The sequence below is a fragment of the Winogradskyella sp. KYW1333 genome (genome assembly GCF_003335675.1).
Lineage (GTDB): Bacteria > Bacteroidota > Bacteroidia > Flavobacteriales > Flavobacteriaceae > Winogradskyella.
Genome location: NZ_QPHL01000013.1, coordinates 115,343 through 172,862 on the forward strand (window position 1 = coordinate 115,343; position 57,520 = coordinate 172,862).

Here is a 57,520-nt window from a genome sequence, read left to right on the forward strand (position 1 = left end):
TGGCTGTATCATAGTGAGACGACACATTAAATGCTTTAGTGGCAAAATACTGTCTATCTTCTACTGAAGTTTCACCATTTTTAGTATTAAGTAAATTTAAAAATTCACTGTAGTCTTCAACAGAAGAAACACATGTAACGTCCGCATAGTTTTTGGCTGCAGCTCTAATTAATGAAATACCACCGATATCTATTTTCTCAATAATATCTTGATTGCTAGCTCCAGAGGCCACTGTTTTTTCAAACGGATAAAGATCAACTATCACCAAATCAATTTGAGGGATTTCAAATTCAGCTAATTCTGCAACATCGCCATCATGGTTTTGACGATTTAGAATACCACCAAAAACCTTTGGGTGTAACGTTTTAACTCTTCCACCTAAAATTGAGGGATAAGATGTTACATCTTCAACAGGGACTACATTTATCCCTAAATCTTTTATAAATTTTTCTGTTCCTCCGGTTGAATATATCGTTACATTAAGTTCGTCTAATTTTTTAACGATAGGTGCTAATCCATCTTTACTGAATACTGAAATTAGTGCAGATGAAATGGTTTTGTTGCTCATAGTGGTTTGTTGTAAATTTAATGCGCCAAAAATACGGATAATCAAAAAGAAATTATTGGTGATTTTGGCAGTTTATTAAAGTTTTTTGTAACAATGAATTGTTGAAAACGTCTAATTGATAAATAGAGAAAAAACAACAATCTATGTTAGTCTATCTTAGGGTTTTTAAAGAGAGTTTTTCTTTTGCTTTAAATGCACTTAGAAATAATAAACTACGCACATTTTTATCGTTGCTTGGAGTAACGGTTGGGATTTTCTCTATTATTGCTGTTTTGGCTGCAGTGGATTCACTTGACAAAAACATAAAGGAAAACCTTTCTGGATTAGATAAGAACACAATTTATTTATCAAAATATTCATTTGGTCCAACTGATGTTCCCAGGTGGAAGCGTGATAACTTTCCGCAAACGGAATACGATGATTATGAGTTTGTAAGGCGAAATATACCTGATATTGAAGAGTCTGCGTATGTAATTTTTGGAGGTAGTGAAACTATTAGATATCAGGCTGAAACACTCACCAATATAAACATAACTCCAATTTCACATGGCATATATACTATTGATGATTTGAAGGTTGTTCAAGGAAGGTTTTATTCTGAATTAGAGTCTGATACAGGTGCACCTGTTATAGTGATTGGTTCTAATTTGGCTGAAAATTTGTTTGATAAGGCCAACCCAATAGGTAAGGTAGTGAGGGTATATGGTAGAAAGTTGACTGTAATTGGTATTTTAAAAAAATATGGAGCAAATTTTGGGGATTCACCAGACGATAAAGGTTTTGTACCAGCCAATTTTGTAAGACAATTTAGAAATGGTGGTGTAGACGGTTTACCTGGAGCTGTGGTTATAAAACCAAAAAAAGATGTTGATATTGGTGCATTTGAAAGCGTTTTGAAGCAGAAATTCAGAAATTATCGAGGATTGAAAGCTGATGAAGAAGATGATTTTTTTGTTAATAAACTTTCGGGATTAGTTTCTTTTATAGACGCAATAATTGCTGGTTTGAATACAGTAGGTTGGGTTATTAGCGGATTCTCATTGTTAGTTGGTGGCTTTGGTATTGCCAATATTATGTTTGTGAGTGTTAAAGAACGCACCAATTTAATTGGTATTCAAAAATCGCTTGGCGCTAAAAACAGATTCATATTGTTACAGTTTCTATTCGAAGCAACAATTCTTGCTGTAGTTGGTGGTTTAGTAGGTTTATTCCTAGTGTGGATAATATCGCTCATAATGAATGGATTTGTAGAAGACTTTAAGTTTGTGCTCTCATTTGCAAACATGTTTCTAGGTTTTGGATTATCTACCTTAATTGGTCTTATATCTGGTGTAATACCGGCTTTTTCAGCATCAAAATTAGATCCTGTGGAAGCCATTAGAACAGGTATGTAATTCACAAAAAATATATTTAAGCTTTTAGGAATATCATAATAATTGAAAAGCAACTATCTTTAACCGTTTCAATGTAACCATGCTCGTATATCTACGTTTATTTAAAGAAAGCTTTTCATTTGCATTTAATGCGCTACGCAACAATAAATTAAGGACATTCCTTTCCTTACTGGGCGTTACAATTGGCATATTTTCTATTATTGCTGTATTGGCAGCAGTAGATTCATTAGATAAAAATATTAGAGAATCTCTTAGTGCATTAGATAGTAATACCATGTACTTGGCCAGTTTTTCATTTGGCCCAACTGACGTGCCAAGATGGAAAAGGGAGACATTTGATGAGATTTCTTATAATGAGTATAAGTATCTAAAGGCAAATCTTAATGGTGCAGAGCATGTTGCTTTTCAATTATTTGTTAGGCGTGAAAACATAAGGTATGAATCTGAACAGGTAAGCAGTATTAATACTGTGGTGGTTTCTAATGAATTCACAGATATCCAAGTTTTGGAATTTGAAAAAGGTAGGTTTTACACTGAATCTGAATCTAATGCTGGTAGGCCAGTTGTGGTTATAGGCTCGGAAATTGCTAAATCCTTGTTTGGTGATTTTGAACCCATAGGAAAGAAAGTACGGCTGTATGGACAAAAATTTACAGTTATAGGAGTTGTCAAAAAAGAAGGTTCAGGACTTTTTGGTGATAGTAATGACGAGTCAATATTTCTTCCTGCCAATTATGTAAGAAAACGGTTTGGTGATAACAATAAAAATTTCAGAAATATTATAATCATCAAACCAGAAAAAGATTCAGATATAGCAGGTTTAAAAGCAGAAGTAGTGCAGTTAATACGAAATCGTAGAGGCTTAAAACCAGATGAAATAGATACGTTTTTTATTAGTGTTATATCCGGACTACAAGATGCCATTGATGGCATTATTGGCACAATGAATTTAATTGGTTGGATTATTAGTGGGTTCTCCTTGCTGGTTGGTGGTTTCGGTATTGCCAATATTATGTTTGTTAGTGTAAAAGAGAGAACCAATTTAATAGGTATACAAAAGTCTTTAGGTGCTAAGAATAAGTTTATATTGTTTCAGTTTTTATTTGAAGCAATAATACTAGCAATTGTTGGTGGTGTAGTTGGTTTGTTTATGGTTTGGATCGGCACGATAATAGGAAACAATCTCTCTGAAGATTTTGAATTTGTTTTGTCCTTTAGAAATATGCTATTAGGTATTTTAATATCGTCCTTTATAGGTTTGATTTCTGGTTTAATACCAGCGTTATCGGCTTCTAGATTAGATCCCGTTGAAGCAATTAGAACAGGAATGTAATTTAAGCTAAAATATGTGAAACCTCTTCACAAACAAATTCAAGGAAGCGTTCGTCAGCTTCAGTAAAAGGATCAGGAGTATTAGAATCTATATCTATTTGACCTATGTTTTCACCATTCACAAAAATTGGTACTACAATCTCGGCCTTAACTGTAATACTACAGGCAATGTAATTATCTTGAGCTGAAACGTCTGGAACAACAAAATTCTGATTGCTTACAGCAACTTGTCCACAAATACCTTTTCCATAAGGAATTATTGTATGATCGGTTGGTTCACCAACATAAGGTCCTAATTTCAATTCTTCTTTGTTGCCATTTTTAAAATAAAAACCAACCCAATTATAATGGTCAACATTGGATTCTAGTAATTCACAAATCTTATGTAATCGTTCATCTAGGGTAATTTCCGATTGATTTATTATTGATTTTACTTCTGGTTTTAAATGAATAAGGTTCATAAGTTGAAAAACTTTTGGTAAAAGTATTCAAAATGCACTATTTTGAAATACTGTTTTTATAAATTTAACAACAAACTAACACATCTAATTGTTGAGATCAATTTTAATTAAATATAAACTTGTAATACGTTTTATGCTAACCTTTGTATTAGTTTATACAGTTCTTACAATTGGGTATAAAATATATCTCAGTAATTCTGACGGTTTATTGTATTATCCTGACTATGCGACACATATAGTGGCAAATCAAACCGAAAACTTACTAGATGTGATTGGTTATGATACTGAAGTCTTTCCTCATGAAACTGAGCCTTCAATGAAAGTTGTAATTAACGGAAAGTTTGTGGCACGAATTATTGAAGGTTGCAATGCCATAAGTATAATAGTTTTGTTTTTATCTTTTGTAATCGCGTTTGCTGATAATTTTAAAACAACATTTTTGTATTGTTTAGCTGGGAGTATAATTATATATGCTTTTAACCTCATAAGAATTGTTATCTTGTCTGCCTGTTTATACCATTATCCTTGGCGAAGAGAAATTTTACACTCTGTTATTTTTCCAATTGTTATTTATGGAACAGTATTTATTCTATGGATGATTTGGGTTAATAAATTTGCAAAAAAGAAAAAAGTCAATACCTAGAGTTGTGAAATATATCATCTTGTTTGTTCTTTTTTTGATACTCGTTTTAATACGTGCTTTTGAGGATGTTTTATTTTATGATCCATACCTTTCCTTTTTTGAAAATGATTATTTGTATATGGATAGTCCACGTCGTGAAGTGGCTAAACTGGTATTTTTTACGAGTTTGAGATATTTGTTAAATACTTTGGTTTCATTAGCAATACTATTTGTAATCTTTAAGTACAAGGGCATTTTAAAGTTTAGTACACTTATTTATACACTAGCATACATAGCCTTAATGACATCATTTTTATATTTTGTAATTAATCCTAAGCAAGAAAATTATTATTTATTTTTTAATATAAGACGATTTTTAATTCAGCCATTGTTGTTAATACTTCTGTTGCCAGCGTTTTATTATTATAAATTGAATCGTTAAGACTAATATAAAACTCATCTCATCTTTTAATTTATTTTGTAGGTTTGCAATGTGAAAGCAACTGTTTTACATAAGTCCTTTTCTTTATTCCTAGCATTTTTAGTGCTCTTTTCAACATTTTCATTCACTGTTGAGAAACACTATTGTGGTAATCATTTAGTTGACACTGCAATTTTTAGCCAGGCAAAAAAATGTGGTGGTATAGGTGCTGAAGATATTAGTTATGTTAAAAAACCCTGTTGCAAGGATATCGTAGTTATAATTGAAGGTCAGGATGAATTGACCGTTAAAGACTTTCAATCTATTGAAAAAGATACATATACTACTTTAGTGTCTTATGTCCTTAGTTATATGTTTCTGTTTGAGACGGTAGCAAAACCAATAATACCGCACAAGTATTACAAACCTCCCAAAATCATCAAAGACATACATGTTTTAGATGAAACTTATCTCATTTGATTAAGAAGTAACAACTCAAAAATTAAGAGAGCACTGAATAGTGCATACGTTATTTTTATAATTAAATCATGAAAAAATATTTATACATTTTATTTATAAGCATTGGGTTTATAGGTTATTCCCAAGAACAATTAAAAGGGGTTGTTTTAGAAAACAGTAGTTCTAAAGAAGTGCCATTACAAGGAGCTAATGTATTCTGGCTCAACTCAACAGTAGGTGCAGTTACGGCTGAAGATGGAACATTTTCATTGCCATATAAGTTTTCCTATAACAAACTTGTAATAAGTTATGTTGGCTTTAAAACTGATACCGTAATTGTCAGTGAGAACAGATATATAAAGCACGTGTTACAATCATCGGATGAATTAGATGCAGTAACCGTGACATCACGAAAACAGGCCACTACAAAGTCCTTCTTAAAAGCTACTAACACGTTCACGGTTAGTAGTGAGGAATTATTAAAAGCGGCGTGCTGTAATCTCTCAGAAAGTTTTGAAACCAACCCATCAATTGATGTCAATTTTGCCGATGCGGTTACGGGCACTAAGCAGATAAAAATGTTAGGGCTCAATTCCCCTTATATATTAATTGCAACAGAAAATATCCCAGCAATTCGTGGAGCTTCTCAAGCATATGGATTAAGTTTTATACCAGGAACTTGGGTTGAGAGTATACAGATTACCAAAGGTGCAGGAAGTGTGGTGAACGGTTTTGAAAGTATTGCAGGCCAAATTAATGCAGAACTTGTAAAACCAATTACTGACAACAAGTTGTTTGTAAATACGTATGCAGGGATTAATGGACGACTAGAATTAAATACCCACATTAATAAAAAAGTATCCGATAGATGGAGTGGTGGATTATATATCCATGGTAATCTCCGAAATCAAAAGTTTGATAGAAATGATGATTCTTTTTTAGATGTCCCTTTAAAAGAGCAAATTAATATCATGAATAGGTGGCAATACACGAATCCAGTAAAAGGTGTAGTCAGTTTTATAAATCTTAGATATATTAACGATAACACTCAGTCTGGACAAATTGATTTTGATCCAGGTCGTGACATGGGTACTACAAATTTTTGGGGAAGCGAGATAGATACAGAACGATTTGAGGTAACTACCAAACTTGGTTATGTTAATCCTGAAATCCCATATCAGAGTTTAGGCTTTCAAACAGCATTTAGTCAACATAATCAAGAATCTTATTTTGGGTTAAATGTATACGATATAAAGCATACAAGTTTTTATTCAAATTTGGTATATAACAGTATTATCACAGATTCAAGGCATAAAATTAAAACGGGACTAACTTTCACCTACGATAATTATGATGAGTTGGTCAATATTGATAATTATGAACGTACAGAGAACTCGTTTGGAGGCTTCTTTGAATATTCTTATGATGATTTAGATAAGTTGACATTAACTGCTGGTATTAGAGCAGACCAACATAATAGATTTGGATTTTTTATAACACCAAGATTACATGTTAGGTATACACCTTGGGAAAAATCCGTATTTAGGACTTCAATTGGTAGAGGTATAAAAAGTGCCAATATTTTTGCTGAGACTCAAAATATGTTCTCGAGTTCTAGGCAAATTAATATTCTTGGAATAGGAGGGAAGATTTACGGTTTAGATCCGGAGATTGCATGGAATTATGGTTTTAGCTATTTACAAGGATTTAATCTTTTTGAGAGAAAAGCAGATGTTACACTAGATTTTTATAGAACAGATTTTGAAAATCAGGTTATAACTGATTGGGAAAATCCATCTGAAATAAATTTTTACAATCTAGAAGGTGAAAGTTTTGCAAATAGTTTTCAGTTAGAGTTTAATTATAATGCCTTCGAAAATTTTGATTTCCGAATGGCTTATAAGTTTTATGATATTCAAACAGATTATTTAAGTGGTAGGTTAGATAATCCGCTGATCCCCAAACATCGTCTGTTTGCAAATGCATCTTACAAAACGGAGTTGACCACAAATGGATCGCAATGGAAATTCGATGCAACGTATAACTGGTTGAGCAAACAGCGTTTCCCCAATACTGATGCAAGCGCACCTGAATTTCAATTAGATGAATATTCACCTACAATTGGAACTTTAAATCTACAAATGACTAAGGTGTTTTCGCCAAGTTTTGAAATTTATATTGGAGGAGAAAATGTAACAAATGTGAGACAGTCCAACCCAATTATTAGCCCAGATAACCCATTTGGTTCAAATTTTGATAGTAACTTTGTGTATGGTCCTATTTTTGGAAGCATGTATTATGCAGGACTTAGATTTAAAATGAATTAAGAAAATTTAAAAAATAAAAACATGAAAAATATAATAACTCTATTAGCCCTTTGTTTTGGGATGATTGCTTTTTCTCAAAATAAAAATACAAAGGTGAGTATGGAAGTAGATGGTGTTTGCATGATGTGTAAAGAACGAATCGAAAAAGCTGCAATTAGAACAAAAGGAGTTAAATCTGCTGTTTGGAGTGTAGATACACACGAGCTTAAACTTATTTATGATGAGGGTAAAACGAATCTTAAAACAATTGCACAAAAATTAGCTGACGTAGGACACGATACCAAAGAAATTAAAGCAACAGAAGAAGCTTATAATTCTGTGCACCCTTGTTGTAAGTATCGAGACAAAGATGCAGTGAAAGACCATGAGGGAAAACTTAAAAAATCTTCAGGAAAATAAAACAAAAAAAGCCTCAACAATTGTTGAGGCTTTTTATATATAGTTATGATTTTTCTATATATGACTACATCATGCCTGGCATTCCGCCACCACCCATTGGAGGCATTGCAGGAGTGTCTTCTTTAATATCCACTAAAGCACATTCCGTAGTTAAGATCATACCAGCAACAGATGCCGCATTTTCTAATGCGATACGAGTTACTTTCTTAGGATCAATAATACCAGCTTTGAGCATGTCAACATATTTTTCAGACTTAGCATCATATCCAAAATCTTTTTTACCCTCAAGTACTTTATTGATTACAACTGAACCTTCACCACCAGCATTTTCGACTATAGTTCTCAATGGAGATTCAATAGCTTTATTTACTATTTGAACACCTGTAGTTTCATCTAAATTTTCAGTTTCTAATTTCTCTAGGGTTTTCTTTGCTCTTACTAAAGCAACACCACCACCAGCAACAATACCTTCTTCTACAGCAGCTCTAGTTGCATGTAAAGCATCATCTACACGATCCTTCTTTTCTTTCATTTCAACTTCTGATGCCGCACCAACATATAATACTGCAACACCACCTGCTAATTTAGCTAAACGCTCTTGTAGTTTTTCTCTATCATAATCTGAAGTTGTTGTGTCTATTTGAGCTTTTATTTGATTAACTCTTGCCTTGATATCTGTAGCTTTACCTTCACCATTAACAATTGTAGTATTGTCTTTGTCAATTGTAACTGTTTCAGCACTACCCAACATAGTAAGATCAGCATTTTCTAGCGAGAATCCTCTTTCTTCAGAGATTACAACTCCACCAGTTAAGATGGCGATGTCTTCTAACATTGCCTTACGTCTGTCACCAAATCCTGGAGCTTTAACTGCGGCAATTTTTAAGCCACCTCTAAGTTTGTTTACAACTAATGTAGCCAATGCCTGTCCTTCTACATCCTCAGCAATAATTAATAATGGACGTCCAGATTGTGCAACTGGCTCTAATATTGGAAGGATTTCCTGTAAATTCGAAATCTTCTTATCAAATAATAAGATGTATGGGTTTTCTAGATCTGCGATCATTTTATCAGCGTCTGTTACAAAGTAAGGAGAAAGGTAACCTCTGTCAAACTGCATACCTTCAACAACGTCGACATATGTATCTGTTCCTTTTGCCTCCTCAACTGTGATAACACCTTCTTTACCTACTTTACCAAATGCTTTAGCAATAAGTTCACCTATGGTACTATCGTTATTTGAAGAAATTGAAGCTACTTGTTGAATTTTCTCTGAAGAATTACCAACTTTTTTAGCTTGCTTTTCTAAATCTCCTGTGATAGCTTCAACTGCTTTATCGATGCCACGTTTTAAATCCATTGGATTTGCACCAGCAGCGACATTCTTAAGACCTTCTTTCACAATAGCCTGAGCTAATACTGTTGCCGTAGTTGTACCATCACCAGCCAAATCATTGGTTTTAGAAGCAACTTCTTTAACCATTTGAGCACCCATGTTTTCTAACTCGTCTTCTAATTCAATTTCTTTTGCTACTGAAACTCCATCTTTGGTCACTGAAGGACCACCAAATGATTTTCCAATGATAACATTACGTCCTTTTGGTCCTAATGTTACTTTTACTGCATTTGCTAAAGCATCAACGCCACGTTTTAACCCGTCACGTGCTTCGATATCAAATTTTATATCCTTTGCCATTTTGTAATAAGTTTTAATTGATTTGTAAATAGATTAAACAATTGCCAAGATGTCACTCTCGCGCATCATTAAATAGTCTTTGCCTTCTAATTTAAGTTCGGTTCCTCCATACTTTCCATATAATACAGTGTCACCAACCTTAACAGTTAAAGGTTCGTCTTTTTTGCCGTTTCCAACGGCAACTACAGTTCCCTTTTGCGGCTTTTCTTTTGCATTATCAGGAATAATAATACCAGAAGCTGTAGTTGTTTCAGCTTCCATTGGTTCTACAAGAACTCGGTCTGCTAAAGGTTTAATGTTTAAGCCCATTCTATTTAAGTTTTTATTAATTAATTATTGTTTTAATGCTAAATAACCGTTCGAAAATTATGCCAAGACAATTAGACTGACAAACTTACAGTAATAAAAAAGCCAGCTCATTGAGCTGGCTTTTGTTTTCTTATAGTTGCATTACTCGTTGGTAGTGTCACTACCACCAGAAGTATCATCAGTTGTTGGTGTTGTATTCAATGGAGGAAGTGTAGTATCTTCCGTTGTGTCTAACGCTTTAGACTCCACAGTTGTATTAGACTCCATAGTTAAGTTTGAAGCTAAAATTAGTACAATTAATGCTGTCGCCAAAAACCAAGTACTTTTATCTAGAAAGTCTCCTGTTTTCTTAACACCACCTAATTGTTGTGTGCCACCACCTCCAAAAGAAGAGGATAGGCCGCCTCCTTTAGGATTCTGTACCATAATTACTACAACGAGTAGAAACGCTACGATTACGATTAGTACTAGAAATATTGTAAATGCACTCATTTTATATATTATTATCCTTTAATTCTACTATTAATTTTATTTGGTCTGCAAAGAAACTACTTTTTTCTGGATATTTCAAACTTAAAATCTTGTAAGATTGAATGGCTTTATTATAGTTTTTCTGCTCCAAATATATCCTTGCTAAAGTTTCTGTCATTAAACTATCAGAGATATCTTTATCATTATTAATCAATTTTGGTTTTGGTTGATAATGTGCAACTGGTTTTATCTTTGGATTGTCGCTTATAAATTTATCTATTATATCTAACTTGTTTTGAATGGGAGATTTGTCCTTTATTTCAATTTGAGGTTGTTGCTCCTCATAGGATCTTACAATTGGCTTGAAACTTGTAATTTTTAACCATTCAGCAAATGAATGACTTTCGGTTTTGTCAAACTCTAAAGGTTTTCCAATATTCAGTTTGTCATCAGGTTTAATATTCTTAACATCAACTGATATAATTGAATCTTCAATTTTCGGAACTTCTTCTTCAATAATTCTTTCAGGTTTCTCCCTTGCTTTAAATAATTGAGGGTCTAAAACACCTTCCGTTGCTTTTATATGCTCCTTTAAAGCATCGTCTATTGTAACACTTTTATTTACTGAAATATCATCTACTTCCTTTACGCTTATCGACTTAATATACTCGGTAGTTTGCTTTATCTGTTGGGAAATTTCATTTTGATTAAAAGTCTCGGAAGTGATATAATCAAATAGCACACTTCTATCTGTTGTATGTGCAGCTGTGACTTTAAGTGTATTGTTGTATTTGTAGCTATCTTTTTGCTTGAGTCCTCTTAAATAAAGTGCATGTAAAGGTTGAAAGTATGGATATTGTTTAATCTTTTTTGCAAGCGCTTCTGTTTGAGAGCTGGTAATTGCTTCAGGATGTTGTAATAAATATGTAAGGTCTTGAAGTTGCATATATTACCAATTGGCTAATGATGTATTAAATATATCTTGTGTTATTCTTTCAAAAAGTACTTCATGGGCCTCACTCTTTACACTTGATAACTGAACCTCAGCAGGATAATCAAAAAAGAATGTGAAGCGTTGCTCAAAATCTTTTTCTTCATCTAAACTATTAAAGTATCTCACATTAACTGCCATGGTAAGTCTGTTCTGTGCTGCAGTATTTTGAGCAGTGGCCGTCATGGGAGCGATTCTATACTCAGTAATCTCACCTTCAAAAATCAAATCACCATTATCTGTCACTAAATTTAAATTGGTCTGATTTTGAACAAGGTCTTGTAATGCATTTGTAAAATCAATATCTAACCCAGGCTCAATTAGTTGTGCGTTATTTTGAAAGAAATTTACTTGAAAGGTTTTTGCATTTCCGGTATCGGCTCCAGTAAATGAATAAATACCACAACTTGTCACTGAAATAATGAGTCCTAAAACAATAATTAACTTTAAATCTTTCATTTAATATGCGTTTGGTCGTTTCATTGTATTAAAGGCATAAATGTAACCTGCATTGTCCGCAAAATCAAAATCAACATTGATTAATCGATACCCTTGATAATGTTTTTTCATTAATTAAGTCTTCAGCTTCCTTTCTTATCGCTTCAGAACTGTTTGGTCTAAACGACTTTCTAATCATAAATATTTCTACTTCCTTCATAATTTTTTCTTAAAGATCGTATTGCTTTATTTTTCTGTAAAGGGTTCGTTCACTAATGCCTAGCTCCGCAGCTGCTAGCTTACGCTTCCCGTTATGACGTTCTAAAGATTTTTTAATCAATTCTAATTCTTTATCATGCAATGAAAGTGTTTCTTCCTCTTCAATTTCTTCAGCAAAATGATATTTATCCTCTACTTCCAAGGTTTTATTCTCAATGGTCTCAGTATGTTCTGGTATTGATAGCACTTCGAGATCATCAACTACAGTGTTCGTTTTTATAGGGTCTTGATCATCCTCACCATATATTTTTTGGATAAGATGTTCATGCTCTTTTTGAACATCAGAAACACTACCTTTCTTCATCAGTTCCATTGTGAGCTTTTTAAGGTCATTAAGGTCACTTTTCATATCAAATAAAACCTTGTATAAAATCTCGCGTTCACTACTAAAATCACTTTCAGGTTTTGTAGTGCTTATAACTGCTGGTAAATTATTTCCGGCATTAGGTAAATATTGTTTTAAAGTTGTACTATTTATGGTTCTGTTTTGCTCTAAAACAGAGATTTGTTCAGCCACATTCCTCAATTGGCGGATATTTCCATTCCAACGGTATTTTAATAAAAGTCCTACGGCGTCATCCACGAGTTTAACTGTGGGCATTTTATATTTTAAGGCAAAGTCGCTGGCAAACTTTCTGAACAACAAATGAATATCGTCTTTCCTTTCTCTCAGTGCAGGTAGATTAATCTCTACTGTACTTAATCTATAGTAAAGGTCTTCTCTAAATCTTTCTTTTTTAATGGCCTCAAACATATTAATATTAGTAGCGGCCACAATCCTAACATTTGTTTTCTGAACTTTACTCGATCCTACTTTAATAAATTCACCATTTTCTAAAACACGTAATAGGCGAACCTGAGTGGTAAGAGGTAATTCACCAACTTCATCTAAAAAAATTGTACCACCATCTGCAACCTCAAAATAACCTGAACGGGTTTGAGTAGCACCAGTAAAAGCGCCTTTTTCATGTCCAAATAATTCACTATCAATTGTACCTTCTGGTATAGCACCACAGTTTACAGCAATATATTTCCCATGTTTTCGGTGTGATAATTGATGAATAATTTTTGGAACACTTTCTTTACCTACACCACTTTCACCAGTAACCAAAACTGAAATATCGGTTGGTGCAACCTGAATGGCCTTCTCTAAGGCACGATTAAGTTTGGGATCATTGCCTATTATCCCAAAGCGTTGTTTTATGGCTTGAACAGATTCCATTGTTAGTTGTTTTGTGAATAATTCACAGCTTGACCAATCAGTGTTGCGCTTGTGCAGTCATTAATTTTTACATTTACAAACTCACCAACTTTATAGTGCTCTTTAGGAAAAACAACAACTGTGTTTTGACTATTTCTTCCGGACCAATGTTGGTCAGATCGTTTTGATTCTTTTTCTATTAAGATTTCTTCAATTTTTCCTACATGCTTCTGTGTTCTCATAAGACTATGCTTTTGTTGAAGCTGAATAATTTCATTTAAGCGTCTTTTCTTTACATCCTCAGGTATGTCATCCTCTAATTTTCTTGCTGCAAGAGTTCCTGGACGTTCAGAATAGGCAAACATAAACCCAAAATCATACTTAACATATTCCATTAGGCTTAACGTGTCCTGATGATCTTTTTCAGTTTCAGTTGGGAATCCAGAAATCATATCTTGGGATATAGCACAATCAGGAATGAGTCTTTTAATATTATCAATCAACTCAAAATATTCTTGACGCGTATGCAGGCGGTTCATGGCTTTTAATATCCTATCACTTCCACTTTGTACAGGTAGGTGAATATAATTGCAGATATTCTCGAATTTAGCCATCGTTTCAATAACATCTAGAGTCATATCTTGAGGGTTAGATGTAGAAAATCTAAATCGCATTTTTGCTTGTGCTTTAGCGCATAGTTCTAACAGATTAGAAAAATTTACAGCTGTTGCTCTTTGGAAATCTGAAGCTTTTTCAAAATCCTTTTTCAAACCACCACCATACCATAGGTAGCTGTCCACATTTTGTCCTAATAAAGTAACTTCTCTATATCCTTTAGACCATAAATCGTTTATTTCTTCTATAATGCTCTGAGGGTCTCTACTACGTTCTCTACCTCTCGTAAAAGGAACTACACAAAATGTACACATGTTATCACATCCTCGAGTAATTGATACAAAAGCAGTTACACCATTAGAGTTTAGTCTTACGGGAGAAATGTCGCCATATGTTTCTTCTTTAGATAGAATAACATTAATAGCATCTCGTCCTTCATCCACTTCCGCAAGTAAATTGGGTAAATCTTTATAGGCATCTGGTCCAACAACAAGATCAACAATTTTCTCCTCTTCTAGGAATTTACTTTTTAGTCGTTCTGCCATACAACCTAAAACACCAACCTTCATGTTAGGGTTAATACGTTTTACAGCATTGTATTTTTCCAAACGCTTTCTGACCGTTTGTTCTGCTTTATCACGAATAGAGCAAGTATTTACAAGAACCAAATCTGCCTCTTCTAATTGTTGTGTGGTATTAAAACCTTGGTCACTTAATATTGAAGCAACGATTTCGCTGTCACTAAAATTCATTTGACAACCATAACTTTCAATAAAAAGCTTCTTTGAGTTGCCCTCTTTAGTATCTAGAATCAAGGCTTCTCCCTGTTTGTTCTCGTCTATAGTCTTTTCCATCTTTAATAATGAATTCTATTGCATTCAATAAGTATGCAAAGATAGGATTAATTTACAGAATATGACAATCTGGCAGTTTAATAAAAATTTAATTTAACATTTAAATGCGCAACCAATTAATGTATTTTTAATCTTATAATTAAAGATTAAAAAAGAGGTATACCATACTTTTAAAGTGTATTGTTTTTTGCATTTTGTTTTTAAATACAACATGTGACGACGATGTTGTTGAAGTTCCAAAAACAGAGTGTGATCAATTCGCTATAGCAGATAATAGTTTATATCAAGGTGCCCAATCTGATTTTTATCAAATAGTTAGTGCCGAGGTAGTGGAAGACTGTCTAAACTTTGAAGTTTCGGCTAGTGGTTGTAGTGGAGATACATGGGATTTTTTGTTATTAGCATCTGAAGACGTTATGGAGTCGTTTCCTGTTCAAAGGAATATAACATTGATATTAGTTAACCAGGAAGCGTGTCTCGCGATATTTACAAAAGAAGTATCTTTTGATTTATCTGATCTTCAGGTTGAAGGTGAAGATGAAATTACATTTAATCTTGAAGATTATGAGGATTCTATTTCTTATACCTATTAATTATAATTAAATTAACATACTTAAATTAAGCCTTACTAAAAGTAAGGCTTAATTGTTTGTAATTCGTTCAAAATATGCTCTTTTGAGGGGTTCAAAAAATCACAAATTAGGATTGTAAATTTATTTTCATATACATTTGTAACCTCAAAAAAACGAAGAATGCCAAAGAATTTAGTAATAGTTGAGTCGCCAGCAAAGGCTAAAACCATAGAAAAATTTCTCGGAAAGGATTATAAGGTCGAGTCTAGTTTCGGACATATTGCAGATCTTCCTTCTAAGGAACTTGGTGTTGATGTAGAAGGTGATTTTAAACCTAAATATCAAGTCTCAAAGGATAAAAAAGATGTTGTTAAAAAATTAAAAGATTTAGCAAAAAAAGCTGAACTAGTGTGGTTGGCTAGTGATGAAGATAGAGAAGGAGAGGCGATTGCATGGCATTTAGCAGAAACATTAGCACTAGATAATGAGAAAACTAGGCGTATTGTATTTTCAGAGATTACAAAAAAGGCAATAAATAAAGCAATTGAAAATCCACGTAGTATTGATTACAATCTTGTTGATGCGCAGCAAGCGCGACGTGTATTGGATAGAATTGTAGGATATGAATTATCACCTGTTTTATGGCGTAAGGTTAAAGGGGGATTATCCGCAGGAAGAGTGCAATCTGTTGCAGTTAGATTAATTGTTGAGCGTGAGCGTGATATTCAGCAATTTAATCCTCAGGCATCGTATCGTGTAGATGCTGAATTTATAACAGCAGATGGTTCTAGTTTTAGAGCAAAATTACCTAAAAACTTTACTTCTAAAACTGAAGCAGAAGACTTTTTGAATAAGAATTTGGGGGCATCTTACAGGGTTTCTGATCTTGAAAAGAAACCAGTTAAAAAATCACCTGCTCCTCCATTCACAACTTCAACGCTACAACAAGAAGCTGCTAGAAAACTTGGTTTTTCGGTGAGCAGGACTATGAGTAATGCGCAACGGTTATATGAAGCTGGTTTAATTACCTATATGAGAACAGATAGTGTTAATTTATCAAATGAGGCTAAACAAGGGGCTGAAGAAGCCATTGTAACTTCTTTTGGGACACAATATAGTAAGCCAAGAAATTACAAAGGGAAATCTAAAGGTGCGCAAGAGGCTCATGAAGCCATTAGACCAACAAATTTTGCTAATCATAATGTAAATGCAGAACGTGATCAATCGCGTCTTTATGATTTAATTTGGAAACGTGCTATTGCATCGCAAATGAGTGAGGCAAGATTAGAGCGTACCAATGTTAAAATAAAAGTAGATTCATCACAAACTGTGAATGAACAGTTTGTTGCTAATGGAGAGATGATAACATTTGATGGTTTCCTCAAAGTTTACTTGGAAGGTAGTGATGATGAGAATGTGGAACAATCTGGTTTACTGCCAGAATTGAAAGTTGCTGATAGCTTAGCCAATAAGTTTATTACAGCCACTCAAAGATTTACAAGACCTCCTGCAAGATATACGGAGGCATCATTAGTAAAAAAATTAGAAGAATTAGGTATTGGGCGTCCCTCGACTTATGCACCAACAATTTCTACAATTCAGAATAGAAATTATGTAGAAAAGGGCAGTGTAGATGGCGCTGAACGCTCTTACACTCAACTCATTTTAGAGACAAATAGTATTAAAGAAAAGAACTTGTCAGAACGCGTAGGTTCTGATAAAGGTAAGTTAGTGCCAACTGATATTGGTACAATAGTAACTGATTTTCTTGTAAATCATTTTGAGTCTATTCTTGACTATAATTTTACTGCTAAGGTAGAAGAGAGTTTTGATGATATAGCAGAAGGTAAAGAGAACTGGAGAGAAATGATGAAGGATTTCTACAAAGGGTTTCACCCACAAGTAGAAGATGTTAGTGAGAATGCAGAGCGCGAATCAGGAGAAAGAATTTTGGGTGAAGATCCAAAAACTGGTCGTCAAGTAAGTGTAAGGCTAGGGAGGTTTGGGCCGATGGTTCAAATAGGAACGTCAGAAGATGAGGAAAAGCCTCAATTTGCGAGTTTAGGGCCAGACCAACAATTAAGTTCAATCACCTTTGAAGAGGCAATGAGCCTTTTTCAACTTCCAAAAGCTCTGGGACATTATAAGGATGAAGAAGTAGAAGTGAACAATGGACGATTTGGGCCTTATGTGCGTTTTGGTAAAAAGTTTGTGTCTTTGCCAAAAGGAGTAGATCCATTAAGTGTAGAATTAGACGAAGCAATTACTTATATAAAAGAAAAGGAAAAAGCTGACGCACCTATACATATGTATCAAGGATTGGATGTTACAAAAGGTAAGGGGAGATTTGGGCCATTTATTAAATGGAATAACATGTTTATAAATGTTAATAAAAAATATGATTGGGATAATCTATCTGAAGAAGACATCGTAACTTTGATCGAGGATAAAATCCAAAAGGAAAAAGACAAGCTTATTCATGTATGGGAGACTGAAGGTATCCGAGTTGAAAAAGCTAGATGGGGAAGGCATAACGTAATAAAAGGTAAGCAAAAAGTTGAGCTAGCAAAAACGGTTGATGTGAGTAAAATGACTCTCGAGGAAGCCAAAGCACTACTTGAAAAGAATGCTCCTAAAAAGAAAAGAACCACGAAAAAAACAACAGCTAAAAAGAAATAGTTTAAATGAATTTTAATTTTCTAACGCCTGTTTCAGATGCGGTACTAGCTCAAAAAGAACTATTAGCGCAACAAGCGCTAGGAAAAAAAATCAAAGTCCACTCAAGACAAAATGGTATCCCAGATTTAGATGATGTGCAATTAGCCATCATTGGTGTAAAGGAAACAAGAAATGATGTCAATTACATTGGTACTAAACTCCATTTTGATTCCATACGTGTATCTTTATACTCACTATTTCCCGGAAATTGGTTTAATACAATTGCAGATTTAGGAGATATTGATCCAGGTGAATCCGTTGATGATACATACTTCGCTATCAGAACCGCTATTGCAGTATTGTTAGAAAAAAATATTATACCTATAATATTAGGTGGTAGTCAAGATTTAACCTTTTCAAATTACCGAGCTTATGATAATGTTATGCCAATGGTAAATATTGTCAATATAGACACTAATTTTGATTTAGGTGATGCCAACCTTCCAATTAAAAATAATAGTTATGTAGGTAAGGTTATAGTTGAAGAACCTTATAATCTCTTCAATTACTCTACAATTGGTTATCAAACCTATTTTAATTCTCAAGAAGAGATTGATCTTATGGAAAAGCTTTATTTCGAATCTTATAGACTAGGAGAAGTTTCAGCAGATATAAATATGGTAGAACCACTTCTGCGTGATGCTCATATTGTATCTATTGATTTAAAGTCGGTACGAGCATCAGAAGTAAGTGATAACCAAAAGTACTCACCAAATGGTTTTTCTGGAAAGGAGATGTGTGCCATTAGCAGATATGCTGGTATTAGTAATAAGGTTTCGTCATTTGGTATTTATGAATACCATAACTCAAGAAACGATAATGCCAGTTCTATGTTAATTGCGCAGATGATATGGTATTTTATTGAAGGGGTTAATTGTAGAATTAAGGATGATAATTTTACAAATGAAAAGCACTATCAAAAGTTTAATGTGTTAGTTGATGATGACGAATTGATCTTTTATAAAAGTCTAAAAACTAATCGTTGGTGGATTGAAATTCCATTTTTACCAGATGTTAATAATAAATTAAAAAAGCATACGTTATTACCATGCATGCATGCCGATTATCTGCACGCTTTGAAGGGTGAAATACCAGAAAGGTGGTATAAAGCCTACAGGAAGAATAGCTTCTAAAATGTGCAATTCATCGGAGTTTTAATTGAATTTCATCGATGAAATACACTTTTTTAAGGTTGAAATGCAAAAAAAAATGGAAAAAAGTTGTTTTTTCGAAAATATATAAATATGTTTACGACCTTAAAATTAATGACCACTAATTTAACCTAGAGTTACTATGAATATTAAAAAGTTTATTTTACTTACCACTGTATTAGTTTTGGTAGCCAATTGTAATTCTGGCGATCGCGGACAATTAGTAAGTGTTAAAGGTAAAAAATACCATTCGGAAGAACCTTACGGAATGACTTTAGTTCCGGGAGGTGCCTTCATTATGGGTAAATCTGATGATGATATAGCCGGTGTGCAAGATGCTCCTACCAAAACTGCAACTGTACGCGCATTTTATATGGATGAGACTGAAATTACAAATAGCGAGTACCGCTCTTTTGTATATTGGGTGAGAGATTCTATCTTAAGATTAAATCTTGCTGAGATGGCTGATTTAGAAGGGAGAACTCCTGGTGATGGAGATATTGGAGACTTTGCCTACTTAGATTCTAATCCAGATGATCTTAATGCTTATGAAAGTTACATGCTAAATACATATGGAGACGGAGATTTTCAACGCAAAATCAATAGGGATATTGATTTAATTTTTGATACTGATGAATATCCTGATGAGCTTTATGCTGAGGTAATGGACAATATGTATTTACCTCTAGAAGAATCTTATAATGGTCAACGTACTTGGGATGTAAAGCAATTTAAGTTTCAATATACTTACATGGATATAGAAAGAGCTGCTAAAGACAGAAATCTTAAACGCTCTGATGTTATAATAAAAGAAGAAATTGAAGTTTATCCAGACACGACTGCTTGGATTAGAGATTTTGCATATAGTTATAATGAACCTATGCACAATGATTATTTCTGGCACTCAGCTTACGATGATTACCCAGTAGTTGGTGTATCTTGGAAACAAGCACAAGCGTTTTGTCAATGGAGAACTTTAAAACATAATGGTTACCAAAAAAGTAAAGGAAAACAACCAGTTAATGCATATAGATTACCTAGTGAAGCAGAATGGGAGTATGCAGCTAGAGGTGGACTACAAGGAGGAACTTATCCTTGGGGTGGACCTTATGCCAAGAATGATAGAGGGTGCTTTATGGCTAATTTTAAGCCTTTGAGAGGTGATTATGCTGCAGACCAAGCACTTTATACTGTTGAAGCGGATGCTTATGATCCAAACGACTTCAACTTGTATAATATGGCTGGTAACGTATCTGAATGGGTGAATGGATCTTACGATCCTGCTTCTTATGAATATTCGTCAACTATTAATCCAAACGTCAATGACCCAAACAATGAAAGGAAAGTTGTGCGAGGTGGATCTTGGAAGGATGTTGCTTATTTCTTACAGGTAAGCTCCAGAGATTACGAATATGCAGATTCTGCCAGAAGCTATATAGGTTTCAGAACTGTACAGGATTACATGGGTACTGAGGTAACTAAGAATGCGGCCACAAATTAATACTTAAACTTAACATTGAATAAAAAATTAAATTAACCTACTTAAGTTACATCCATTAACTTAACAAAAACAAAAAAATTATGGCACAAAAAGGTAAATTAACACTGACTAACATGATCTACGGATTAGGTGCGGCAATCGTAATCCTAGGAGCACTTTTTAAGATTCAACACTGGCCTTTTGGTTCTGAAATCTTAACATTAGGTATGATAGTAGAGGCATTGGTATTTGCATACTCTGCTTTCGAAAGACAACAAGCTGATCTTGATTGGTCATTAGTATATCCTGAGTTAGCAGGAGGAGCTACTACAGGTAAAAAGAAAAAAGAAGAGCCAAAAGATGCTGAAGGATTATTATCTAAGAAATTAGACAACCTATTAAAAGAAGCTAGAATTGATAGTGATTTAATGTCTAGTCTTGGAGAAAGCATTAAGAATTTTGAAGGTGCAGCAAAAAATATTTCGCCAACTGTAGATTCTTTAACTGCCCAAAAGAAATATAGCGAAGAGCTTTCTTTGGCAGCTGCACAAATGGAATCTTTAAATAGTCTTTATAAAGTTCAAATGGAGAGTGCCAACCGCCAGGCAGCAATTAATGAGGAAGCAGTGGAAAATGCTACTAAATTAAAAGAGCAAATGCAATCATTAGCATCAAACCTTTCATCATTAAATGGTGTATATGGTGGTATGTTATCTGCTATGAACAAAAACTAATTAGTTTTTATAACGATTAATAATTAACCATTAAAAACTAATTACAATGGCAGGAGGAAAACTATCTGCAAGGCAGAAAATGATTAACTTGATGTACTTGGTATTCATCGCTATGATGGCAATGAATATGTCAAAAGAGGTACTTTCAGCATTTGGCGCGATGGACGCTAAATTTGAATCGACAAACGAATTCACTACAGCTTCAAATGAAAACTTATTAAAAGGGTTGGCATTAAAAGCTGAGGAGAAACCAGCTGAATTTAGAGTTGTTGCTAATAAGGCAGCTCAGATTAAATCTATTTCTGATAAATTCAACTCTTTCCTTGAATCTCTTAAAAAGGATTTAATTGAAGGTGGAGGATATGAAATAGAAAATGGAAATCTGCCAGCTGAAAAAATGGATAATGGTGATTACCTTGATGAAAAATGGTTTACGGGTGACAGATTAACCAAAGTTGGCCAAGAAGTAATGAGAACCTTTGAAAAATACAAATCGGATATTAAAGAAGTTTTAGGCGATGATGTAAATTATACAATTGCGGTTGAAAACTTAGATAATCGTTTTGACTATAGTGATATTAAACCAGAAGAAGGAGCTAAATTAAGTTATTTAGATTATAACTTTAAAGGGTTCCCTGCGATTGCTTCGCATGCTAAATTAACGTCAATTCAAAATGATGTTAAGACAACAGAAGCAAACTTATACAATGTGTTTTTAGGAAACTCCTTAGAGGAAGCGGTAACATTAAAGAATTACCAGGCTATCGTAATTCCAGATAAGAATGCATTTTTTGCTGGTGAGAAATTTCAAGGTAAAGTTGTTCTAGGTAAATATGCGAGTGTTACACCTGTTAAATTGAAGGTTAATGGTAACGAAATGACTTTAACAGAAGAAGGAGCAATTGATTCACTTGGTAATGCTAGACTTAATTTTACTACAGGTAGTGTTGGTGAAAATCAAGTTAAAGGAACATTCACCTTTATGGAAAAAGGTGAAGAATTACCAATTGAATTTACAGGTAACTATGTCGTAGTACCAAGACCAAACTCTGCTACTATATCGGCGGATAAAATGAATGTAGTGTATAGAGGAGTTGTAAATCCAATGACAATTTCTTTTGCTGGTGTATCAGATAATAAAGTAAATGCAAATGCAGTTGGTTTAAAAAAATTATCTAACGGTAAATATGAAATGAGACCTCAATCAGGCAGAGAAGTAACTATTAATGTTACAGCTACTTTAGATGACGGTTCAAAAGTTGGAGATAAGAAAACATTTAGAATTAAAGATTTACCAAAACCATTAGGTAAGTTTAATGGACAAGTTGGTAATGCAAAATTACCTAGAAATAATGTTGAGATAGGTAAGTTATCAGCTGACTTTGGCGATGATTTTGATTTCACGCTACCGATCAACATCGTTTCTTTTACAATGAAGGTTCCTGGAAAACCTTCTGTAAATGTCAACGGTAATCGTTTAAATACAGCTGCTAAAAACGCATTACGATCTGCTAGACGGGGAGATATTGTTCAATTTATCAATATCAAAGCTAAAGCACCTAATAACCCAATTAGAATTAAAACAGTTACTCCGGTAGTTGTAGAATTATCTAATTAATAGGAAATAATAAATTTGATAGAGCGATATAGACATGTTCTAAGGCCTCAAATTAATAAAATGAAGACAATGAAAATAAAGCAATTATTAATAACGTTTGTTGGGCTTTTAGCCATCAACACTATGTTTGCTCAAGCGAATATTCTAAACGCTAAGATACCTGAAGAAATAGGCATGAAAACAGAAGCTGAGTTTCTTTTGGATAATGATAAACCTTTAGAATACGGTTATGTTGGTGATAGAGATATTTTATTTTCTAAGATCATTTGGGAGAACGTAGTCCTAGATGAACGTGCAAACTTTCCATTATACTTTCCGATAGATACTAACAATATTGGTAAGGATAGAAGGTCTCTTTACCATGTGTTAATGGACAACATTAATAGTGGTATGATTTCTAAAGTGTATAGTGATTCGTATTTTACTAATGAACTTACTCAGAAAGATTTAATGGCATCTATGACCAAAACGGATACTTTAGACGTAGGATATGATCAGTTCAATGCTGATGGATATATTGATCCTGAATATATTACAACACGTAATATTGAAGCGTTTGATATTAAGTCTTATCTAATTAAAGGAATGTGGTATTTTGATAAGCGTCAAGGTGAGATGAAGTATCGTATCTTGGCACTTGCACCAGCGGCACCAGATGTTAACTTTATTGATTCTGAGGATGAAGCAAACAAAGAACCAATAGGACTATTCTGGGTGTTTGTTCCTGAAATTAGAGATATATTGCACGAATCAAAAGCATTCAATAATAAGAATAGTGCGGTACCAATTTCTTTTGATCATCTCCTAAATAGTCATCGATTCCATGGATTAATTTACAAGGAAGAGAATGTCTATGGCGATAGAGAAGTTAAGGAGTACATCGCTGAGAATGCTCTTATGCAACTCTTAGAATCTGAACGAATAAAAGATAAAATCAGAAACTTTGAACAAGATATGTGGAGTTATTAAACGCATCACAAAAAAATCAAAGCTCACCATTGGTGAGCTTTTTTTATGCAATAATTAAGCGTTTATCGTTAGCTTGTCTCTAGATATATTAATTTTACATTGATGAAAGAAGTTGATTATATTGTGGTAGGTTGTGGTCTTGCGAGTATTTCGTTTTGTGAAAAGTTGTATAAAAACGGCCATTCTTTCGTCGTGTTTGATGATTGCTCACAACAATCGTCATTAGTGGCAGCTGGATTATATAACCCTGTTGTTTTGAAACGATTTACAGAAGTATGGAAAGCCAAAAAGCAACTCAGTATTGCTTTGCCAGTTTACGAGGGTATTGAAAAGAGGCTAGGTATAAAAATAGATTATCAACTACAAATATTAAGACTATTTGCCTCAACTGAAGAACAAAATCTTTGGTTTTCTGCTACAGATAAGCCATCCTTAGAATCGTACTTATCTACAACAATAATCAAGAATTCAAATATAAATGTTGATGCGCCATTAGGATTTGGAGAGGTCCTCCAAGCAGGAAGACTAGATACAGAGACCTTGATAACTTACTATAAAAAGTTTTTAAAAGAAATGGATAGCCTAAGGAATGAGGTATTCGTCTATGAAAATCTAAGCATTAATGATCTAGAGGTTTCTTACAACAATGTAAAAGCAAAGAAAGTTGTTTTTGCTGAAGGATTTGGCATAAAGAATAATCCCTTTTTTAAAGATATTCCGTTAAATGGAACCAAAGGTGAGGTTTTAACAATTAAGGCCCCAGATTTAAAAATTGATTTTGCAATTAAGTCTTCGGTCTTTATAATACCTCTTGGTCAAGATAATTACGTAGTCGGCTCTTCCTATAATTGGACTGACAAATCAAATAACCCAACTGAAGAAGCAAAGGAAGAATTAACATCAAAATTAAAAGCATTCATTAAATGCGATTTTGAAGTCGTAGATCATGTAGCAGGTATTAGACCAACAGTTAAGGATAGAAGACCTTTGATTGGTGCACATAAAGACCATCAAAACATATATGTCCTGAATGGTTTAGGTACACGAGGTGTCATGATTGCACCTTATGTAGCAAATGAACTGTACGATTTTATAGAGAATAATGCCGAGTTAGATAAAGAAATAGATTTTAGACGTTTTACTTCTTAACTAAATTCTTATCATACTTCATAAAAAGGTTAATCCAAATATTACGTGAAAGCCTCATAATTACTGGTATCAGAGCAATGAGAGTAATAATTATTGCCATGAAAGCAGTGTCTAGGGAAGAATCAAAAATATTATAGCTTACTACAAATGCCGTTACCGCAAATGCAATTCCAATTGCGTAGCTTACATACATAGAGCCATAAAAAAATGAGGGTTCCATTCTGTATCTTGTATGGCAGTGTGAACATTCGTCGTTTATTTTTAAGGTTTCTGATAGTGCATATGGATTAGGGTTCACATACATGGATTCTTCATGGCATTTTGGACATGCACCGAAAAGAATACTATAAAGTCTCATTCCTTTTCTAATCATAACTAAAAACCTTTAATTTTGCGTTCTTTAAGATAGAGCAAAGATAAATTTTTATTGCTCTATTGTTGTAACAATTGTGACATTTAAGCTAATTGTAATTTATAGAAAATTTATGCTAAATATCCATAATTTATCCATTTCATTTCAAGGAGAATACCTCTTTAAAGACATAACCTTTAAACTTGGTATTGGAGATAGAATTGGACTAATTGGTAAGAATGGGGCAGGTAAATCTACAATGCTTAAAATCTTATCAAAGGAACAAGATTACGATTCTGGACAAATTGCTGCAGACAAAGACTTAAAAATTGGTTTCCTCAAACAGGATATTGATTTTGAATTCGGTAAAACAGTATTGGAGGAATCTTACGAAGCTTTCAAGAATATTAAAAATTGCGAATTTGAGCTAGAGAAAATTAATACTGAATTAGCCGAGAGAACCGACTTTGAGAGCGAGTTCTACCATCAGTTGATGATAAGCCTTAATGAGATTCAGCACAAATACGAAATATTAGGTGGGTACAATTATCAAGGTGAAACTGAAAAGATTCTTCAAGGATTAGGATTTAAAAGAGAAGACTTTAATAAATTAACAGATACGTTCTCGGGAGGCTGGCGTATGAGAATAGAGTTAGCCAAATTACTTCTTCAAAATAATGATTTATTATTACTAGATGAGCCAACCAACCACTTAGACATTGAATCGATTATTTGGTTGGAGTCATTTTTAAAAAACTACAGTGGTGCAGTTGTTATCGTTTCTCATGATAAAATGTTTCTGGATAATGTTACTAACAGAACCATTGAAATAACCTTAGGACGTATATACGATTATAAAAAACCGTATACTAAATTTTTAGCGCTAAGAAATGAAATGAAGGTGCAACAACTTGCTGCCCAAAAGAATCAGGAAAAACAAATTCAACAAACTGAAAAACTCATAGAAAAATTCAGGGCCAAGGCTTCTAAGGCTTCGATGGCTCAATCACTGATAAAAAAATTAGACCGAATTGACAGAATTGAAGTAGATGAAGATGATAACAGTGTAATGACATTAAAGTTTCCTATATCTATAATTCCAGGTAAAGTTGTAATTGAGCTAGAGAATGTTTCAAAGAATTACGGAGATTTGCAGGTGCTCAACAATGTAAATTTAACTATTGCCCGTGATACAAAAACTGCATTTGTGGGTCAAAATGGGCAAGGCAAATCTACATTAGCCAAAATCATTGTTGGAGAAATTAAACATAAAGGCAATTTAACCTTGGGACACAATGTTCAAATAGGTTACTTTGCTCAGAATCAAGCTGAGTATTTAGATGGAAATAAAAGTGTTTTGGATACTATGATAGATGTTGCCAATGAATCTAATAGAAGTAAAGTTCGTGATATACTAGGTTCATTTTTATTTAGAGGTGAAGAAGTTGAAAAATATGTAAAAGTACTTTCTGGAGGAGAAAGGAATAGATTGGCCCTCGCAAAGTTATTATTACAGCCACTTAATGTTTTAATAATGGATGAGCCTACTAACCATTTAGATATTCAATCTAAAAATGTATTAAAGGAGGCATTGAAAAAATTTGAAGGGACATTGATATTGGTTTCACACGATAGGGATTTTCTTCAAGGTTTAACCGAAGTTGTGTATGAGTTTAAAGACCAAAAAATCAAAGAGTATCTTGGAGATATTGATTTTTATTTAGAACAAAGAAATATAGAGAACCTCAGAGAGGCTGAAAAAAGAACAGTAATTGCATCTAAACCCAAGGAGAGTAATAAGCAAAGCTATGAAGACCAAAAACGGTTAAAATCACTTAACAATAAGTTGAGTAAAGTAGAATCAAAAATTAATCAGCTAGAAAAAGATATTAAAAACGATGATGTTGCTCTAGAAACTAATTATGAGGTAACTGCTTCCGACCCAAACTTTTTTGATTTGTACCAGGCTAAGAAGGCTGAATTAGAAGATTTGATGATACAATGGGAGACGGTTCAAGAAGAAATTGAGAATTTTAACAATTAAGATTATTTTAACTGCTTAGCACTTTGTTATAGGTAAATTTGTAGACTGTAACAAACCATCACATGCGCAAAATTATACTATCCCTATTAGGGGTTTTACTTATTGTAGGAGCTTATTTCTTAGGTCAAATAATAATTGAAAAAAATAATCGAAAAAGACCAACTCCAGAAAAGGTTATTAAAACCGTCTTTATCGATACGGTTCAAAATTCAAATGTAAATATTGTTATTCCTGCAAATGGAAGTTTAGTTGCCAAACGCAGAGTTGAACTTTTTTCGGAAGTTCAAGGTGTTTTTAAAACAGGAAACAAACTCTTTAGGCCTGGTCAAGAATTCAGAAATGGAGAAACACTTATACGCATAGATGCTTCAGAGTATTATGCAAGTGTACAGTCAGCAAAAAGTAATCTGTATAATTCTATTGCGGCAATAATGCCAGATTTAAGATTAGATTTTCCTGAAGTTTATAGCAAGTGGCAGTCATATCTAAACGGTTTTGATCTCAATAAATCAATACCAAAACTCCCTGCAATGAATTCGGAGAAGGAGAATTTTTTTATTACTGGCAGAGGAATAGTTTCAAATTATTATAGTGTTAAAAATCTGGAGCAACGACTGGCAAAGTATAATATTAAAGCACCATTCTCGGGAATATTAACTGAGGCGCTAGTTACAGAAGGCTCTTTAATTAGAAATGGACAAAAATTGGGAGAATTTATATTTCCCGGTGTTTATGAGATGGAAGTAGCGTTAAGTAAAGCCTATGCAAGTCTTTTAAATGTAGGAGAAAAAGTAGAATTGAATAATATTGATAAAACGGAAACATATTCTGGTATGGTTACACGTGTTAATGGTAGTATCGATGCAACAACACAAACCATAACAGCTTTTGTTGAGGTTAAGAACGAATCATTAAAAGAAGGTATGTATCTCGAAGCTAACCTAAATGCCAAGCAAGAGCCAAATGCCTATGAAATCAATAGAAATTTAATGTTGGATGGTGAGCAAATATTTATTGTTAGGGATAGTATTTTAGATATTATAGATGTACAACCTGTTTACTTTTCTGATACAAAGGTGGTTTTGAAAAATATACCAAATGGTACGACCATTCTTGCAAAACCTACACCAGGTGCATATGCCGGGATGTTGGTTAAACCATTTACGTTTAACGTAAATGAAGAAACAAACCAAGAAAAACTTAATAAGTAATGAGAAAACTGATTGCTTATTTTATTAGGCATAGCGTTGCTGTTAATGTAGTAATGTGGTCCTTTCTAATTTTTGGATTTTTTGGTGCATTAAAGCTAAAATCATCTTTCTTTCCATTAGTAGATTCAAAAACTATTAGTATTAATGTTACTTATCCAGGTGCATCGCCTCAAGAGGTTGAAGAGGGTGTAATATTAAAGATTGAAGATAATCTAAAGGGACTAAATGGAGTTGACCGTGTAATATCAACTTCTAGAGAAAATAGTGGTAATATCAATGTCGAAATCCAAAAAGGGAAGGATATTGATTTTATGTTGTTAGAAGTTAAAAATGCCGTTGATAGAGTACCATCCTTTCCATTAGGAATGGAACCACTAATTGTATCGAAGCGAGAGGCATTAAGACCTACTATAACATTTGCAATAAGTGGTAAAAAGATACCATTATCTACATTAAAACAAATTGGAAGGCAGGTTGAGAATGATCTTAGAGGTATTGAAGGGATTTCACAAATTCAAATTTCAGGTTATCCAGATGAGGAAATAGAAATTGCTGTTAATGAAACCAATTTGTTAGCTTACGATTTAACATTTGCTGAGGTTGCGCAAGCTGTAAATCAAGCGAGTTTAATTACCACAGGTGGAACTATTAAAACAAACGATGAAGAGTATCTAATAAGAGCCAATAATAGATCCTATTATGCTGATGAATTATCTAATCTCGTAGTAAAATCAGATGCTTTAGGTAGAAAAATTAAGCTTAAGGATGTCGCCACTGTTAAGGATCAATTTTCCGAAACACCAAATGCCAATTATTTTAACGACAACTTATCTATCAATATAACGATTACTAGTACCAATACTGAAGATTTAATTACATCAGCCGAAAAGACTAAGGCTTATATCAAGGACTTTAATCAGAAATATGATAATGTACAATTAGATGTAGTTAGGGACTTATCTACTACGCTGGTACAACGCACAGAGCTGCTTACCGAGAATGCAATAATAGGGATGATTCTGGTATTAACTTTTTTATCCTTATTTCTAAATACAAGATTGGCATTCTGGGTTGCAGTTGGTCTACCAGTTGCATTTGCTGGGATGTTTATGTTGGTAGGGTATTTTAATGTAACCATTAATGTACTTTCATTATTCGGAATGATCATTGTAATTGGTATTCTGGTAGATGATGGTATTGTTATAGCAGAGAATATTTATCAGCATTATGAAAGAGGAAAATCTCCAGAGCAAGCCGCTATTGACGGTGTAATGGAGGTATTACCAGCTATTGTATCTGCCATTTTAACCACAATCCTTGCATTTGGAATCTTTTTATTTTTAGATGGACAAATTGGTGAATTTTTTGGTGAGGTTTCAGTAGTTGTAATTTTAACCTTAGTGGTTTCGTTAGTTGAGGCACTTATAATACTGCCTGCACACCTTGCACATTCCAAAGCACTGAGAACTCAAACCAAAAAGCAGAAAACAGGTTTGGCTGGGATATTTCAAAATGTTTTTTCAAAATTGAGAGACATCAATACCCTTGGTGATAAAATAATGAAATGGTTGAGAGATAAGATGTACAGTCCATTCTTAAAATTTGCATTAAATAATAGATTTTTAACCTTTTCCTTTTTTATAGTTATTTATATTTTGACTAACGCAAGTTTTCAAGCTGGTATTATAAGAAGTGCATTTTTTCCTAGGATTGCTAGTGATAGAGTCGAGATATCCCTAAACATGCCAAATGGTACTAATGAAAAAGTTACAGATAGCATTATTTCTTTTATAGAGTCTAATGCCAAGATAGTAACTAAGGAAATCAATGATGAGTATATTGGGGAAAATACCGATAAATACTTGGTTGAAAACATGATTAAGAATATAGGGCCAGGTTCTTCAACAGCGTCTCTTGTTATTAATCTGTTACCTGGTGAGGAACGACCAAATAATATTACCTCAGACCTGGTATCTAATCGCATTAAAGAACGAGTTGGGCCAATATTTGGTGCAGAAAGCATAGTATACGGTAGTGGTAGTAATTTTGGAGGATTACCAGTATCAGTATCACTTTTAGGATACAATATAGCTGAGCTTAAAGCTGTAAAGACAGAGCTTAAGCAAAATTTAGAAAATAACATTCTCCTTAAAGATGTAACTGATAATGATCCTGATGGTATAAAAGAAATACGTCTAAGACTCAATGAAAATGCTTTTGCATTAGGATTAGATTTACGTTCCGTAATGTCTGAGGTACGTTCTGCATTTTTTGGTAATCAAGTACAGAGATTTCAAAGGGGACAAGATGAAATCCGAGTTTGGGTTAGGTACGAAAGAGAAAATCGCTCATCTATCAATAATTTAGATAATATGAGGATCACCACACCTAGTGGTCAAAAAGTCCCTCTTAAGGAAATTGCAACCTATGTTATTGAACGTGGAGATGTGGCAGTAAACCACTTAGAGGGTAGAAGAGAAATCCAGATTTCTGCAGATATAAAAGATACTAAAAAAACAAGTTCGACCGATATTATGGCAGAGATAAGGGATGAGATAATGCCAGAAATATTATCTAAATATCCTACGGTAACACCATCATATGAGGGACAGAATAGAGAACGTTTGAAATTAATGAATTCTTTAGGGCCAGTTGGCTGGACGGTTTTGGCACTAATTTACATCGTTATTGCATTTACTTTTAGAAGTTATAGTCAGCCTTTAATATTACTTACATTAATACCATTTAGTTTGCCTGCAGTAGCTTGGGGGCATTGGATACATGATTTCCCATTGAATATTTTATCAATGTTGGGTATTATCGCCCTAATCGGTATTATGGTTAATGATGGATTGGTATTGATAAGTAAATTTAATAGCAATCTAAAAAGGGGGTTATCTTTTGATGATGCCTTATATGAAGCCGGAAGATCTCGTTTTAGAGCTATTTTTTTAACCTCATTAACTACCATCGCAGGATTAGCCCCACTGATTTTTGAACAGAGCAGACAAGCTCAATTCTTGATTCCTATGGCGATTTCAATTGCTTATGGTATTGGATTTGCAACAGTTTTAACTCTTGTGTTGCTACCCATTTTCTTATCGTTCAATAATTTTGTTAAAATGAATATGAAGTGGCTTTGGACAGGTGATGCTATTTCTAAAGAAGAAGTGGAACGTGCTATAAAAGAACAAAAGGAAGGATATAGGCTTCAAGAGGATGCGCTTTTAGGGACATCAAAAGGTACTAATAATATAGAGCAGGAACAATTGAATAATGCCGACAAATGAAAAAGAGAATTTACATAGTATGTATTACAGTTTTAATAGGATGTAATCTTTATACACAAAATATTTTGTCTAAGGAAGAAGCGATTCAACTTACTCTAGAAAACAACTATGGCGTTAAGATTGCGTATAATAATGTTGAGGTTGCTGAGAATAATAAAAGTGTTTTAAACTCTGGTTATTTGCCAACATTAACTGGTAATGCAGGTGCAACATTTAATAAGGACGATATTTCTGCAGAATTCAGTAATGGTGAATCTACTTCATTAAATGGAGCAGAAAGTTCAAGATATAATGCAGGTCTAAATCTTAATTATACATTATTTGATGGGTTAGGTCGTTACTACGATTTTAAGAGATTAAAGGAAGAATATAATTTAAGCGAATTACAAGCACGAGAAACAATTGAAAATACAATTTTACAGTTGTTAACCGTTTATTATGATGTAGCAAGGCGTGCTGAAAATTTAAAATCCCTTGAAGAAACTTTAGAGATATCTTACGACAGGCTAGTGCGATCAGAATACCAATTTCAATATGGGCAAAACACAAAGTTAGATGTTTTAAATGCTCAGGTAGATATTAATAATGATAGCATTAATGTAATTACTTCTAAACAAAATGTTATTAACTCCAAACGCGATTTAAATGTTGTAACAGGGAATTCTGTTAAAAGAGAGTTTGCTGTTGATACCTCTGTTACGTTTCTTATGCAACTTAATAAGGAAGAACTTTTAGAAAAGGTTTTAAATAATAATGTAACTATAATTCAGAATGAGAAGAATTTTGCAATAAATGACTTTACAGTTAAAGCTAATAAATCTGGTTATTTACCAATAGTTGGTTTAACAGGTTCTTATGGTTGGAATGAGAATAATAATAATGCGGCTTCTTTTGTAGCTGTTTCAACAAACACTGGGTTGTCAGCAGGAGTTAATTTTAGTTGGAATTTGTTTGATGGTGGTTCAACCATTACAAGAGTAAAAAACGCAAAGATTAATCTTGAAAATCTAAAATTACAGAAAGCGCAATTAAGACTAGACGTTGAAAGAAATTTCAATAATGCATGGGATGATTATCAAAACAGGCTAAAGATTTATCGTGTTCAAGAAGAAAATATTAGGACGGCAATAAATAATTTTAATCGTACTCAAGAGAAATTTAAATTAGGCCAGGTGACGTCTATAGAGTTTAGACAAGCCCAATTAAATTTACTTAACACTGAACTTAGTCGCAACCAGGCAAAATATGATGCGAAATTAGCTGAAATAGTGGTGCTGCAAATTAGCGGTGAATTATTAAATGTCAAATTTTAATTGTATGTGTGATGCATGAACATTTTTTTCAATGTCCCTATTGCTGGGAACAAATCTCCATGTTAATTGATTTCTCCCAAAATTTCCAGAATTATATAGAAGATTGCGAGATATGTTGCAATCCTATACAGATTAGTGTGTCTTGTGAAGGTCAGGAAATATTGAGTTTTCAAGCTGAAAATATAGAACAATAGTGATTTTATAAGGTGCTTATTATCAATAGGTTATAAAATAATAATGCATTTCATCGAAAAAAATAGTTATTTCAACGATTTATTATTAATTTTGGTTAAGAAATGTGTCCCTCCACAGAAATCTGCTAGTATGAAAACCTTAAAATTGACTTTGTTGTGTTGCTTGCTTTCTGCATTTACATTTGCACAGGTTCCACAAAATCAAAAAGAAGCCTTGTTGGCACTTTACAATTCTACCAATGGTAATGATTGGAAAACATCATGGGATTTAGAATCTCCAATTTCTGATTGGTATGGCGTAACTGTGCAAGATGACAAAGTTGTTGCTTTAAATTTAACGTTCAATAATGTAAAAGGAGAACTGCCAGAAGAAATGTCTTCTCTTACTTCTTTAAAAGTGTTAAATCTTTCTTTCAATAAAATAGAAGGTCAGTTACCTGAAAGTATTACAGAAATTAAATCATTAGAGAAGCTATTATTATTTTCTAACAATCTTAGTGGAGCATTACCTGCTAGCATAGGTAATCTTGAAAATTTAAAAGCATTAGAACTTTACAATAATAATTTCTTTGGTGAGATACCAGCTTCAATTGGAAATCTTACAAAGTTAGAGACTTTAATACTTAGTAGTAACAATCTTATGGGTAAGATACCTTCAACAGTATCTAACTTAAGATCATTAAAAGTATTAAGTGTTTTTGATAATAATTTATTAGGTACCATTCCTTCATCAATTGGTGAGTTAACTCAGTTAGAAGAGTTGGTACTATCAAATAATGCATTTTATGGTAATTTACCAGGAGAACTTGCACAATTGTCAAACTTAAAAACGTTATTGTTGAGTAATAACGGTTTTAAAGGTAACTATGTAATGTTGAAAGAACAATTGCCGAATATTGTAGATTTTGATTTAGACGAAGCGAATCTTAAGGGCGCATTAGCGACTTTAGATTTTGAGGAAGACGATAATTAATATAATAAGTTTTATTTATAATTGGTTTAAAGCGCTCAGATTTTCTGGGTGTTTTTTTGTTTAAAATGCTTGTTAAAATTAAAAAGCGTTGTATATTTGCAGTCCAATATCGCGGGATAGAGCAGTAGGTAGCTCGTCGGGCTCATAACCCGAAGGTCACTGGTTCGAGTCCAGTTCCCGCTACTAAAACAATAAAACGGTTATACTATTATAAAGTGTAACCGTTTTTGTATTCGAATCATTCTTATTTCCTTTAAAGGAATGAATTAATCTAAATATAGGGTTGAGATTTAAGGTTCGATATGTCAAGGGTTTTATCTTTACTGAACAGGTTAACTTCATAAAAAAAGTTCGTTTAATGCTAACGAACTTTTTTCTTTATTTAAGAGGCAATAAATCAATACTTTATTTCGATTAATATTTAATTTAGATTAATGTTTAGTAATATTTTTTATGATTGAATTATCTACAATAATTGACCTTGTAACTTTTGGATCTTCCATTATGTTTGGAATCCTATTTTTTTCTTCAAAGATTAAAAATAACAGCGGAAATTTTTACTTGAGTTTATTTCTTTTTTGCATAGGTTATATAACCTTTAAAGGAATTGTATATGATATATATGAGCGAGAAATATTTCAATTCGATGTGTCATTATTCTTTCTTATTTTTCTATTTTTTTATTTAAATAAAACAATAGGAAGAATCTTAAATTATTGGTGGTACTTGTTATTCGTTCCTGGAGTTTTAATAAATTTAACAATTTATTTTAAAAATCTAAATCAAATATTGATCCTTATTCATTTTCATGAAATTTTCTATCTATTTAATCTGTTTCTATTAGTATATTTTTTTAAAATTTTACATGTACATAATAGCCATGTTAAAGAGTTTTATTCTAATATTGAATCTAAAACGCTGTCATGGCTAAAATTAATTTTATTAATCGTTTTCTTTTTTCATTTTTTTGAGTTCATCGAAGCCCTTATCCCTACCAAAAGAGCTGATGATTTGGAAATACTGTTTTCTATTATTTATTCACTTATACCTTTTTCACTAGTTTATCTTATAGGTTTAAATGGGTTTTATCAATTCGAAATTTTTAGTGGTATTAGTTCAAATTATTTTATAGATAATTTTAATAAGAATATGTTTGTTCAATCAAAAAAACAATCAAAGAATGATTTTGAACAATTCAAACAAACAATCATCATAGAAAGATTATACGCTAAAAAAAACCTCACACTTTATGATTTATCGATTGCATTGAAAATGAAAAAACGGGTTATTTCTATTTTAATTAATGATAATACAGATACTACCTTTTATCATTTCATCAACCAATTGCGAATAAAGGAATTTAAAAAACATTTAATAGAAGATGAGCATCAAAAATTCACTTTATTTGGTCTAGCTCAAGAAGTTGGTTTTTCGTCTAAATCTACATTTTATACTTCCTTCAAATCTATTGAGGGAATGACTCCAAAACAATACCAATCAAAGTTAAAAAAGTCTGTTTCAACCTAAGCGCACTAGGTTTGTTTTTAAAATAATTAATTTGATTTTAGTTTTGCTCATTCATTTAAAAACTTAATAAAAAATCATGAAAAAATTAGCATTTACTTTCGTATTACTTTTTTCATTTGCATGTTCAAAAGACGACAACTCTAACTCTAATAATCAGGTTGATCCCATAATTGGTTCTTGGCAATCAAGTTTCACACTAACAGATGAGACAGAGGATGGAGAAGTAGTTAACATCTCTGCCAATGGGATAATCATATTTAATGCAGATGGCACTGGTTCTAGAAATCTATTAATTACAACTGATGGAGGTGTACCTCAAGAATCAAATGAGACATTTGAATGGGAAAATCTATCTTCAGCACTTAATTCTTCCGAAACAACACAGAATTATTCCATAAATGGTGACGCTTTTACAGCGATATTCACATCCAATTTTAGTAGCTTTGTTTTATCTGAGGACAATGAAGATTTTCAAATTTCAATGACAAGAAATTAAAATATGAACAGAGATTTTATTTTTATATTTTCATTAGTATTTACTGTTATAAGTTGCACCTCGCATGATATTACATCAAATTATGAACCTGTTACAGGTCGTAGTGCTGAGGATCATGCCTATGAATGTGAAGATGCTTTAGGACCACTTCCCAGATTTAGTTGTGCTGATGCAATTGAAGTCCCAACTACTAAAGATGGTGTTCCTGTAACATTTCCTGGTGGAGAAGAAGGTAGTGGGAGCACAGACCCTAGCGATTGTGACCTTCCTTGGGCTTTTGGTATGGCATGTCAAACAGGAAACAGGGTTGGCCGATATCAAGGCTTGAATGTTGATGGAAGCGAAAATACAGATGTGGTTTTTATAACTTTTTGTAGAGATGGAGGACTCGGAGTTATAGGTTATAAGTTTTCTACTGGAGAAACTTGTTTCTTTTCTATTATTGATGGTGCCGATTCAAATAATACTCCCCTTCCTGGAGAAACAGGATATAATAATTCTTGGATGACTCCACAAGTAGTTGCTGATGATAGATGTATGAATTGTCATATGGCAGACCCTTTTCTTCATACTCCTGCAATAGACCAGTTAAAAATTCCTAATACAGATGAATTATTAGTTCCAATAACAGCGAATGGCCCATACACTATTATTGGAGCAGAATTCCAACAACCAATAACTGCGAATTTTGATAATAATCAATGTGTGTCATGTCACCGTCCACAGTGTACAACACATTTTCAAAATTATCCGTTAGATGAGTTAGTTATGCCCGCCCCGTTTCAGGACGCGACCAATTTTGACCATAGTAATATTGCCAATGCCGATAGACAAGCCATCAGAGATTGGTGTGCAACTCTTGGGTTATGAAGTATTGGTGTTTAAATAATGATATTAAGATGAAAAAAATAATACGTACTAGTATTTTAATGATATTGATTTCAAGTTGTTCTGAGGGTTATATCCCCATTGAAGAAACGACACAAATTCCACCAGGTCCCGTTACTTACGAAACACATATTAGTCCAATTATTTCTTCAAGATGTATTAGTTGTCATAGCGACAATAATCCTCAAGCGGGGGTTTTATTGGAAAACTATAATCAAGTTCGTAATTCTTCAGAAAATGGATTACTTATTCAACGCATAAACGACCCTGCAGATCCTATGCCTGTCACAGGATTAATGCCACTTTCGACTAGAGTACTTTTTGATGAATGGAGCAATAATGGATATTTAGAAAACTAGTGATGAAAACAACTAAGATCTTAATTATTTTTTGTGTTTTATTATCACTGCAACTTCAAGCACAAAAATACTTTACTCGCTCAGGAATTACTCAATTTGAAGCCTCAGAAAAAGCTTTTGAGCCCATTGAAGCAATTAATAGTAGCACTACAGTACTATTAGATACTAACAATGGCAATATAGTCTCACAGGTTTTTATGGCAGGATTTCAATTTAAAAATGCCTTGATGCAAGAGCATTTTAACGAAAATTATATGGATAGCTATCAATACCCTAAAGCTACATTTAAAGGCAAGCTAGATAATTTTTCTATTGTCAGTTTAAATGCTAATAACAGTTATGATTTAAATGGAGTGCTTACCATAAAGGGTATCAAAAAAAACATTCAAACAATTGTATCTGTAAAAGTTGAAAACAATCGAATATTTATTTCAGGTAGTTTTTACGTAAACGCTAATGATTTCGACATCAAAATTCCTTCAATTATTCGAGACAAAATTGCAAAGCAAATTGAAATCAGTATAAACTATGAACTCATTGAAAAAAAATAAATCTTTCTTTATCATTTTTTCAATAATGATAATTAGTATTAGCATAATTTCTATTTATCAATATATTTCTCTTGCCCCAAAAAAAGTTGTTGCAATAATACCTGAATATTCAGGAAATGCAAATGAATTCAACTATTTAGTAACTGATAATCTTTCCTATTGGATAAGTAAAGTTGTTCAAATAACTGGAAAAGTTACACAGGTTAATGAGGATGGTATTTTACTTAATGGCACCATATATTGTCAATTTGAAAACAAAAAGGATATCCAATCAATTATAGAAAATCAGAATATTGTGGTCAAAGGAAAATTGGTTGGGTTTGATGAATTATTAATGGAAATAAAATTAAATCAATGTATTATTATTCAATAAAAAAATTGTTTTTAATAACAGTATTATCAGTTATTCCTTTCTTATGTGAAGCTCAGGAAGATGATTTGTTAAGAGAATTGGACAGTTTAAATCAAAATGAACCCAAATTTGAATTACCTGCTTTCAAAGCCCTTCAAATTGGTAATTTACAATCAACAAAAGTGGTTGATAAAGGCGATTTGTACTTAGTAGTAGCGCACCGCTTTGGAGTACTAAAAAATGGGATAGATGACTTTTTTGGATTAGACCAAGCCAATACTAAAATTCAATTACTTTATGGTTTATTGCCAAATTTACAATTGGGATTTAGTAGAGATAGTTATGAAAAAACATACTCTGGAACTGCTAAATATAAGTTATTCAGACAATCCGATAGAGTTCCTGTTAATGTTTCACTTTATGGTAGTGTGGATATGAATTCACAGCTCAAAAAAAGTTTATACCCTGGGCTAAAAACATCTGATCGATTTTCATATACTGCACAAATTTTAGCATCAAGAAGTTTTTTAGAAAAACTTTCTTTAGAAGTAGCGCCTATTTTTGTACGTCATAATTTACAAGATTTGAATTTTACTAAAACTCAGACTCATAATCAACTACTTTTGGGGATGGGTGGACGCTATAAACTTTCTAAAAGATTGAGTTTGAATATGGACTATGCCTATAATTTTAGTAAAAACAAGAATTCATTATATAAAAACCCTTTAACAATAGGGGTTGATATTGAAACAGGCGGTCATGTTTTTCAATTATTATTTACCAACTCCAGAGCGAGTAATGATAGTAGTTTTTTAACAGAAACCACTGGAGATTGGTCTAAGGGTGAAATTTCATTTGGCTTCAACATTGTACGTGTATTTTAAGTTAATTTTTATTAGTAGTTCAATTATACACTCAAATTAATATTCTTCTAAATATGTTTGAAAGGTTAAAAGCTAAATGGAATATTCATTCCAACGTTCAATTGATCATAATTTTTATTGTGTTTGCAATAACAGGAAGTTTAAGTTTAAAAATCACGAAACCTATTTTAATTTACATTGGGGTAGATTCAGGATATTTTAAGACCTTTTTTTTAGGGTATTTTTTATATGTTCTTATTAGAATTTTAATACTATTTCCCGTATATCAAATATTACTTTTAGCCATCGGAACTTTATTCGGTCAATTTGATTTTTTTTGGAATTTCACAAAAAATACATTAAGAAAGACCTTTCTTAAACTTATTAATAAAATTTTCTTTAAATGAAAGATTTTAAAATACTTTGTTTTTCATGATGTTGTTTACTTGTTTTTTGAAAAGGGGTTGTTAGTTCAACCCCTTTTATTTCATATAGTTTGCTTTAATAAGTCTACTGTAGTGTAAAGTTGTGATGCAGGGTTATTCGTTCATGATAAGGGTCATTATATGATGGGTGTCGATTAAGTCTCTCGGAGTCAAACTTATGTTCGATATTTCCAATGAGTTATCTACTAAAACAATAAAACGGTTATACTTTTATAAAGTGTATCCGTTTTTTATTTTTACAGCATGTTAAAAAATATTATTTACATCTTTTCTGCGCTTCTGTTTGCCTCGTGTACCAAATCGACAAGCACTTCTTCTATCAAGGTTGTTGGTGAAATGAGAGACGTGATGTGGAAAGGAGATTTAAAAGGTAAGATTGCAACAGATTCATTAAATAACAAAGAAACCTATGGATTAGGACCTATTGAGTTTTTGAAAGGAGAGATAGTAGTATTTGAAGGACAAACATTTGTGTCGAAGGTTATTGACAGTGTTTCTCATCAGGTAACTAAAATTCCCTCAGTCAGGGCTCCCTTTTTTGTATACAGCACAAATAGTGATTTAAAAGTTGTTGAGCTTACTCTTGATAATTACTCGCTAAAAAAAATAGAAGAACACATTGATTCAGTCTATAAAAATTATGACCAACCTTTGTTAATACGTATTGATGGGGTTTTTAATAAAATGAAACTTCATAGTGTTAATTTACCTGATGGTGAGCAAGTATCATCGCCAGATGAAGCGCACCAAGGATTAACACAATATGATTTAAAAAATATTAGTGGATCTTTGATCGGCTTCTTTTCTCGAAATCATAAGGCAGTTTTTACGCATCATGACAGTTTTTTTCACGCACACTTTATTTCCAATGATCGTGGAGTGTTAGGCCATATCGACGAAACCGATTTTAATTCTTCAAAAGTAATCTTGAAAGTTTCAAAGTAATTCTATGTCCATAAATTGGCATTCAATTTTTCAACTATCTGAATATCTCAAAATTAGACTCATTATGTGATGAGTGTCGATTAAGTCTCTCGGAGTTAAACTTATGTTCGCTATTTCGACTGATTTATCTACTAAAACAATAAAACGGTTATACTATTATAGTGTAGCCGTTTTTTATTTACATCGATGGGACTAAGGCATCATTCGTTTAATTATTAGCATCATTTCATTTTACTTCCTTTGAAATATCCAAAATATGTTTAATTTTAAATAAATTATCCTAGTGGATTAACATTTAAAAATTGATAATAAAAATATTATGAGTATTAAAAGAGGAAACCTTGGTTTTCATGTATCATTTGTAGTGCCAAATGAGGCTACGGAAAGAATGGATCAGTTTATTACAACACATGAACAGTTTATGCGGGAAACCCATCACCTATCTGGTGATCAAGAACCCATTATTTTATCTTATTCTGTATTTAAGTCCCCAGAATTGAATAATCCTTTCGATCCTAATAGTGGTGAAACAGGAAACACACTTTATGGTTTAACAGAAATTTATAATGGCCCTGAAGGTGTTCAGGCTCATATGACTTTAGGTCAGCAACGTGAAGCTATGTTTGCTGAATTAGTAGACTTAACAAACACATATAGTGTTGCAGGAATTCTCGGAGCACCTGTAATCGCGGCAATGGAATAATTAAAACTTATTTTAATTTATCAAATTATTTAGCGGTGCTGCAACTTTAAATATTAGTAGTTGTAGATTGCATCTACAAGCTATTTTAACTTTAAATAAATAAAAATGAATTTAGTAATTAAAGGGAAATGCACGTCAAGTTATGACGCGGTATATAAAGACTTTATTGAATTGTCAGAAACAAGAGCACAATGTTGTGATGAATCTAAGACAACAATTAGTAAAATAGACAATAATAACTTTGTTGTTCTATTGTTTGATGTTGACATGAGTAAATTGAAAGAAATATTATCTACTCCTGAAAGAGCTGAAGTAATTAAAAAGAACGGTATTTCAAATGAAATGTTTCAATTTACGTCTTTGGGATAAAGGTGTAAAAATATGTTTTGATATTTGGAATATTCCCGCTACTCAAAAAATAAAACGGTTATACTATTATAGTGTAACCGTTTTTGATTTTATTCCTAGAAAATTTAGCGCTACATTAATTTACCTAAGAATACCTGTGCTCTGGAATTAAAAGGATTTCCGCTAGCTCTTCTATTTGATGCGATTTGTCCGGTATGCCAGATAGCATCTGATAAGGGACCGTTAATAGCATTCCAAAATGGAAAAGACATACTTTGACCACCGAAATTAATTTTTACTGAGACTTCAGAGATTTTAACTTCTTTTATTAGCATATCAGACATTTTTTTAAGATTTAACAATGTCTTAGTTCTATATTCACTAAAGGACATTTCATATTTAGTTTCTGTAGGATACTCTTTATTATGAAATGCATAAATGACCATTTCTGTTAAGCCATAAATATGCTCTAAAACATCTAATGAAGATCGACTATCGTCACTAGGCTTGTATGAGAGGTCAATATCTCTTAGGCCATCAGTGGCCCAGTAATATCTAAACCCTAAACCTTCAATTAATCGGGTGATTACTGTTTCAGTGGTAAAATTATCAGCATAGGGGCCTATCTCAGAAAAAGGTAATGATTCATTGGTTTTTTCAGACTCTTTCATAATATATAATTTAATTGTTTAAAGTTTTAATTATCAAAATAGACAGTTTATTACATAATAAATATACTTGTTATATTATAACTTGCAAAATACAATTAATAATTTTATGTTTGATGTAAATCAATATATCAAAAATCATGAAAAAATTATTTATTATTCTAGTTTTGAGTTCGAGTATTTCTAATGCTCAATGGATTCAAAAATCATCTTGTAAGAAGAGTGCTGAAAAAATCACTAACGCAGCAATAGAATCAATAGCGAACCTTGAGTATTTATCTGCCATGGGAATTGCCAAGGCAGCACTGTTGTTAGATCCAAATTGTGGATGTGCCCAACTAGTTTTAGCTGCTGTTAGTAGTCCAAACCCAAATTGGGGAAGTCAAAAATCAAAGCTTGAAGCTATAGATGTTTCAAAACTTAGTGCTGAAGAAAAAACATGGCATAGTTTTCTTATGACCTCCCGAGAAGATAGACCTGATGTTGCAAAATCAGCAATGGCAGAACATCCGGAAAGTCCCTTAATTAACTGGTTGGCTACAACACCAGCTGATTTTAATACTTTTAAAACATTTGCTGAAAAATTTCCTGAGCAAGCGTCGGCATCTTATAATATGATGTCGTATGCTTATTTAAGAGGAGATTATGGTGAGCCAAATCAAGAGATGGCAATGGATTATGTAGAACGTTCTCAACAGATGCACTATGGACCAAACTCTTATGATTCAATGGCAGAACACTATGCATCTATAGGGGAATATCAAAAAGCACTAGAACTTCAATTGAAAGCAGTTGATTTTGCCCAATTTGGTTCCCCTTATTGGAATTTTGCAAGAATATATTATGCAAAAGTGAACCAAGAGGATATCTCTAAACAATTAATAAAAAATCAAAAAGAAGCTCAAGATGCAATAACAGCAAATGACTATGAGACATATTCAAAGTTTATGCATCCAGATATTAATCATATGACAGGAGATTCTAATTTGTCACCATTTTATACGTTTAATAAAGCCTCATTTGAGAGGGAACGAGTAATTACTTGGAAAAGTTTTGAATTAGAAAATATGGATGTGAATTATTCTCCAGATATGAAAACAGCTGTTCTCACATTTTATGCATCAGGAAGTTATATTTTTAATGATACCGACAAAGAGGTTGCTTACAGTACAAGAGGTTCTTCCGTTTGGGTTAACACTGATCAAGGATGGAAAATTATGCATAGCTCATGGGCTCCTAATAAAAATGGAGTTGGAATACCTGAATAATTATTTAAATAGGTTTGTTTACTGAAACAATAAAACGGTTATACCATTAAGGTGTAACCGTTTTTGTATTTTTATATATGTCAAAAAAAATGTTCTATCCTCTTTCTCTGTTGTTAATTCCATTAATTGGGATGTCTATCACTAATGAGATCAACTGGAGTCCATTTGATTTCATTATTATGGGTTCTCTACTCTTTTTGCTAAGTATTGGAATTAATTTTATGAGTAACCGAACAAATAATGTAAAAAACCGCCTTTTATACATTGGAATATTAGTTTTAATATTTATGTTAATATGGGCAGAGTTGGCAGTAGGTATTCTTGAAACTCCTTTTGCAGGCAGTTAAGTTAGTAATCGATTACGTTGTACGTTACCTTTAAATAATGGACTTAGGATAATCAAAATTAATATGTTTCAATCTCTTATCAATAATATTGATAATTCTATTAAAATAAAAGAGTACATTCTAAGTTGAAAAAGGATTTTTCAGTTTTGATAAGAAGATCTGACTAGCTAAATGGATTCTATTTCTGTCATATTATCGAATAAAGAATGACATTATCGATTTAAGTTGCAAAAAGCAATTAATAATTCGAGTTTGTATTTCAATAAAAAATTTAAGAAATCAAATCAATTAATTATGAAAAAAATCATTTGTTTATTAGCTCTAATGTTCATCTCAATTTATGGTATGGCCCAAGATGGAGCATTAACAGCTGAAGAAAAAAAATCTATTTTAGAAAATAGTCCATTTAATTCGGTTTATCCTAGTTCTATACTAAAAAGCTCTGATGCATATTTTAAAGCACAGATGGGGTTATACAAAGAAGGGGCAATTGCGGAGAAAGAAGCACATCTAGTTGCTATAGGAACTTCGGCCGCCGTAAAATGCCAGTATTGTATACCATATCATATATCGGAATTAAAACGATTAGGTGCAACAGAAGATGAAATTAAAACTGCTGTTTTAATTGCTGCTGATATAATGAAAATGAGCACACTCTTTTATGGAAACGAATTTGATTTAGAGGCATTCAAAAAAATGCTTTCTGGGAATTAATCATATTTAAACTTTAATTACAAATCAAATGAAAAAAGTAGTTTATGTATTGTTCTTGTTTGTAAGTGTTTCGTTTGCACAAGATTTAAAATGGGATTCAAGTGCATTGATAAATGCAGAATTTATAATCGATGCTGTTCATACCAAAGATGGAGTAAATTATGAATTATCTGCCACAGGTGAGGCAGGACCTTATGGGAGAGTTTATTTATCTTATGTATTTACAAACCATAATGACAGTATGGAAAGCGGTGAATTTACCGGTTATATATGGACTCAAATGGAAGAAGAAATTATAAAAGGAACAACACAAGGTGTTTATAGAAAACAAGGTAAAGTATTTAAAATGTATGCACTTGATAACCTTACTAATGAAAAAACATATATAGTTAGTGGTATCGCTGACTTTGTAAACAAAACATTGAAATTTAAAGCATCTGAAGTAAAAGAGTAATTATGAAATATTTAAAAATTATATTATTGGTATTAGTTGTCTCCTGTGAAACTGGGGAAACGGTTAAAGATATATCATCCGAAAATCAATTAAAATTTAAAGAAAATACAGAACGAATTAAATCTATGTTGGCAGCTATGTCGGCAGAAGAAAGCGATAAGTTTTCTCAGTATTTTGCAGATTCATTAAAATGGAGTGGTCCAGATAAAATCTTAATAGATGATTATGAAACTAAGGAGGTTTTAATGGCAGCATTAGACGGTTATATAGCCATGTATGATAATCACGAGTTAAGGGATATAAAGTTTTTTGGTGGCAGCACCTATAGTTCAGAAGAAACAAGTGATAATCCTAATGATATTAGAGTTTACGGTAATTGGCACCATACGCATGCTGAAACTGGTAAGGCAGTAAGTCATAAATGGATGGCCTTAATGCGTTTCAATAGTGATGGTCAGATTTATTTATTTAACGATTTTTTTGATGTTACTGGATTTTTGAGTCAGCATTTAAACTAAAAAACTATACCTTATGAATACTATAAAACCCCCATTATACTGCTTGATATGCTTCATTTTAATGTTAGGATGTCAACAAAGTAGTATAGAATCAGTAGATACATCTGCTGGTTTTATTTTAGATGGTCCCAATAAGAATTCAAATTATGCCTTAGGTAGTAATCAGGCAGCAGAATTAGCGGTTTCCTTTTCTAATGCATTTGTGAACAAGGATTATAATTTTATGTCTAAAGAGAATTTTAGGGATTCAATGTTTTTTTATCCTGAGAAAGGATTGGAAAAATTAGTTTTTGATTTAGATACTGGAATCTCTCTAATTAAATCAATGCATGCACCTTATGATTCAATAACACGCACTATAGAAGAGGTAATTCCATTAATACCTTCTTATGATAATACCTTGAATAAAATTATGTTATCGTTTACAGAGAATAGATATACAAAAGATGGATCAATAGAAACTTACAGATTTTTTGAGCAACATTATATTCAAGACAATAAAATTATAGGAGTTAGGAAATGGGTGCAATCCGAATAAAAATCAAATTAAAAACAAAGACAGTTTTTAAACTACTATCAAATAAAATTTAAAACAGTGAAAAACTTATTATTTATTTTGATTTTAATTACATTTTCGTGTAATCAAGATCAAAAAACTAAAACAAAAGAGCATACAGAAAAAATAGAGTATATATATGAAGCATCATACCTAGACAATGTTAATATTGGGAATAATGAATTGGTTTTAAAAATCCAGCAAATGCATCAATATCTTATAGATAAAGATTTTCAGATGGCCTCAACTTTTTTTTCAGATGATATTATTTTTATCCTTGAGGATGGTTATATTTTAGAGGGTAAAGCAACTGTTATGAAGCATATGACTGACAACTTTTCATTAATTAAAATTCAAGATTATGAAGTGGATATAAACTTTTCAGTAACAGGTGATAACGGAGACGAGTGGGTGCTTCTTTGGGATAATGCTAAAATTGTACTTCCTGATGGTAATTCAGCTAAATATGATTGGATGGAAGCTTTCCAGTTTGTTAACGGGAAAATAACTAAAATAAATCAGTTCTCAAGACCAATAATCAAATAACTTAAAAATGAAAAAAATAATTATTCTTATACTAGGTTTGTCATTGTATACATGTAACGAGCCTTACGCTAATCTTACAACTAACGATGAAAAATCTCAAATAATAAAAACTTTATTTCAAAAAGTTGGTGAGGAAAATATTGATTATTTAAAAGAAATATTTTCTGATAGTATGCAATTTATTGATCCACACGGTAATAAGCTTGATAAGTTAGGGTTTATTGCAGGGGTAGAAAATCTATACGATCTGTTTGATGAAATAACGGTGGAAAACATGGATGGAGATGCATTAGGATCAGAGGTTGAAACCGCTACCTACAATAACGGTATTGTTTGGACTAATATTTGGAATACTTTCTCTGCCACAGGCAAATATACTGGTCAAAGTGTAGCTTTTCCATTTCATATATCATATCAATGGGAGGGAGATAAAATTATAAAAGAGGTTCAATTTTTTGATACATCAGTAATTGAAAAAGAAATGAATGCAAAAGATGCAGCAAATAATACATCACAAAAAGTGGTTGCCAATATAGATATGACGGTTAATCCAGGTTACTCTACAGAAGATGTAAAAGCATTTTTAGAAAAATTAAACAATTTTATCCGTACGAAGGAACCCAACACTTATGACTATAGTTATTTTATTTCTGAAGATGGCAAACGCATTACTTTAATTGAAAAATTTAGAACGTCAGAAGATTTTATTTACCATGTTGATAATTTTGAGAATGGACCCAACATTGCAACTTTCATGAAAATGTTTACATTTAAATCTTTTGTAATTGCTGGTAATACTTCTGAAGGCTTGAGAGAGCGCATCAAAGCTTATCCTGTAGATTACCGTGGTAATATCGGTGGTTGGATATATTAATTTTAAATACTTTAACTAATAAATTATATAATATGAAAACTTTAAAAAAAATAATTTTAGCGATTACAGTAATACTTTTCGTTTCATGTAGTGGTAATCCTAATTATGAAAAAAACTTAGCAACAGCACAAAAATTATTTGAACTTCATGGAGAAGAGAAGCTTGACGAACAGCTTGCTCTAGTAAGTGAGGATATTAAAATATATACACCAATGTATGGGTCTTCAGAGCCAATGGGTTATGATGTATATGCATCTATGTTAAAAGGATATCATGATAATTTTGAGGATGTTAAATACAATGCTCAAGCTTGGCTCCCTGGTGTTGATACATTGTCTCTAAAACCAGATGGAAGTGTTAGGACGTATGGTACCTGGACAGGAAAAAATTCCACTACAGGAAAACAGATAAACCTAAGTGGCTATTGGTATTTTAACTTCGATGCAGATGGTAAGGTTATCGCTCAAGGAGACTTTTTTGATTATGGAGGAATGATGCAAGCTGTTGGTCCTAAAAATCCGGTTTTAGTTACCCTTAAGGTTTTGCCAGGCAAAAAACAGGCTATGATAGATCTTCTTAATACTCCTGATGGTTTACAAACAACAAGAGACTATGACGGTAGTTTATCTCTTGAGGCATTTTTTAACGATGAGACCTACACATATTATATTTACGGAGATTGGGCATCATATGAGCATTATCAAAAATATCTTGACTGGAGATTTAATGATGATGAAAGCAAAATGGCACAAAAAGTTATGGCTCTTTGTGAGGGTGGGCAACAAGGATTAATCCCATTATTTCCAAATACTGATTATTCTTCATTTAGTAATTGAAAAATAGAAAAATACAATAAGGCCAATAGGAACTAATCCCTTACTATTTTTTCACTTTATTACATTAAAAGTAGTGGATTTAGTCTCTGGATTGGCGTTCTTTTAAGATGGCTGTGTTATATTATGCTATCTGCAATAATTAAAAGGGGATCTAATTTTTAGATTCTCTTTTTTCTTTGATTAAATTTTATAAATCGCTAACAAATCTATCCTAATTACTTGTGTTTTAAAATTAATAGTTTTATTTTTCATTTTAAATAAATTAATAAATCATAAAATGAAAATAAGACATATTATTGTAGTTGTATTCCTAATCTTTTCCTTCTCTTGTCAAACATCAAAAGAGACTTCAAATAGTTTATCAGCTACAGCTGAGGCTATTAAAACCTATAAAATAAATTTTAAGTGGCAAGAGGGGTTTGAGGCATGGTCAAAAGTTCCCACGACATCAGATTATCATATGGTTGCTCCAGGTCTTGGCCTCGAGGCTAGAGGTGCTGATGAAATCAATAGTATAATTTTTGGTTTTGTGACAGAAACGGAACTTGTTCAAGAATTAGTAGATATAACCGAACACGGACCTTATGTAACTTGCTATCTTAAACTTACGACCAAAACGGGTGAAAAATTTGATGCGGTTGAAGTATTTAAATTGGATGAACAAGGACGTGTCACTAATATTTGGGCACTTTGATAATTAATTCGCTTTAATTTGGTAGGCTATGGACTTGTATTGTGTTTTTAATCAATTAAATATAGTTACTCATCTATAAACCAAACATATATGCTCAATATATTTTAACTTATAACATAAATCTAAATCAATAATAATAAAATCAAAACTATCATGAAGACACTTTTAAAACGAATAGCATTTTTTTGTACTCTTTGCTTGATAATAAGCTGTAATACTACTGGAGGTCAGTATTTAGGTGAGGGTGATAATAACGGCAATGCCTATAGTATTGGTAATGATGCAATGGCAGATAAACTATTAATGCTATCTGAAGCCTACAGTGAAAAAAATACTGAAGAGCTTGTAAAACATTATGACTCAACGTTTTTAGGAGAGAATGGTGTGGAAAGTACTAGAGCATGGTTGGAGTCTATGGATTCAATTAGTATGAAGCCGTATGTGGTTATTCCTGTAAAACTTGAGGGTGATAACGATACTAAGGTGTTAGCTTGGTCAAAAGAAGAACGCCACTACAAGAATGGATCTTATGAAAAGTTAGATTTAATGGAGTTTTTTAATTTTAATAAAGACGGTAAAGTAGACGCTTTTAAACAATGGAAATCCATTGATTCTTCAAACTTTGGAAAATCTTATGGTGGTAAATTTATTGGAAAGGGAGAGAATGAATATAGTGGCAGACCTCTTGTGTTTTCTGACAGAAATGAGGTAGCGATTATAGAAAAACTCATAAGAGATTATAACGATATGAATATTGAGGAATTTGTAAAACCTTTTGCTGAAAATACTATTTTAAATGTATATACAGGTGAACGTTTAGAGCTTAAAAAGTCAGATTTACCCAATCTATTTGATGAATATACATCTGTAGAATGGGTTCCATATGCTATAGTTCCTCTAAAAATCTATAATACTGACGCAGCTTCTGGTGTACAAGTGATGTCAAAAGAGAAAAGAGTTTTTAAAAATGGAAAAGTGTGGGAAAAAGAGCTGTTTGAAATATTCTATTTTGATTTAGATGGTAAAATTACCTCTATGACTCAATTTGCAAGAGATTTTTAGATTTTACCGAGATTACAAAAAGCTATTACAATAAAATCAACATTTTATTTATTTATTACTTATTAATACAAACTAAATTTTATCTTATGAAAAAATATATTTTTATTATCTGTACTATATGTACGATGGCCGTTAATGCTCAATATTGTGCATTCTTTGATTTCAAGGCAACTGAGCCCGAAATGGTAGTTAGTACTCTTAAAGGTATGATGGACACAGGCTGGGGAAAGAACATTCAAGGAACAAAATCATTGTTTTCTTATCAGTTTAATGGTCCAAACCAAGCAACACATTCTATTCAATTTTGTTTTCAGGACGAAGTGGCATTTGCCAATTTCTTCACTTCTTGGAGTTTGTCGACAGAAGCCCAACTTTTCGGTGAAAAGTTAGGAAAATTTACAGAAGGAATTAATCAAGCACTAAATACACCTTTGTGGTATAAAAATGACTGGTCAAATGATCAAGCATTTATGATTTATCAGCTTGATATTTCTGATACTCAAGCTTATCTAAATATATTTAAAGAATTTACTCAGACTATGGCGAAAAAATTAGGTTTTGAAAATAATTCTTACGGAATTGGTTATCCAATCATTGGTAAGGTAAAAGATTTCACACACTTTGTATGGATAGGCGCTAATGATGTGGAGTCGTCTCTAAGGCAAACAAAACAAATGCTATCTGACGATTTATTTGCATCTTTTTCAAAAGATGCAGCTGGTATAAGAAAAGTAGTAACGACGACTATGATGGTACGAGTAATGGATTTTTAAATTAAAAAAAAATTAAAATTATGCAAAGCAAAAATGACATTTTAAAAGTAAGAGCTCACGATACAATTGTGGGGTTTATATATTTGATTTCAGCAATTTTAGCAATTCAATTGAATATAAATTTTATTTGGATTGCCGTGGCAACTGCTGCACTACAAATAGTAAGCCCATTAACAAAATTTTGCCCTGTCTATGCAATTTTAAACAAAATGATGCCAGATACTACTCCCATTCAAAATGGTAAATAGAATTAAGGTTTTTAAAACAAAAATTATAAGTTCAATATTCAAAAATTTAAAAAATAATCTAATGAGAAAGTATAGTTTACTATTGGTACTAATTATAATTTTTAGTTGTAATTCTGAAATGAAAGAGACTAAAGATACCCAAATAGGTGTAGAAATATCAGATAAAGGAGAGCGTTTGGATTTAAATGCAGGTGAAATGTCTACAGTATCAATTTGGGAAAAATATATAGATGCGCACAACAATAGAGACATAGAGGCAATAAAATCTATGAATGCTGAGGGGTTCAAGGCTTACGGTCCACGAGGAGAATTTATTGATGGGTCGCAGGCACATGCAGAATTCCTTATGGCGTGGTTTAAAGATAATGAACCTAAATGGAGCCCTAAATATTATATCGCCAATGAAGTAGAGGACAATGAGGGAAACTTAATGCAGTGGGTAACATCAGGTCATGATTTGACTTTAGTTGTGGATGGCACAGATGTGAAAGTAGTTCAGGTGCATGACGCTTTAATTAAAAATGGTGAAATTCATAAATTTTATGTTTATGAGAGGGTTAAACAAGACAATGAATAGTGGTAAACTTAAAATTTTAAGAGAGGAAAAGCACTTACAACTTTAACGAATAAGATAATTTTAAGCTTACGCTAATTGCATTTCACTTACATCGCTTAATAAACCTTTTTTAAAAGCTAGGTAGTCAATCCTTTTAGTACTTTCAAATAATTCTCTGTTAGACAAGATTTGTTGTTTGATGTGAAGCTGTTGTTCATTTAAATCTGATTCAGCTATATCGCTAATAGAAAACATGTAAAGTTCCATTATGATAGGTAATGTGAGCATACCCTTATCTGTTACTATATAGCGCCTGCTTTTTTTAGTACTATTTACATCTAATAGGGTAATTAAATCGGCATCAATAAGATTTTTAATTCTATTCGTTAAAATATTGGTTGCGATTTTCTCTTTTGATTCTATAAACTCTTTAAAACGTGACTTCTTGTGTAACAACATGTCCCTTAATATCAATAAAGACCATTTGTCACCGAGTAAATGGGTAGATCGCGCTATTGCGCATGTAAGATTTAAATTCATCAGATTTATAAAACAAAGGTAACAAATTGTTGTTAATCTATCATTATTAAGTAAAAAAATCCTGATTTTTATTAAAAAATCAGGATTTTTTATAATTTATTTAACAATATGATAATTCTTATTGTTTGCGTCTCAAAATTTGTAGTTCATAATCTTTTACATCTTCCACCTCGCCTCGTGATAATATTAGCTCCATAAATTTTGGGCTTTTCTGAAGTTTATCATAAAGCATTAAATGATCTTCTCTATCTTTTCCTGTTAGGGCTACCCAATGTGTAGCTCCATTAGGCCGTCCAATGTCATATGTACCAAAACCAACTACTCTTCCAGCAAAATCCTCGGCAAATTCACTTACGATCTTATCATGTCCTTCTTTAAATTGATTTTGATCAGCCGCTTTTATGTCCCAGATATGAACATCAGGATTTGCTTCTGTATCTCCTTCTTGCCAGCTTAATATTCGTCCAGAATAGGAAGTACCCCATTCCTCTACGTAGTTCTGCATTTTTGACCAGAAGGCATCATTTTTATTTGGATCGATGGCATCTTCATCGACCATATCTACACCTAAGGTGTACATAAAAACAATTCTGTGAGTCATTCCATGAGTTCTACCATTCCAGAAGCGCTCTAAAACAACCCCTCCTTGATTCATTTCAACATCTTCAAATACCTTATCAAAAGCCTCAGCGATGTTATCTTGAGTGAAAGGTTTTACTTTTATTTCAATACATGTAAAAGCCATGGTTTGAGCAAAAAGTGATACTGTAGCAAAAGCTACAAAACAGGTTAAAATTAATTTTTTCATAATTATATAGATTTATTTATTCAATATGAAGATGTGAGATTATTACTTGCAAAACAAAATTAATCGATAAAATGATATTTTATATCAACGAAAAGTAATCGAGGGTAAATGACTCAACTAAAATTTTTTAAATAGGGTTGTGATTAGAACAGTAGTGTAGCGTCTAGTTAGTTTATGTTAATCAGTATAAATCACAATTTTTTAGTCTGTAAAGTGAAAATCCATTAAATAAAGATACAACTAGCATTAATGTTTTATATTAACTTTTTACAACTCTTTTTTTCTGATTAGAGCTATCTTTTGATGTATAATCTAAATAAAAAGTTACCATAAAAATTTAAGTACTAATAGAACTCCTTACGTTAATAAAGGTTTTTCCCTTATTAAGAATATAGAAATAAATAATGTACCATTTAAGTCTACAATTAATTTTCTTTCCCAATTTTATGGTTAAAACATAAAATGTTGTTTGGATTTATTACGCCAGCCTGCTTGGTTTTCGTATTCAACAAAGTAAATTTTAAAATCAGCCTGATTTTCATAATCAACAAAAAACAAAGTCTTACTTGCTTGATTACGATAGGTTGTAAAAAACCATTTACCAATATTATTTATTGCCTGATTTGAATATTTAACCTTATATACTTTTAGGTCAGCCTGATTTTCATAGTTCACTACGTATACCTTTGCATCTGCCTGATTTTCATATTCTACAGAATAAACTTTTTGTGCAAAACACGAGACTCCAAAAAATAGTGTAAAAAGGAAAAGTAAAAGTTTCATTTAATATTTTTATTATACTTGGATTACAAAACATATTAATAGTATCATAAATCATACCAATAGACTTAAGATTAAAATTATATGTAAATATTTCTATTTTTAATCCATTAAAAAGTCAATTTTTCTTCGTTTAAGATTTAATCTCTCCAATGGAATTAAAGGTTGTAACTTTGAAAAAAAATAAATTAGATGCACAAAGCTGGTTTTGTAAATATTATTGGTAACCCAAATGTTGGTAAATCTACCCTGATGAATGCATTTATGGGTGAGAAATTATCCATTATTACATCTAAGGCACAGACAACTAGACACCGTATATTAGGAATTGTAAATGGAGAGAATTTTCAAGTTGTACTGAGTGATACGCCAGGAATTATAAAACCTGCATACGAATTGCAAGAATCTATGATGGGATTTGTTAAGTCTGCATTTGAAGATGCAGACTTATTAATCTATATGGTAGAAATAGGTGAGAAGGAATTAAAGGATGAAGTATTTTTTAATAAAATCACAAACTCTAAAATACCTGTATTGCTACTGCTAAATAAAATCGATAGCTCAAATCAAGAACAACTAGAAGAACAATCCGAGTTGTGGCAACAAAAGGTTCCAAATGCAGAATTTTATCCTATATCGGCCTTGAATGGATTTAATGTAAAAAATGTTTTTGATAGAATTATAGAGTTACTACCAGAGTCACCTCCATTTTATCCAAAGGACCAGATTACGGATAAACCTGAGCGATTTTTCGTTAATGAAGCCATCAGGGAAAAAATATTAGTGCACTACAAAAAGGAAATTCCTTATGCTGTAGAAGTAGATACAGAAGAGTTTTTTGAGGAGGAAAAGATCATAAGAATGCGCTCTGTAATTATGGTTGAGCGTGAAACGCAAAAGGGAATTATAATAGGTCATAAGGGTTCCGCTTTAAAGCGTGTTGGGGTTGAAGCTAGAAAGGATCTAGAAAAGTTTTTTGGAAAGCAGGTTCATTTAGAATTGTATGTAAAAGTGAACAAAAATTGGCGTAGTAATCAAAACCAATTAAGGCGTTTTGGTTATAATCAATAACTATTAGGTAATGGAATGAATATCTTGCCTTCTCAAGGTATCTCGCATAAAATGGTGAAGTTGTGCATTTGATTCATGCCAGTCCTCTTTCCTAGACGACCTCCAAAGTAAAGTGCAGACCAAATCATTACCATTAATAGCGTAACGAATAATTGAATTGCATAACGGCTTTCTAAGGACCAAATAGTCCGTAAATCATACTGGTTTTTTCTCATCGTAATCTTCATTAATTTCCAAATGGAGTTGAGGTGATCAAAAGTGTTGCTTTTGCTTAGGTATTTTATTAAAGACATGAACATCAACACGTGTAACTATGAAATCTGATTGCGTTTTACCTTTATCTTCAAATAAAGACAAAAGCACATTGTTAATTTCATTGACTTTAAACTTAAATCGTGGTCTTAATATTATTTCATTAGAGAGCTCCATAATCAGGTAATGCAGTAACATATTCAATTTACATAATTTCTTTTAAATTAAATATAAGATTTAATACTACCTTTGCGGCAAGATTTAGAGTATGGGAAATATAGTTGCAATAGTAGGTAGACCAAATGTTGGTAAGTCAACTTTTTTTAATCGTCTTATACAAAGACGAGAAGCTATTGTTGATGCAGTTAGTGGTGTAACTAGAGATCGTCATTACGGTAAAACAGATTGGAATGGTAGAGAATTCTCATTGATAGACACAGGTGGGTATGTTGTAGGTAGTGATGATGTATTTGAGACCGAGATTGATAAACAGGTAGAGTTAGCTATAGATGAGGCTGATGCCATTATTTTTATGGTCGATGTAGAAAGTGGTGTTACTGGTATGGACGAAGATGTTGCCAAATTATTGCGTAAAGTAGATAAGCCTGTTTTTTTAGTAGTGAACAAAGTAGACAACAACAAGCGCGCTGAAGATGCTGTAGAGTTTTATTCACTTGGATTAGGCGATTATTATACAATAGCTAGTATTAACGGAAGTGGAACAGGTGATTTACTTGATGCAGTGGTTGAGGCATTACCTGAAAAAGAAGAAACAGAAGAAGAAACTTTACCAAGATTTGCAGTTGTTGGTCGTCCTAATGCAGGTAAATCTTCATTTATAAATGCATTAATAGGGGAGGATAGATATATTGTTACTGATATAGCTGGTACAACACGAGATTCTATCGATACTAAATACAATCGATTTGGTTTTGAATTTAATCTTGTTGATACAGCTGGAATAAGACGTAAATCCAAAGTAAAAGAAGATTTGGAGTTTTATTCTGTAATGCGAAGTGTAAGAGCCATTGAACACTCTGATGTTTGCCTTTTGGTATTGGATGCTACACGCGGTTTTGATGGCCAGGTACAAAATATTTTTTGGCTAGCAGAGCGCAATAGAAAAGGAATTGTAATATTGGTAAATAAGTGGGATTTAGTTGAAAAAGATAATAAAACAGCTAAAGAATTTGAAAAGCATATAAGAAAGCAAATTGAACCATTTACGGATGTACCAATTGTTTTTATTTCTGTGCTGAATAAGCAACGGATTTTTAAAGCAATTGAAACTGCAGTAGAAGTCTATAAAAACAGAACTAAACGCATTAAAACGAGTGTTCTTAATGATACCTTGTTACCGATTATTGAACATTTTCCGCCCCCTGCTTATAAGGGTAAATTTGTAAAAATTAAATACATCATGCAACTGCCAACACCACAACCACAGTTTGCATTCTTTTGTAATCTACCGCAATATGTTAAGGAACCTTACAAGCGATTTTTAGAGAATAAACTTAGAGAACATTTCGATTTTACAGGTGTTCCAGTGAGCGTTTACATGCGAAAAAAATAGTAATAAAATAATATTTGTTTTAATTTGATGTTTATCAATCTTGCGATATAATAATAGGGTTGACTAATTAGCTGTATGTTGATTTAACTGTTTTTACCAACCTCCTGAGGCACCACCACCTCCAAAACTGCCTCCTCCGAAGCCACCACCAAATCCACCAGAGCTTCCACCTCCAAATCCGCCAGATGACGATCCACGAGAATAGCTACCACGGCCCATATTGCTTAAAATAATAGCTTCGAGTAGACTTCGCCTATCCGAACGGGTTCCACGATTTCCACCGCCTCCTCCTGGTCTAC

At 32.5% G+C, this 57,520-nt stretch carries 64 protein-coding genes and 1 tRNA gene (2 of these 65 cut by a window edge); 49 read left to right on the forward strand and 16 right to left on the reverse strand.

Annotated elements, in window-relative coordinates:
- Positions 1–568, reverse strand: the beginning of a protein-coding gene (gene purH, locus DUZ96_RS03925) for a bifunctional phosphoribosylaminoimidazolecarboxamide formyltransferase/IMP cyclohydrolase (RefSeq protein ID WP_114300654.1). It extends 962 nt beyond the left edge of the window; 568 of the gene's 1,530 nt are visible here — the first part of the coding sequence; the start codon lies at positions 566–568; its stop codon lies off the left edge, out of view.
- A 143-nt stretch (positions 569–711) separates the two neighbouring features.
- Here purH and DUZ96_RS03930 point away from each other — a divergent pair, with 143 nt between their 5' ends.
- Both DUZ96_RS03930 and DUZ96_RS03935 read left to right on the forward strand, forming a co-directional pair.
- A complete protein-coding gene (locus tag DUZ96_RS03930; RefSeq protein WP_114300655.1) occupies positions 712–1,962 on the forward strand; it encodes an ABC transporter permease in 1,251 nt (416 codons plus the stop codon).
- Between the two features lie 79 nt (positions 1,963–2,041).
- Positions 2,042–3,295 carry an ABC transporter permease gene (locus tag DUZ96_RS03935; RefSeq protein WP_114300656.1) on the forward strand — a complete coding sequence of 418 codons (1,254 nt, stop codon included), beginning with the start codon at positions 2,042–2,044 and terminating at the stop codon, positions 3,293–3,295.
- 1 nt (position 3,296) lies between these two features.
- Here the strand turns inward: DUZ96_RS03935 and DUZ96_RS03940 are convergent, their stop codons facing one another.
- Entirely contained in the window at positions 3,297–3,755 is a 459-nt protein-coding gene (locus tag DUZ96_RS03940) for a GAF domain-containing protein (RefSeq protein ID WP_114300657.1), read from the reverse strand.
- Between the two features lie 91 nt (positions 3,756–3,846).
- Here DUZ96_RS03940 and xrtF point away from each other — a divergent pair, with 91 nt between their 5' ends.
- From xrtF to DUZ96_RS03965, 5 genes are all read left to right on the forward strand, one after another.
- On the forward strand, positions 3,847–4,398 hold the full coding sequence (gene xrtF, locus DUZ96_RS03945) for an exosortase family protein XrtF (RefSeq protein WP_114300658.1): 552 nt from the start codon (positions 3,847–3,849) through the stop codon (positions 4,396–4,398).
- Positions 4,391–4,819, forward strand: a complete 429-nt coding sequence (locus DUZ96_RS03950) for an exosortase F system-associated membrane protein (protein ID WP_114300759.1) — start codon at positions 4,391–4,393, stop codon at positions 4,817–4,819. Before xrtF ends, DUZ96_RS03950 begins: the two co-directional genes overlap by 8 nt.
- A 51-nt stretch (positions 4,820–4,870) precedes the next feature.
- A complete protein-coding gene (locus DUZ96_RS03955; protein ID WP_114300659.1) occupies positions 4,871–5,278 on the forward strand; it encodes an HYC_CC_PP family protein in 408 nt (135 codons plus the stop codon).
- 68 nt (positions 5,279–5,346) lie between these two features.
- A complete protein-coding gene (locus tag DUZ96_RS03960; RefSeq protein ID WP_114300660.1) occupies positions 5,347–7,584 on the forward strand; it encodes a TonB-dependent receptor domain-containing protein in 2,238 nt (745 codons plus the stop codon).
- 21 nt (positions 7,585–7,605) lie between these two features.
- Positions 7,606–7,983: a heavy-metal-associated domain-containing protein gene (locus tag DUZ96_RS03965; protein ID WP_114300661.1), complete on the forward strand. Its 378-nt coding sequence runs from the start codon at positions 7,606–7,608 to the stop codon at positions 7,981–7,983.
- Between the two features lie 64 nt (positions 7,984–8,047).
- Here the strand turns inward: DUZ96_RS03965 and groL are convergent, their stop codons facing one another.
- From groL to miaB, 7 genes are all read right to left on the reverse strand, one after another.
- Positions 8,048–9,679, reverse strand: coding sequence for a chaperonin GroEL (gene groL, locus DUZ96_RS03970; RefSeq protein WP_114300662.1), 1,632 nt, complete (start codon positions 9,677–9,679; stop codon positions 8,048–8,050).
- A gap of 33 nt (positions 9,680–9,712) precedes the next feature.
- Positions 9,713–9,988: a co-chaperone GroES gene (gene groES, locus DUZ96_RS03975; RefSeq protein ID WP_114300663.1), complete on the reverse strand. Its 276-nt coding sequence runs from the start codon at positions 9,986–9,988 to the stop codon at positions 9,713–9,715.
- A gap of 141 nt (positions 9,989–10,129) precedes the next feature.
- Entirely contained in the window at positions 10,130–10,480 is a 351-nt protein-coding gene (secG, locus tag DUZ96_RS03980; protein ID WP_114300664.1) for a preprotein translocase subunit SecG, read from the reverse strand.
- A 1-nt stretch (position 10,481) separates the two neighbouring features.
- A complete protein-coding gene (locus DUZ96_RS03985; protein ID WP_114300665.1) occupies positions 10,482–11,405 on the reverse strand; it encodes a hypothetical protein in 924 nt (307 codons plus the stop codon).
- Positions 11,406–11,408: 3 nt separating this feature from the next.
- On the reverse strand, positions 11,409–11,909 hold the full coding sequence (locus tag DUZ96_RS03990; RefSeq protein WP_114300666.1) for an LptE family protein: 501 nt from the start codon (positions 11,907–11,909) through the stop codon (positions 11,409–11,411).
- A 208-nt stretch (positions 11,910–12,117) separates the two neighbouring features.
- Positions 12,118–13,389: a sigma-54-dependent Fis family transcriptional regulator gene (locus DUZ96_RS03995; protein ID WP_114300667.1), complete on the reverse strand. Its 1,272-nt coding sequence runs from the start codon at positions 13,387–13,389 to the stop codon at positions 12,118–12,120.
- Between the two features lie 2 nt (positions 13,390–13,391).
- Positions 13,392–14,837, reverse strand: a complete 1,446-nt coding sequence (miaB, locus tag DUZ96_RS04000; RefSeq protein WP_114300668.1) for a tRNA (N6-isopentenyl adenosine(37)-C2)-methylthiotransferase MiaB — start codon at positions 14,835–14,837, stop codon at positions 13,392–13,394.
- A gap of 194 nt (positions 14,838–15,031) precedes the next feature.
- Between miaB and DUZ96_RS04005 the strand changes: the two genes are divergently transcribed.
- The 8 genes from DUZ96_RS04005 to DUZ96_RS04040 all read left to right on the forward strand — a co-directional run bounded on the left by DUZ96_RS04005 (position 15,032) and on the right by DUZ96_RS04040 (position 25,228).
- The gene (locus tag DUZ96_RS04005; RefSeq protein ID WP_114300669.1) at positions 15,032–15,430 is read left to right on the forward strand and encodes a hypothetical protein; all 399 of its coding nucleotides are present in this window, start codon (positions 15,032–15,034) and stop codon (positions 15,428–15,430) included.
- Between the two features lie 159 nt (positions 15,431–15,589).
- Positions 15,590–18,088: a type I DNA topoisomerase gene (gene topA / locus DUZ96_RS04010; protein ID WP_114300670.1), complete on the forward strand. Its 2,499-nt coding sequence runs from the start codon at positions 15,590–15,592 to the stop codon at positions 18,086–18,088.
- Between the two features lie 5 nt (positions 18,089–18,093).
- Positions 18,094–19,260, forward strand: a complete 1,167-nt coding sequence (locus DUZ96_RS04015) for a formimidoylglutamase (RefSeq protein ID WP_114300671.1) — start codon at positions 18,094–18,096, stop codon at positions 19,258–19,260.
- A gap of 160 nt (positions 19,261–19,420) precedes the next feature.
- Complete coding sequence (gldK, locus tag DUZ96_RS04020; RefSeq protein ID WP_114300672.1) at positions 19,421–20,779, forward strand: gliding motility lipoprotein GldK; 1,359 nt, start codon at positions 19,421–19,423, stop codon at positions 20,777–20,779.
- An 80-nt stretch (positions 20,780–20,859) separates the two neighbouring features.
- Positions 20,860–21,492, forward strand: a complete 633-nt coding sequence (gene gldL / locus DUZ96_RS04025) for a gliding motility protein GldL (protein WP_114300673.1) — start codon at positions 20,860–20,862, stop codon at positions 21,490–21,492.
- Positions 21,493–21,538: 46 nt separating this feature from the next.
- On the forward strand, positions 21,539–23,110 hold the full coding sequence (gene gldM, locus DUZ96_RS04030) for a gliding motility protein GldM (RefSeq protein WP_114300674.1): 1,572 nt from the start codon (positions 21,539–21,541) through the stop codon (positions 23,108–23,110).
- A 69-nt stretch (positions 23,111–23,179) separates the two neighbouring features.
- Positions 23,180–24,079 carry a gliding motility protein GldN gene (gldN, locus tag DUZ96_RS04035; protein WP_114300760.1) on the forward strand — a complete coding sequence of 300 codons (900 nt, stop codon included), beginning with the start codon at positions 23,180–23,182 and terminating at the stop codon, positions 24,077–24,079.
- 102 nt (positions 24,080–24,181) lie between these two features.
- Positions 24,182–25,228 carry an FAD-binding oxidoreductase gene (locus DUZ96_RS04040; RefSeq protein WP_114300675.1) on the forward strand — a complete coding sequence of 349 codons (1,047 nt, stop codon included), beginning with the start codon at positions 24,182–24,184 and terminating at the stop codon, positions 25,226–25,228.
- Here DUZ96_RS04040 and DUZ96_RS04045 read toward each other — a convergent pair.
- Positions 25,218–25,601, reverse strand: coding sequence for a DUF983 domain-containing protein (locus DUZ96_RS04045; protein ID WP_114300676.1), 384 nt, complete (start codon positions 25,599–25,601; stop codon positions 25,218–25,220). The genes DUZ96_RS04040 and DUZ96_RS04045 overlap by 11 nt on opposite strands.
- Positions 25,602–25,713: 112 nt before the next feature.
- Between DUZ96_RS04045 and DUZ96_RS04050 the strand changes: the two genes are divergently transcribed.
- The 18 genes from DUZ96_RS04050 to DUZ96_RS04135 all read left to right on the forward strand — a co-directional run bounded on the left by DUZ96_RS04050 (position 25,714) and on the right by DUZ96_RS04135 (position 42,104).
- On the forward strand, positions 25,714–27,624 hold the full coding sequence (locus DUZ96_RS04050; RefSeq protein WP_114300677.1) for an ABC-F family ATP-binding cassette domain-containing protein: 1,911 nt from the start codon (positions 25,714–25,716) through the stop codon (positions 27,622–27,624).
- Positions 27,625–27,686: 62 nt separating this feature from the next.
- Positions 27,687–28,835, forward strand: coding sequence for an efflux RND transporter periplasmic adaptor subunit (locus DUZ96_RS04055; RefSeq protein ID WP_114300678.1), 1,149 nt, complete (start codon positions 27,687–27,689; stop codon positions 28,833–28,835).
- Entirely contained in the window at positions 28,835–32,125 is a 3,291-nt protein-coding gene (locus DUZ96_RS04060) for an efflux RND transporter permease subunit (protein WP_114300679.1), read from the forward strand. The genes DUZ96_RS04055 and DUZ96_RS04060 overlap by 1 nt, the downstream gene beginning before the upstream one ends.
- Positions 32,122–33,438 carry a TolC family protein gene (locus DUZ96_RS04065; RefSeq protein ID WP_114300680.1) on the forward strand — a complete coding sequence of 439 codons (1,317 nt, stop codon included), beginning with the start codon at positions 32,122–32,124 and terminating at the stop codon, positions 33,436–33,438. Before DUZ96_RS04060 ends, DUZ96_RS04065 begins: the two co-directional genes overlap by 4 nt.
- A gap of 11 nt (positions 33,439–33,449) precedes the next feature.
- Positions 33,450–33,632 (forward strand): CPXCG motif-containing cysteine-rich protein, encoded by a 183-nt coding sequence (locus DUZ96_RS04070; protein ID WP_114300681.1) that lies wholly within the window; start codon positions 33,450–33,452, stop codon positions 33,630–33,632.
- Between the two features lie 130 nt (positions 33,633–33,762).
- On the forward strand, positions 33,763–34,605 hold the full coding sequence (locus DUZ96_RS04075) for a Two component regulator three Y domain protein (RefSeq protein ID WP_258774312.1): 843 nt from the start codon (positions 33,763–33,765) through the stop codon (positions 34,603–34,605).
- Positions 34,606–34,715: 110 nt separating this feature from the next.
- Positions 34,716–34,788 (forward strand) — tRNA-Met (locus tag DUZ96_RS04080).
- Positions 34,789–35,616: 828 nt separating this feature from the next.
- The gene (locus DUZ96_RS12880) at positions 35,617–36,132 is read left to right on the forward strand and encodes an AraC family transcriptional regulator (RefSeq protein ID WP_181855222.1); all 516 of its coding nucleotides are present in this window, start codon (positions 35,617–35,619) and stop codon (positions 36,130–36,132) included.
- 76 nt (positions 36,133–36,208) lie between these two features.
- Entirely contained in the window at positions 36,209–36,628 is a 420-nt protein-coding gene (locus DUZ96_RS04090) for a hypothetical protein (protein WP_114300683.1), read from the forward strand.
- Between the two features lie 3 nt (positions 36,629–36,631).
- Positions 36,632–37,498 carry a hypothetical protein gene (locus tag DUZ96_RS04095; protein ID WP_114300684.1) on the forward strand — a complete coding sequence of 289 codons (867 nt, stop codon included), beginning with the start codon at positions 36,632–36,634 and terminating at the stop codon, positions 37,496–37,498.
- 29 nt (positions 37,499–37,527) lie between these two features.
- Positions 37,528–37,875 (forward strand): hypothetical protein, encoded by a 348-nt coding sequence (locus DUZ96_RS04100; RefSeq protein WP_114300685.1) that lies wholly within the window; start codon positions 37,528–37,530, stop codon positions 37,873–37,875.
- A gap of 2 nt (positions 37,876–37,877) precedes the next feature.
- The gene (locus tag DUZ96_RS04105) at positions 37,878–38,426 is read left to right on the forward strand and encodes a YceI family protein (RefSeq protein ID WP_114300686.1); all 549 of its coding nucleotides are present in this window, start codon (positions 37,878–37,880) and stop codon (positions 38,424–38,426) included.
- Positions 38,427–38,451: 25 nt separating this feature from the next.
- The gene (locus DUZ96_RS04110) at positions 38,452–38,799 is read left to right on the forward strand and encodes a hypothetical protein (protein ID WP_181855223.1); all 348 of its coding nucleotides are present in this window, start codon (positions 38,452–38,454) and stop codon (positions 38,797–38,799) included.
- Positions 38,781–39,662: a DUF5777 family beta-barrel protein gene (locus DUZ96_RS04115; RefSeq protein WP_220222686.1), complete on the forward strand. Its 882-nt coding sequence runs from the start codon at positions 38,781–38,783 to the stop codon at positions 39,660–39,662. Before DUZ96_RS04110 ends, DUZ96_RS04115 begins: the two co-directional genes overlap by 19 nt.
- 53 nt (positions 39,663–39,715) lie before the next feature.
- Positions 39,716–40,048 carry a DUF6787 family protein gene (locus tag DUZ96_RS13055; protein ID WP_114300688.1) on the forward strand — a complete coding sequence of 111 codons (333 nt, stop codon included), beginning with the start codon at positions 39,716–39,718 and terminating at the stop codon, positions 40,046–40,048.
- 387 nt (positions 40,049–40,435) lie between these two features.
- The gene (locus DUZ96_RS04125) at positions 40,436–41,032 is read left to right on the forward strand and encodes an acetolactate decarboxylase (RefSeq protein WP_258774313.1); all 597 of its coding nucleotides are present in this window, start codon (positions 40,436–40,438) and stop codon (positions 41,030–41,032) included.
- A 319-nt stretch (positions 41,033–41,351) separates the two neighbouring features.
- Positions 41,352–41,735 carry a hypothetical protein gene (locus tag DUZ96_RS04130; RefSeq protein WP_114300690.1) on the forward strand — a complete coding sequence of 128 codons (384 nt, stop codon included), beginning with the start codon at positions 41,352–41,354 and terminating at the stop codon, positions 41,733–41,735.
- 105 nt (positions 41,736–41,840) lie between these two features.
- On the forward strand, positions 41,841–42,104 hold the full coding sequence (locus DUZ96_RS04135) for a hypothetical protein (protein ID WP_114300691.1): 264 nt from the start codon (positions 41,841–41,843) through the stop codon (positions 42,102–42,104).
- Positions 42,105–42,214: 110 nt separating this feature from the next.
- Here the strand turns inward: DUZ96_RS04135 and DUZ96_RS04140 are convergent, their stop codons facing one another.
- Complete coding sequence (locus DUZ96_RS04140) at positions 42,215–42,754, reverse strand: hypothetical protein (RefSeq protein ID WP_114300692.1); 540 nt, start codon at positions 42,752–42,754, stop codon at positions 42,215–42,217.
- 137 nt (positions 42,755–42,891) lie between these two features.
- On the opposite strand from DUZ96_RS04140, the gene DUZ96_RS04145 reads away from it, so the two are divergent.
- The 14 genes from DUZ96_RS04145 to DUZ96_RS04210 all read left to right on the forward strand — a co-directional run bounded on the left by DUZ96_RS04145 (position 42,892) and on the right by DUZ96_RS04210 (position 52,218).
- Complete coding sequence (locus tag DUZ96_RS04145) at positions 42,892–44,019, forward strand: nuclear transport factor 2 family protein (protein ID WP_114300693.1); 1,128 nt, start codon at positions 42,892–42,894, stop codon at positions 44,017–44,019.
- Positions 44,020–44,108: 89 nt separating this feature from the next.
- Positions 44,109–44,366, forward strand: coding sequence for a hypothetical protein (locus tag DUZ96_RS04150; protein WP_258774314.1), 258 nt, complete (start codon positions 44,109–44,111; stop codon positions 44,364–44,366).
- A gap of 294 nt (positions 44,367–44,660) precedes the next feature.
- Complete coding sequence (locus tag DUZ96_RS04155; protein ID WP_114300695.1) at positions 44,661–45,080, forward strand: carboxymuconolactone decarboxylase family protein; 420 nt, start codon at positions 44,661–44,663, stop codon at positions 45,078–45,080.
- A gap of 28 nt (positions 45,081–45,108) precedes the next feature.
- A complete protein-coding gene (locus tag DUZ96_RS04160; protein WP_114300696.1) occupies positions 45,109–45,534 on the forward strand; it encodes a hypothetical protein in 426 nt (141 codons plus the stop codon).
- Between the two features lie 2 nt (positions 45,535–45,536).
- Complete coding sequence (locus tag DUZ96_RS04165) at positions 45,537–46,052, forward strand: nuclear transport factor 2 family protein (protein WP_114300697.1); 516 nt, start codon at positions 45,537–45,539, stop codon at positions 46,050–46,052.
- 13 nt (positions 46,053–46,065) lie between these two features.
- A complete protein-coding gene (locus DUZ96_RS04170) occupies positions 46,066–46,590 on the forward strand; it encodes a hypothetical protein (protein WP_147267050.1) in 525 nt (174 codons plus the stop codon).
- A gap of 57 nt (positions 46,591–46,647) precedes the next feature.
- Positions 46,648–47,154, forward strand: coding sequence for a nuclear transport factor 2 family protein (locus tag DUZ96_RS04175; protein WP_114300699.1), 507 nt, complete (start codon positions 46,648–46,650; stop codon positions 47,152–47,154).
- A 7-nt stretch (positions 47,155–47,161) separates the two neighbouring features.
- Entirely contained in the window at positions 47,162–48,028 is an 867-nt protein-coding gene (locus DUZ96_RS04180) for a nuclear transport factor 2 family protein (protein WP_114300700.1), read from the forward strand.
- Between the two features lie 32 nt (positions 48,029–48,060).
- Positions 48,061–48,864 carry a nuclear transport factor 2 family protein gene (locus DUZ96_RS04185; RefSeq protein WP_114300701.1) on the forward strand — a complete coding sequence of 268 codons (804 nt, stop codon included), beginning with the start codon at positions 48,061–48,063 and terminating at the stop codon, positions 48,862–48,864.
- 277 nt (positions 48,865–49,141) lie between these two features.
- Positions 49,142–49,558, forward strand: coding sequence for a hypothetical protein (locus tag DUZ96_RS04190; RefSeq protein ID WP_114300702.1), 417 nt, complete (start codon positions 49,142–49,144; stop codon positions 49,556–49,558).
- A 153-nt stretch (positions 49,559–49,711) separates the two neighbouring features.
- Positions 49,712–50,620: a hypothetical protein gene (locus tag DUZ96_RS04195; RefSeq protein WP_147267051.1), complete on the forward strand. Its 909-nt coding sequence runs from the start codon at positions 49,712–49,714 to the stop codon at positions 50,618–50,620.
- 125 nt (positions 50,621–50,745) lie between these two features.
- Positions 50,746–51,393: a hypothetical protein gene (locus tag DUZ96_RS04200; RefSeq protein ID WP_114300704.1), complete on the forward strand. Its 648-nt coding sequence runs from the start codon at positions 50,746–50,748 to the stop codon at positions 51,391–51,393.
- A gap of 20 nt (positions 51,394–51,413) precedes the next feature.
- The gene (locus DUZ96_RS04205; RefSeq protein ID WP_114300705.1) at positions 51,414–51,641 is read left to right on the forward strand and encodes a YgaP-like transmembrane domain; all 228 of its coding nucleotides are present in this window, start codon (positions 51,414–51,416) and stop codon (positions 51,639–51,641) included.
- A gap of 61 nt (positions 51,642–51,702) precedes the next feature.
- A complete protein-coding gene (locus DUZ96_RS04210; RefSeq protein WP_147267052.1) occupies positions 51,703–52,218 on the forward strand; it encodes a hypothetical protein in 516 nt (171 codons plus the stop codon).
- A 66-nt stretch (positions 52,219–52,284) separates the two neighbouring features.
- Here DUZ96_RS04210 and DUZ96_RS04215 read toward each other — a convergent pair whose 3' ends face one another.
- From DUZ96_RS04215 to DUZ96_RS04225, 3 genes are all read right to left on the reverse strand, one after another.
- Positions 52,285–52,737, reverse strand: coding sequence for a helix-turn-helix domain-containing protein (locus DUZ96_RS04215; RefSeq protein WP_114300707.1), 453 nt, complete (start codon positions 52,735–52,737; stop codon positions 52,285–52,287).
- 118 nt (positions 52,738–52,855) lie between these two features.
- Positions 52,856–53,545, reverse strand: coding sequence for a hypothetical protein (locus tag DUZ96_RS04220; RefSeq protein WP_114300708.1), 690 nt, complete (start codon positions 53,543–53,545; stop codon positions 52,856–52,858).
- A 450-nt stretch (positions 53,546–53,995) separates the two neighbouring features.
- The gene (locus tag DUZ96_RS04225) at positions 53,996–54,328 is read right to left on the reverse strand and encodes a DUF6150 family protein (protein ID WP_114300709.1); all 333 of its coding nucleotides are present in this window, start codon (positions 54,326–54,328) and stop codon (positions 53,996–53,998) included.
- Positions 54,329–54,517: 189 nt separating this feature from the next.
- Here DUZ96_RS04225 and era point away from each other — a divergent pair, with 189 nt between their 5' ends.
- Positions 54,518–55,396: a GTPase Era gene (era, locus tag DUZ96_RS04230; RefSeq protein ID WP_114300710.1), complete on the forward strand. Its 879-nt coding sequence runs from the start codon at positions 54,518–54,520 to the stop codon at positions 55,394–55,396.
- Between the two features lie 32 nt (positions 55,397–55,428).
- Here era and DUZ96_RS13060 read toward each other — a convergent pair whose 3' ends face one another.
- Positions 55,429–55,611: a hypothetical protein gene (locus DUZ96_RS13060; RefSeq protein ID WP_258774315.1), complete on the reverse strand. Its 183-nt coding sequence runs from the start codon at positions 55,609–55,611 to the stop codon at positions 55,429–55,431.
- Between the two features lie 305 nt (positions 55,612–55,916).
- On the opposite strand from DUZ96_RS13060, the gene der reads away from it, so the two are divergent.
- Positions 55,917–57,221 carry a ribosome biogenesis GTPase Der gene (gene der / locus DUZ96_RS04240; protein ID WP_114300711.1) on the forward strand — a complete coding sequence of 435 codons (1,305 nt, stop codon included), beginning with the start codon at positions 55,917–55,919 and terminating at the stop codon, positions 57,219–57,221.
- Between the two features lie 93 nt (positions 57,222–57,314).
- Here the strand turns inward: der and DUZ96_RS04245 are convergent, their stop codons facing one another.
- On the reverse strand, positions 57,315–57,520 hold the 3' end of the coding sequence (locus DUZ96_RS04245; protein ID WP_114300712.1) for a YgcG family protein. The gene runs 601 nt beyond the window's last position; only the last 206 of its 807 coding nucleotides appear in the window; its start codon lies off the right edge, out of view; its stop codon occupies positions 57,315–57,317.

Coding starts and splice junctions, on each gene's coding strand:
- DUZ96_RS04170 (WP_147267050.1), top strand. CDS start 46,066: ATGAATACTATAAAACCCCCATTATACTGCTTGATATGCTTCATTTTA.
- miaB (WP_114300668.1), bottom strand. CDS start 14,837: ATGGAAAAGACTATAGACGAGAACAAACAGGGAGAAGCCTTGATTCTA.
- DUZ96_RS04100 (WP_114300685.1), top strand. CDS start 37,528: ATGAAAAAAATAATACGTACTAGTATTTTAATGATATTGATTTCAAGT.
- gldM (WP_114300674.1), top strand. CDS start 21,539: ATGGCAGGAGGAAAACTATCTGCAAGGCAGAAAATGATTAACTTGATG.
- gldK (WP_114300672.1), top strand. CDS start 19,421: ATGAATATTAAAAAGTTTATTTTACTTACCACTGTATTAGTTTTGGTA.
- DUZ96_RS04185 (WP_114300701.1), top strand. CDS start 48,061: ATGAAAACTTTAAAAAAAATAATTTTAGCGATTACAGTAATACTTTTC.
- DUZ96_RS04220 (WP_114300708.1), bottom strand. CDS start 53,545: ATGAAAAAATTAATTTTAACCTGTTTTGTAGCTTTTGCTACAGTATCA.
- DUZ96_RS04145 (WP_114300693.1), top strand. CDS start 42,892: ATGAAAAAATTATTTATTATTCTAGTTTTGAGTTCGAGTATTTCTAAT.
- DUZ96_RS04130 (WP_114300690.1), top strand. CDS start 41,352: ATGAGTATTAAAAGAGGAAACCTTGGTTTTCATGTATCATTTGTAGTG.
- groES (WP_114300663.1), bottom strand. CDS start 9,988: ATGGGCTTAAACATTAAACCTTTAGCAGACCGAGTTCTTGTAGAACCA.
- DUZ96_RS03960 (WP_114300660.1), top strand. CDS start 5,347: ATGAAAAAATATTTATACATTTTATTTATAAGCATTGGGTTTATAGGT.
- DUZ96_RS04090 (WP_114300683.1), top strand. CDS start 36,209: ATGAAAAAATTAGCATTTACTTTCGTATTACTTTTTTCATTTGCATGT.
- DUZ96_RS04180 (WP_114300700.1), top strand. CDS start 47,162: ATGAAAAAAATAATTATTCTTATACTAGGTTTGTCATTGTATACATGT.
- DUZ96_RS04075 (WP_258774312.1), top strand. CDS start 33,763: ATGAAAACCTTAAAATTGACTTTGTTGTGTTGCTTGCTTTCTGCATTT.
- DUZ96_RS04015 (WP_114300671.1), top strand. CDS start 18,094: ATGAATTTTAATTTTCTAACGCCTGTTTCAGATGCGGTACTAGCTCAA.
- DUZ96_RS04205 (WP_114300705.1), top strand. CDS start 51,414: ATGCAAAGCAAAAATGACATTTTAAAAGTAAGAGCTCACGATACAATT.
- DUZ96_RS04065 (WP_114300680.1), top strand. CDS start 32,122: ATGAAAAAGAGAATTTACATAGTATGTATTACAGTTTTAATAGGATGT.
- DUZ96_RS04135 (WP_114300691.1), top strand. CDS start 41,841: ATGAATTTAGTAATTAAAGGGAAATGCACGTCAAGTTATGACGCGGTA.
- DUZ96_RS03940 (WP_114300657.1), bottom strand. CDS start 3,755: ATGAACCTTATTCATTTAAAACCAGAAGTAAAATCAATAATAAATCAA.
- DUZ96_RS04095 (WP_114300684.1), top strand. CDS start 36,632: ATGAACAGAGATTTTATTTTTATATTTTCATTAGTATTTACTGTTATA.
- DUZ96_RS04210 (WP_147267052.1), top strand. CDS start 51,703: ATGAGAAAGTATAGTTTACTATTGGTACTAATTATAATTTTTAGTTGT.
- DUZ96_RS04040 (WP_114300675.1), top strand. CDS start 24,182: ATGAAAGAAGTTGATTATATTGTGGTAGGTTGTGGTCTTGCGAGTATT.
- der (WP_114300711.1), top strand. CDS start 55,917: ATGGGAAATATAGTTGCAATAGTAGGTAGACCAAATGTTGGTAAGTCA.
- DUZ96_RS04200 (WP_114300704.1), top strand. CDS start 50,746: ATGGCCGTTAATGCTCAATATTGTGCATTCTTTGATTTCAAGGCAACT.
- DUZ96_RS04105 (WP_114300686.1), top strand. CDS start 37,878: ATGAAAACAACTAAGATCTTAATTATTTTTTGTGTTTTATTATCACTG.
- DUZ96_RS04110 (WP_181855223.1), top strand. CDS start 38,452: ATGATAATTAGTATTAGCATAATTTCTATTTATCAATATATTTCTCTT.
- DUZ96_RS03930 (WP_114300655.1), top strand. CDS start 712: ATGTTAGTCTATCTTAGGGTTTTTAAAGAGAGTTTTTCTTTTGCTTTA.
- secG (WP_114300664.1), bottom strand. CDS start 10,480: ATGAGTGCATTTACAATATTTCTAGTACTAATCGTAATCGTAGCGTTT.
- DUZ96_RS04160 (WP_114300696.1), top strand. CDS start 45,109: ATGAAAAAAGTAGTTTATGTATTGTTCTTGTTTGTAAGTGTTTCGTTT.
- DUZ96_RS04060 (WP_114300679.1), top strand. CDS start 28,835: ATGAGAAAACTGATTGCTTATTTTATTAGGCATAGCGTTGCTGTTAAT.
- DUZ96_RS03990 (WP_114300666.1), bottom strand. CDS start 11,909: ATGAAAGATTTAAAGTTAATTATTGTTTTAGGACTCATTATTTCAGTG.
- DUZ96_RS04140 (WP_114300692.1), bottom strand. CDS start 42,754: ATGAAAGAGTCTGAAAAAACCAATGAATCATTACCTTTTTCTGAGATA.
- DUZ96_RS04215 (WP_114300707.1), bottom strand. CDS start 52,737: ATGAATTTAAATCTTACATGCGCAATAGCGCGATCTACCCATTTACTC.
- era (WP_114300710.1), top strand. CDS start 54,518: ATGCACAAAGCTGGTTTTGTAAATATTATTGGTAACCCAAATGTTGGT.
- DUZ96_RS03965 (WP_114300661.1), top strand. CDS start 7,606: ATGAAAAATATAATAACTCTATTAGCCCTTTGTTTTGGGATGATTGCT.
- DUZ96_RS13055 (WP_114300688.1), top strand. CDS start 39,716: ATGTTTGAAAGGTTAAAAGCTAAATGGAATATTCATTCCAACGTTCAA.
- DUZ96_RS04055 (WP_114300678.1), top strand. CDS start 27,687: ATGCGCAAAATTATACTATCCCTATTAGGGGTTTTACTTATTGTAGGA.
- DUZ96_RS04115 (WP_220222686.1), top strand. CDS start 38,781: ATGTATTATTATTCAATAAAAAAATTGTTTTTAATAACAGTATTATCA.
- DUZ96_RS04165 (WP_114300697.1), top strand. CDS start 45,537: ATGAAATATTTAAAAATTATATTATTGGTATTAGTTGTCTCCTGTGAA.
- DUZ96_RS04045 (WP_114300676.1), bottom strand. CDS start 25,601: ATGATTAGAAAAGGAATGAGACTTTATAGTATTCTTTTCGGTGCATGT.
- DUZ96_RS04190 (WP_114300702.1), top strand. CDS start 49,142: ATGAAAATAAGACATATTATTGTAGTTGTATTCCTAATCTTTTCCTTC.
- DUZ96_RS03995 (WP_114300667.1), bottom strand. CDS start 13,389: ATGGAATCTGTTCAAGCCATAAAACAACGCTTTGGGATAATAGGCAAT.
- DUZ96_RS04125 (WP_258774313.1), top strand. CDS start 40,436: ATGTGGAAAGGAGATTTAAAAGGTAAGATTGCAACAGATTCATTAAAT.
- DUZ96_RS03935 (WP_114300656.1), top strand. CDS start 2,042: ATGCTCGTATATCTACGTTTATTTAAAGAAAGCTTTTCATTTGCATTT.
- groL (WP_114300662.1), bottom strand. CDS start 9,679: ATGGCAAAGGATATAAAATTTGATATCGAAGCACGTGACGGGTTAAAA.
- DUZ96_RS04070 (WP_114300681.1), top strand. CDS start 33,450: ATGCATGAACATTTTTTTCAATGTCCCTATTGCTGGGAACAAATCTCC.
- DUZ96_RS04225 (WP_114300709.1), bottom strand. CDS start 54,328: ATGAAACTTTTACTTTTCCTTTTTACACTATTTTTTGGAGTCTCGTGT.
- DUZ96_RS04155 (WP_114300695.1), top strand. CDS start 44,661: ATGAAAAAAATCATTTGTTTATTAGCTCTAATGTTCATCTCAATTTAT.
- DUZ96_RS13060 (WP_258774315.1), bottom strand. CDS start 55,611: ATGAGAAAAAACCAGTATGATTTACGGACTATTTGGTCCTTAGAAAGC.
- topA (WP_114300670.1), top strand. CDS start 15,590: ATGCCAAAGAATTTAGTAATAGTTGAGTCGCCAGCAAAGGCTAAAACC.
- DUZ96_RS04050 (WP_114300677.1), top strand. CDS start 25,714: ATGCTAAATATCCATAATTTATCCATTTCATTTCAAGGAGAATACCTC.
- DUZ96_RS04150 (WP_258774314.1), top strand. CDS start 44,109: ATGTTCTATCCTCTTTCTCTGTTGTTAATTCCATTAATTGGGATGTCT.
- DUZ96_RS04195 (WP_147267051.1), top strand. CDS start 49,712: ATGAAGACACTTTTAAAACGAATAGCATTTTTTTGTACTCTTTGCTTG.
- gldL (WP_114300673.1), top strand. CDS start 20,860: ATGGCACAAAAAGGTAAATTAACACTGACTAACATGATCTACGGATTA.
- DUZ96_RS03985 (WP_114300665.1), bottom strand. CDS start 11,405: ATGCAACTTCAAGACCTTACATATTTATTACAACATCCTGAAGCAATT.
- gldN (WP_114300760.1), top strand. CDS start 23,180: ATGAAAATAAAGCAATTATTAATAACGTTTGTTGGGCTTTTAGCCATC.